Source organism: Acinetobacter sp. ANC_7654 (assembly GCF_056779855.1).
This window is the reverse complement of the sequence record NZ_JBWYIR010000002.1, coordinates 230,687-288,357: the sequence shown is the minus strand read 5'-3', so window position 1 is coordinate 288,357 and position 57,671 is coordinate 230,687. Positions and strand designations below refer to the sequence as shown.

57 protein-coding genes and 7 tRNA genes (2 of these 64 running past the window's edge) are annotated in these 57,671 nt (G+C 39.7%); 16 read left to right on the top strand and 48 right to left on the bottom strand.

Annotated elements, in window-relative coordinates:
* On the top strand, positions 1-916 hold the 3' portion of the coding sequence (fadA, locus tag AC1M86_RS03590) for an acetyl-CoA C-acyltransferase FadA (RefSeq protein WP_035265978.1). Its footprint begins 257 nt before the window's first position; the window shows 916 of its 1,173 coding nt (coding positions 258-1,173); the start codon falls outside the window, past its left edge; the stop codon is at positions 914-916.
* A gap of 83 nt (positions 917-999) precedes the next feature.
* Positions 1,000-1,743: a hypothetical protein gene (locus AC1M86_RS03585; protein WP_481607249.1), complete on the top strand. Its 744-nt coding sequence runs from the start codon at positions 1,000-1,002 to the stop codon at positions 1,741-1,743.
* A 95-nt stretch (positions 1,744-1,838) separates the two neighbouring features.
* Here the strand turns inward: AC1M86_RS03585 and AC1M86_RS03580 are convergent, their stop codons facing one another.
* Complete coding sequence (locus AC1M86_RS03580; protein WP_481607248.1) at positions 1,839-2,348, bottom strand: hypothetical protein; 510 nt, start codon at positions 2,346-2,348, stop codon at positions 1,839-1,841.
* Between the two features lie 256 nt (positions 2,349-2,604).
* On the opposite strand from AC1M86_RS03580, the gene AC1M86_RS03575 reads away from it, so the two are divergent.
* Complete coding sequence (locus AC1M86_RS03575; RefSeq protein WP_481607247.1) at positions 2,605-3,600, top strand: Lnb N-terminal periplasmic domain-containing protein; 996 nt, start codon at positions 2,605-2,607, stop codon at positions 3,598-3,600.
* A 54-nt stretch (positions 3,601-3,654) separates the two neighbouring features.
* Here AC1M86_RS03575 and AC1M86_RS03570 read toward each other — a convergent pair whose 3' ends face one another.
* Positions 3,655-4,449 (bottom strand): hypothetical protein, encoded by a 795-nt coding sequence (locus AC1M86_RS03570; RefSeq protein ID WP_481607246.1) that lies wholly within the window; start codon positions 4,447-4,449, stop codon positions 3,655-3,657.
* 298 nt (positions 4,450-4,747) lie between these two features.
* Between AC1M86_RS03570 and AC1M86_RS03565 the strand changes: the two genes are divergently transcribed.
* Together AC1M86_RS03565 and AC1M86_RS03560 are read left to right on the top strand one after the other, a co-directional pair.
* Positions 4,748-5,461: a DsbA family oxidoreductase gene (locus tag AC1M86_RS03565; protein WP_035265969.1), complete on the top strand. Its 714-nt coding sequence runs from the start codon at positions 4,748-4,750 to the stop codon at positions 5,459-5,461.
* Positions 5,462-5,901: 440 nt separating this feature from the next.
* Positions 5,902-7,086, top strand: coding sequence for a hypothetical protein (locus AC1M86_RS03560; protein WP_481607245.1), 1,185 nt, complete (start codon positions 5,902-5,904; stop codon positions 7,084-7,086).
* Positions 7,087-7,147: 61 nt separating this feature from the next.
* Here AC1M86_RS03560 and AC1M86_RS03555 read toward each other — a convergent pair whose 3' ends face one another.
* From AC1M86_RS03555 to AC1M86_RS03530, 6 genes are all read right to left on the bottom strand, one after another.
* Positions 7,148-7,429, bottom strand: coding sequence for a hypothetical protein (locus AC1M86_RS03555; RefSeq protein WP_481607244.1), 282 nt, complete (start codon positions 7,427-7,429; stop codon positions 7,148-7,150).
* A gap of 219 nt (positions 7,430-7,648) precedes the next feature.
* A complete protein-coding gene (htpG, locus tag AC1M86_RS03550; protein ID WP_180028982.1) occupies positions 7,649-9,568 on the bottom strand; it encodes a molecular chaperone HtpG in 1,920 nt (639 codons plus the stop codon).
* 92 nt (positions 9,569-9,660) lie between these two features.
* Complete coding sequence (locus tag AC1M86_RS03545) at positions 9,661-10,008, bottom strand: lysozyme inhibitor LprI family protein (protein WP_035265964.1); 348 nt, start codon at positions 10,006-10,008, stop codon at positions 9,661-9,663.
* Positions 10,009-10,139: 131 nt separating this feature from the next.
* On the bottom strand, positions 10,140-10,724 hold the full coding sequence (locus AC1M86_RS03540; RefSeq protein ID WP_481607243.1) for an OmpW/AlkL family protein: 585 nt from the start codon (positions 10,722-10,724) through the stop codon (positions 10,140-10,142).
* A gap of 309 nt (positions 10,725-11,033) precedes the next feature.
* Positions 11,034-12,404 (bottom strand): Na+/H+ antiporter family protein, encoded by a 1,371-nt coding sequence (locus AC1M86_RS03535; protein ID WP_092766629.1) that lies wholly within the window; start codon positions 12,402-12,404, stop codon positions 11,034-11,036.
* 92 nt (positions 12,405-12,496) lie between these two features.
* A complete protein-coding gene (locus tag AC1M86_RS03530) occupies positions 12,497-13,375 on the bottom strand; it encodes an alpha/beta fold hydrolase (protein ID WP_481607242.1) in 879 nt (292 codons plus the stop codon).
* 124 nt (positions 13,376-13,499) lie between these two features.
* Between AC1M86_RS03530 and AC1M86_RS03525 the strand changes: the two genes are divergently transcribed.
* On the top strand, positions 13,500-13,988 hold the full coding sequence (locus AC1M86_RS03525; RefSeq protein WP_035265952.1) for a DUF4442 domain-containing protein: 489 nt from the start codon (positions 13,500-13,502) through the stop codon (positions 13,986-13,988).
* A gap of 62 nt (positions 13,989-14,050) precedes the next feature.
* Here AC1M86_RS03525 and AC1M86_RS03520 read toward each other — a convergent pair whose 3' ends face one another.
* The 29 genes from AC1M86_RS03520 to AC1M86_RS03380 all read right to left on the bottom strand — a co-directional run bounded on the left by AC1M86_RS03520 (position 14,051) and on the right by AC1M86_RS03380 (position 42,764).
* Positions 14,051-14,407, bottom strand: a complete 357-nt coding sequence (locus tag AC1M86_RS03520; protein ID WP_481607241.1) for a DNA transfer protein p32 — start codon at positions 14,405-14,407, stop codon at positions 14,051-14,053.
* A gap of 197 nt (positions 14,408-14,604) precedes the next feature.
* On the bottom strand, positions 14,605-18,798 hold the full coding sequence (gene rpoC, locus AC1M86_RS03515; protein WP_035265945.1) for a DNA-directed RNA polymerase subunit beta': 4,194 nt from the start codon (positions 18,796-18,798) through the stop codon (positions 14,605-14,607).
* A 144-nt stretch (positions 18,799-18,942) separates the two neighbouring features.
* Positions 18,943-23,031: a DNA-directed RNA polymerase subunit beta gene (gene rpoB / locus AC1M86_RS03510; protein ID WP_481587409.1), complete on the bottom strand. Its 4,089-nt coding sequence runs from the start codon at positions 23,029-23,031 to the stop codon at positions 18,943-18,945.
* Positions 23,032-23,336: 305 nt separating this feature from the next.
* Complete coding sequence (gene rplL / locus AC1M86_RS03505; RefSeq protein ID WP_035265942.1) at positions 23,337-23,708, bottom strand: 50S ribosomal protein L7/L12; 372 nt, start codon at positions 23,706-23,708, stop codon at positions 23,337-23,339.
* Between the two features lie 51 nt (positions 23,709-23,759).
* A complete protein-coding gene (rplJ, locus tag AC1M86_RS03500; protein ID WP_035265941.1) occupies positions 23,760-24,266 on the bottom strand; it encodes a 50S ribosomal protein L10 in 507 nt (168 codons plus the stop codon).
* Positions 24,267-24,567: 301 nt separating this feature from the next.
* Positions 24,568-25,263 (bottom strand): 50S ribosomal protein L1, encoded by a 696-nt coding sequence (gene rplA, locus AC1M86_RS03495; RefSeq protein ID WP_035265940.1) that lies wholly within the window; start codon positions 25,261-25,263, stop codon positions 24,568-24,570.
* Positions 25,264-25,266: 3 nt separating this feature from the next.
* Complete coding sequence (rplK, locus tag AC1M86_RS03490) at positions 25,267-25,695, bottom strand: 50S ribosomal protein L11 (RefSeq protein ID WP_004813566.1); 429 nt, start codon at positions 25,693-25,695, stop codon at positions 25,267-25,269.
* A gap of 115 nt (positions 25,696-25,810) precedes the next feature.
* Positions 25,811-26,344 carry a transcription termination/antitermination protein NusG gene (gene nusG / locus AC1M86_RS03485; RefSeq protein WP_035265938.1) on the bottom strand — a complete coding sequence of 178 codons (534 nt, stop codon included), beginning with the start codon at positions 26,342-26,344 and terminating at the stop codon, positions 25,811-25,813.
* A 7-nt stretch (positions 26,345-26,351) separates the two neighbouring features.
* Positions 26,352-26,792, bottom strand: coding sequence for a preprotein translocase subunit SecE (secE, locus tag AC1M86_RS03480; protein ID WP_035265936.1), 441 nt, complete (start codon positions 26,790-26,792; stop codon positions 26,352-26,354).
* Positions 26,793-26,869: 77 nt separating this feature from the next.
* Positions 26,870-26,945 (bottom strand) — tRNA-Trp (locus AC1M86_RS03475).
* 47 nt (positions 26,946-26,992) lie between these two features.
* Entirely contained in the window at positions 26,993-28,183 is a 1,191-nt protein-coding gene (tuf, locus tag AC1M86_RS03470) for an elongation factor Tu (protein WP_481592547.1), read from the bottom strand.
* Positions 28,184-28,332: 149 nt separating this feature from the next.
* Positions 28,333-28,407, bottom strand: a tRNA-Thr gene (locus AC1M86_RS03465).
* A 14-nt stretch (positions 28,408-28,421) separates the two neighbouring features.
* A tRNA-Gly gene (locus AC1M86_RS03460) sits at positions 28,422-28,497 on the bottom strand.
* Positions 28,498-28,531: 34 nt separating this feature from the next.
* A tRNA-Tyr gene (locus tag AC1M86_RS03455) sits at positions 28,532-28,615 on the bottom strand.
* Between the two features lie 53 nt (positions 28,616-28,668).
* Positions 28,669-28,744, bottom strand: a tRNA-Thr gene (locus AC1M86_RS03450).
* 98 nt (positions 28,745-28,842) lie between these two features.
* A complete protein-coding gene (trpE, locus tag AC1M86_RS03445) occupies positions 28,843-30,336 on the bottom strand; it encodes an anthranilate synthase component I (RefSeq protein ID WP_035270448.1) in 1,494 nt (497 codons plus the stop codon).
* Between the two features lie 117 nt (positions 30,337-30,453).
* Entirely contained in the window at positions 30,454-31,125 is a 672-nt protein-coding gene (locus AC1M86_RS03440) for an HAD-IA family hydrolase (RefSeq protein ID WP_481607240.1), read from the bottom strand.
* A gap of 58 nt (positions 31,126-31,183) precedes the next feature.
* Positions 31,184-31,858: an FHA domain-containing protein gene (locus AC1M86_RS03435; RefSeq protein WP_092766454.1), complete on the bottom strand. Its 675-nt coding sequence runs from the start codon at positions 31,856-31,858 to the stop codon at positions 31,184-31,186.
* Positions 31,859-31,927: 69 nt separating this feature from the next.
* A complete protein-coding gene (gspD, locus tag AC1M86_RS03430; RefSeq protein WP_481607239.1) occupies positions 31,928-34,315 on the bottom strand; it encodes a type II secretion system secretin GspD in 2,388 nt (795 codons plus the stop codon).
* Positions 34,316-34,357: 42 nt separating this feature from the next.
* The gene (locus AC1M86_RS03425) at positions 34,358-35,194 is read right to left on the bottom strand and encodes a type II secretion system protein N (RefSeq protein WP_481607238.1); all 837 of its coding nucleotides are present in this window, start codon (positions 35,192-35,194) and stop codon (positions 34,358-34,360) included.
* Complete coding sequence (gene gspN / locus AC1M86_RS03420) at positions 35,194-35,937, bottom strand: type II secretion system protein N (RefSeq protein ID WP_092766456.1); 744 nt, start codon at positions 35,935-35,937, stop codon at positions 35,194-35,196. The genes AC1M86_RS03425 and gspN overlap by 1 nt, the downstream gene beginning before the upstream one ends.
* Before the next feature lie 166 nt (positions 35,938-36,103).
* Positions 36,104-36,427, bottom strand: coding sequence for an H-NS histone family protein (locus AC1M86_RS03415; protein WP_481607237.1), 324 nt, complete (start codon positions 36,425-36,427; stop codon positions 36,104-36,106).
* Positions 36,428-36,553: 126 nt separating this feature from the next.
* Positions 36,554-36,970: an acyl-CoA thioesterase gene (locus AC1M86_RS03410; protein WP_035267539.1), complete on the bottom strand. Its 417-nt coding sequence runs from the start codon at positions 36,968-36,970 to the stop codon at positions 36,554-36,556.
* Between the two features lie 9 nt (positions 36,971-36,979).
* Positions 36,980-38,173, bottom strand: a complete 1,194-nt coding sequence (locus AC1M86_RS03405; protein ID WP_481607236.1) for a heme biosynthesis protein HemY — start codon at positions 38,171-38,173, stop codon at positions 36,980-36,982.
* A 2-nt stretch (positions 38,174-38,175) separates the two neighbouring features.
* Positions 38,176-39,015: a hypothetical protein gene (locus AC1M86_RS03400; protein ID WP_481607235.1), complete on the bottom strand. Its 840-nt coding sequence runs from the start codon at positions 39,013-39,015 to the stop codon at positions 38,176-38,178.
* Positions 39,012-39,794, bottom strand: a complete 783-nt coding sequence (locus AC1M86_RS03395) for a uroporphyrinogen-III synthase (RefSeq protein ID WP_481588836.1) — start codon at positions 39,792-39,794, stop codon at positions 39,012-39,014. Before AC1M86_RS03395 ends, AC1M86_RS03400 begins: the two co-directional genes overlap by 4 nt.
* A 9-nt stretch (positions 39,795-39,803) precedes the next feature.
* Complete coding sequence (gene hemC, locus AC1M86_RS03390) at positions 39,804-40,724, bottom strand: hydroxymethylbilane synthase (RefSeq protein WP_481607317.1); 921 nt, start codon at positions 40,722-40,724, stop codon at positions 39,804-39,806.
* A gap of 95 nt (positions 40,725-40,819) precedes the next feature.
* Positions 40,820-41,557 carry a LytR/AlgR family response regulator transcription factor gene (locus AC1M86_RS03385; protein WP_481595778.1) on the bottom strand — a complete coding sequence of 246 codons (738 nt, stop codon included), beginning with the start codon at positions 41,555-41,557 and terminating at the stop codon, positions 40,820-40,822.
* Positions 41,558-41,609: 52 nt separating this feature from the next.
* Entirely contained in the window at positions 41,610-42,764 is a 1,155-nt protein-coding gene (locus tag AC1M86_RS03380; protein ID WP_481597211.1) for a sensor histidine kinase, read from the bottom strand.
* On the opposite strand from AC1M86_RS03380, the gene argH reads away from it, so the two are divergent.
* Both argH and AC1M86_RS03370 read left to right on the top strand, forming a co-directional pair.
* Positions 42,755-44,185, top strand: a complete 1,431-nt coding sequence (gene argH / locus AC1M86_RS03375) for an argininosuccinate lyase (protein ID WP_179999042.1) — start codon at positions 42,755-42,757, stop codon at positions 44,183-44,185. The genes AC1M86_RS03380 and argH overlap by 10 nt on opposite strands.
* Before the next feature lie 28 nt (positions 44,186-44,213).
* The gene (locus AC1M86_RS03370) at positions 44,214-44,483 is read left to right on the top strand and encodes an oxidative damage protection protein (protein WP_035267550.1); all 270 of its coding nucleotides are present in this window, start codon (positions 44,214-44,216) and stop codon (positions 44,481-44,483) included.
* A gap of 216 nt (positions 44,484-44,699) precedes the next feature.
* Here the strand turns inward: AC1M86_RS03370 and AC1M86_RS03365 are convergent, their stop codons facing one another.
* Positions 44,700-45,113 carry a hypothetical protein gene (locus AC1M86_RS03365; RefSeq protein ID WP_481586832.1) on the bottom strand — a complete coding sequence of 138 codons (414 nt, stop codon included), beginning with the start codon at positions 45,111-45,113 and terminating at the stop codon, positions 44,700-44,702.
* 324 nt (positions 45,114-45,437) lie between these two features.
* Between AC1M86_RS03365 and AC1M86_RS03360 the strand changes: the two genes are divergently transcribed.
* Entirely contained in the window at positions 45,438-45,860 is a 423-nt protein-coding gene (locus tag AC1M86_RS03360) for a GNAT family acetyltransferase (RefSeq protein ID WP_179999046.1), read from the top strand.
* A 6-nt stretch (positions 45,861-45,866) separates the two neighbouring features.
* Here AC1M86_RS03360 and AC1M86_RS03355 read toward each other — a convergent pair whose 3' ends face one another.
* The 4 genes from AC1M86_RS03355 to AC1M86_RS03340 all read right to left on the bottom strand — a co-directional run bounded on the left by AC1M86_RS03355 (position 45,867) and on the right by AC1M86_RS03340 (position 47,610).
* Positions 45,867-46,643, bottom strand: coding sequence for a class I SAM-dependent methyltransferase (locus tag AC1M86_RS03355; RefSeq protein ID WP_481607234.1), 777 nt, complete (start codon positions 46,641-46,643; stop codon positions 45,867-45,869).
* Between the two features lie 131 nt (positions 46,644-46,774).
* Positions 46,775-46,850, bottom strand: a tRNA-Phe gene (locus tag AC1M86_RS03350).
* A 135-nt stretch (positions 46,851-46,985) separates the two neighbouring features.
* A tRNA-Phe gene (locus AC1M86_RS03345) sits at positions 46,986-47,061 on the bottom strand.
* 171 nt (positions 47,062-47,232) lie between these two features.
* Positions 47,233-47,610 carry a GNAT family N-acetyltransferase gene (locus tag AC1M86_RS03340; RefSeq protein ID WP_035267556.1) on the bottom strand — a complete coding sequence of 126 codons (378 nt, stop codon included), beginning with the start codon at positions 47,608-47,610 and terminating at the stop codon, positions 47,233-47,235.
* A 93-nt stretch (positions 47,611-47,703) separates the two neighbouring features.
* On the opposite strand from AC1M86_RS03340, the gene hisB reads away from it, so the two are divergent.
* A complete protein-coding gene (hisB, locus tag AC1M86_RS03335; protein ID WP_035267557.1) occupies positions 47,704-48,297 on the top strand; it encodes an imidazoleglycerol-phosphate dehydratase HisB in 594 nt (197 codons plus the stop codon).
* Complete coding sequence (gene hisH / locus AC1M86_RS03330) at positions 48,297-48,914, top strand: imidazole glycerol phosphate synthase subunit HisH (RefSeq protein WP_035267559.1); 618 nt, start codon at positions 48,297-48,299, stop codon at positions 48,912-48,914. Before hisB ends, hisH begins: the two co-directional genes overlap by 1 nt.
* Positions 48,915-48,964: 50 nt before the next feature.
* On the opposite strand, the gene AC1M86_RS03325 is transcribed toward hisH, so the two are convergent.
* Entirely contained in the window at positions 48,965-49,393 is a 429-nt protein-coding gene (locus AC1M86_RS03325) for a helix-turn-helix domain-containing protein (protein WP_228133253.1), read from the bottom strand.
* A 557-nt stretch (positions 49,394-49,950) separates the two neighbouring features.
* Here AC1M86_RS03325 and AC1M86_RS03320 point away from each other — a divergent pair.
* From AC1M86_RS03320 to AC1M86_RS03310, 3 genes are all read left to right on the top strand, one after another.
* On the top strand, positions 49,951-50,712 hold the full coding sequence (locus tag AC1M86_RS03320) for a hypothetical protein (protein WP_481595774.1): 762 nt from the start codon (positions 49,951-49,953) through the stop codon (positions 50,710-50,712).
* 129 nt (positions 50,713-50,841) lie between these two features.
* Positions 50,842-51,573, top strand: a complete 732-nt coding sequence (hisA, locus tag AC1M86_RS03315; RefSeq protein WP_035267561.1) for a 1-(5-phosphoribosyl)-5-[(5-phosphoribosylamino)methylideneamino]imidazole-4-carboxamide isomerase — start codon at positions 50,842-50,844, stop codon at positions 51,571-51,573.
* A 53-nt stretch (positions 51,574-51,626) separates the two neighbouring features.
* The gene (locus tag AC1M86_RS03310) at positions 51,627-52,514 is read left to right on the top strand and encodes a DMT family transporter (protein WP_481607233.1); all 888 of its coding nucleotides are present in this window, start codon (positions 51,627-51,629) and stop codon (positions 52,512-52,514) included.
* 2 nt (positions 52,515-52,516) lie between these two features.
* Here the strand turns inward: AC1M86_RS03310 and AC1M86_RS03305 are convergent, their stop codons facing one another.
* The 4 genes from AC1M86_RS03305 to AC1M86_RS03290 are packed head-to-tail and all read right to left on the bottom strand — an operon-like array spanning position 52,517 to position 54,877.
* Entirely contained in the window at positions 52,517-52,831 is a 315-nt protein-coding gene (locus AC1M86_RS03305) for an antibiotic biosynthesis monooxygenase family protein (RefSeq protein ID WP_481592862.1), read from the bottom strand.
* Between the two features lie 26 nt (positions 52,832-52,857).
* Positions 52,858-53,250 carry a DUF4870 family protein gene (locus AC1M86_RS03300; RefSeq protein ID WP_035267567.1) on the bottom strand — a complete coding sequence of 131 codons (393 nt, stop codon included), beginning with the start codon at positions 53,248-53,250 and terminating at the stop codon, positions 52,858-52,860.
* A gap of 29 nt (positions 53,251-53,279) precedes the next feature.
* The gene (locus AC1M86_RS03295; protein ID WP_481607232.1) at positions 53,280-53,903 is read right to left on the bottom strand and encodes a DUF1294 domain-containing protein; all 624 of its coding nucleotides are present in this window, start codon (positions 53,901-53,903) and stop codon (positions 53,280-53,282) included.
* 23 nt (positions 53,904-53,926) lie between these two features.
* Positions 53,927-54,877: a homoserine kinase gene (locus AC1M86_RS03290; protein ID WP_481607231.1), complete on the bottom strand. Its 951-nt coding sequence runs from the start codon at positions 54,875-54,877 to the stop codon at positions 53,927-53,929.
* Positions 54,878-54,991: 114 nt separating this feature from the next.
* On the opposite strand from AC1M86_RS03290, the gene hisF reads away from it, so the two are divergent.
* Entirely contained in the window at positions 54,992-55,750 is a 759-nt protein-coding gene (gene hisF, locus AC1M86_RS03285) for an imidazole glycerol phosphate synthase subunit HisF (RefSeq protein WP_035267573.1), read from the top strand.
* 265 nt (positions 55,751-56,015) lie between these two features.
* On the opposite strand, the gene AC1M86_RS03280 is transcribed toward hisF, so the two are convergent.
* On the bottom strand, positions 56,016-56,651 hold the full coding sequence (locus AC1M86_RS03280; RefSeq protein ID WP_481607230.1) for a sterol desaturase family protein: 636 nt from the start codon (positions 56,649-56,651) through the stop codon (positions 56,016-56,018).
* 199 nt (positions 56,652-56,850) lie between these two features.
* On the opposite strand from AC1M86_RS03280, the gene AC1M86_RS03275 reads away from it, so the two are divergent.
* Positions 56,851-57,671, top strand: partial view of an AraC family transcriptional regulator gene (locus AC1M86_RS03275; RefSeq protein ID WP_035267577.1) — the 5' portion only. Its footprint extends 187 nt past the window's final position; only the first 821 of its 1,008 coding nucleotides appear in the window; its start codon is at positions 56,851-56,853; its stop codon lies off the right edge, out of view.

Below are 57,671 nucleotides of genomic sequence, written 5' to 3'. Positions count from 1 at the left end.
TGCAGGTCAAACTGTTAACCGTCTTTGTGGTTCTTCAATGCAAGCAATTCATACCGCAGCTGCTCAAATTGCGACAAACCAAGGTGATATCTTCATCATCGGTGGTGTTGAGCACATGGGCCACGTTGGCATGATGCATGGTATCGACTTGAACCCACAAGCATCTAAACATTATGCAAAAGCATCTAACATGATGGGCTTAACTGCTGAAATGTTAGGTCGTATGAATGGCATTAGCCGTGAAGAGCAAGACGCTTTTGGTGTTGAATCTCACCGTCGTGCTTGGGCTGCTACTCAAGAAGGTCGTTTCAAAAACGAAATCATTGGTGTTGAAGGTCATGATGCAAATGGCTTCAAAATCCTTTGTGATGTAGACGAAGTGATTCGTCCAGATGCGAACCTTGAAGCATTTAAAGCGTTGCGTCCTGTGTTTGACCCTAAAGGCGGTACAGTGACTGCTGCTACATCATCAGCGTTGTCTGACGGTGCATCTGCAATGTTATTGATGTCTGCTGAGCGTGCGCAAGCACTCGGTCTTAAGCCACGTGCTGTAATTCGATCTATGGCAGTTGCAGGTTGTGATGCTGCGATCATGGGTTATGGCCCAGTTCCAGCAACTCAAAAAGCGCTGAAACGTGCTGGCTTGAGTATTGGTGACATTCAGACTGTTGAGTTAAACGAAGCATTTGCTGCTCAAGGTCTTTCAGTATTGAAAGGTCTAGGTTTACATGACAAACAAGACATCGTGAACTTAAACGGTGGTGCGATTGCGCTTGGTCACCCATTGGGTTGTTCTGGTGCGCGTATCACAACGACGTTGTTAAACGTGATGGAACAACAAGATACACAAATCGGTCTTGCGACGATGTGTATCGGTCTTGGTCAAGGTATCGCAACTGTGATCGAACGTGTTTAAGTTTTAAATACGTGACCAAAAGAAACCCCGCTTAATGCGGGGTTTTTTCTCTAAAAAAAAATCTTGTTAAAAAATTTATAAATATGAAGAAAAAAAAGACATATTTCTATCCAGTATTTTATATCGTTCTCAGTCTTATAATTTTCTATTTTGGATGGAAGTTAGAAAATCAATATGAATTGCCTTTCTTTAATCCTCTATTAGTTTCTAGTATTGCTTATGGACTGGCTATTACTTTTTTAACTCCCATTTTTCTTGTTGTTATCAATCAGTTTTATGTCCGAGAAATTGAGGAGAATCGCAAAAAATTCCGTTATAAAAAAATTAATAAATTCATGAATTATTTTATATTTATACTTCTTACAGGGTTTGTGTTATTTTTTGTTTGGAGGTTATTTTCCCCGCAATTTATCACGCTTACAAACTTCGCTCTGATCAAAATAAATGAAGTCATTGGCAAGCCAGTTATCAAAGAATTTCTATTTAACGGTACGGTACAAGCTAATCCAACTCATCAACAAAAAATTAATATTGGCTCACACAAACATTCTATTTATGTTATTGATACTGTTACTCACAAGATAAATTTTACGCTATCTGATAATAAGAGAGAATACTCATTAAAGCAGTATTGCTTAACTCAAAATTTGAACCTTAATATTCAGAAATATAAAATTCAAATTGAAGGTTATAATTCTTTTTTGGGCTTTAGTGCTCAACAAAATCAACACTTGAGCAACCATGTATCTGCTCAACAAAATATCAATTTAGATCTTAACACTTTAAATTCATGTGAATTAATCTACTATAATTTACCTAGGCTTTAAGATAATTTGCAAATTATCAAACGTGTTTAAGTTTAGATACGTGACTAGAAGAAATCCCGCTGTTTGCGGGATTTTTATACTTTAGAAATCAAATTTTATTTTAGATTACTCCGCCATCCATCACCCAACAACTGATTTAAACGTTGCTCATCAAAGGTCATTGGAATCGCGCCTGCACCCTGTTGGATATGAGTCAATGCTTTGTCCCGATCAATCCCTAAAGGCTCCAACATTCTAAAAATGCCTGAACTCGGATCATTCGACTGTAAACCTGCTGCAACAGACAAAACATACTGCTGCTGTAAAGGTGATAGATGACTCATATCAGGCACTGGAGTTTTCGGTTGAATATTCAGTGCAGGTGAACTTTGCTCTAAAGCAGCATTTTGAATATTCTGCTCTTTTTTGATCACTTGATGTTGCAAAGATTGACGCACCTTTTGATCCTCTTGAAAAGGTGTAACAGTCGTCACAACTTCATCACGTAAGTCATCGTCCGCCATCAATTGAATTGAAGGCAGGCTTGCAACATCTTCAGCATGAGACAAACTCATCAGCAAGGCTGAGATCACACCGAACATCAAACATAATTTAGAATTAGTCATAAGTAAGACTCTGACATGCATCGTTCAAATTGAGCATCAAGAAACAAGAATAACTAAACAAATAGATCCATTCTTTAATTAAACTACACCAATTTATTTACGTATTCATCAGCACTCAGATAAATGTTTCAAGTTTTTTTTAAAAGTTTTGCTAAGCAACTGAATTTCAAGACTCGGTCTGATTTTACAAATATGGACTTCAAAGCTTAACTTCAATTCATTATAAAAATAGAAAACTCATACATATCCATCAGCCATGAAAACTAAAATAAAAAACAGCCTACTCGTTATATTTTTATGTCTCACATCACTCTGGGCAATCTTATTCATTTGGACACATCAGCCTGTTAATACCATTTTCACTTATGCACTGATCTTGTTTTGGGTTGGACTTGCCATCATTACAGGGATATTCCATTTCAAGCAACACAGCTATAAGCCCTATTTCACATGGGCGTATTTGATTATTTTTTTGATTGCCATGAATAGCTTTTTTTCCTTAGAACCACGCAATGATCGCGTTTGGCAGGATGAAACCGACAAAATTATTCAATTCCAATTCAAAGATGGCAAAGTGGAATTACAGAATGTCAGAAATTTTATTTGGCACAGTGATAAAGACTACGTGATGCGGTGGGAAACACGACAATACGATTTAGAAAAGTTAGATCGTATAGATTTAGTGGTATCACATTTTATGCAAGGTCCTATTGCGCATGTTTTTATTACATTTGGTTTTGATGATGGCGAACATCTCGCTTTTTCTTTAGAAGTTCGTCAGGAAAAAGATGAAGGATTTTCCACCATTGGCGGGTTTTTTCGGCAGTATGAATTGGCACTGGTCGTAGGTGATGAAAATGATTTGATTTATACCCGCTCAAATATTCGCGAAGAAGATGTCTATATTTATCCAATTCAAATGAATCAAACCGAAATTCAGATGTTGTTTTTAGAATTCCTGAACAAAGCCAATCGGCTAAATCATACCCCAGTTTGGTATAACACCTATATTAGTAATTGTACGACCATCTTGTTTGATTTATTAGAACATGCAGTAGGACAAATTCCACGAGATTATCGCGTGACATTGCCAGGTTTAATTCCAAACTATTTATATGACAAAAAAGTCCTCGATAATGGTATTACTTTAAATCAATGGAAAGAAAAAGCACATATTAATCCTAAAATTGAGCATGTTCATGATGTACATTTACTTTCAAGTAAAGCCTTTTCTGCCTTACTCCGTGAGTAAAGCATGCGTCCATTTTTTATAACCACGCTGAAAGAAACAACCAAGAAAGTTTGTTTATTGCGTTTCTTCCTGAACAGCAGGCTCTGAACTTGGACTTTGATTCACTGTTTGTGCTTCAATCACTTCGGCATTTTGATTTTTTAACTGATCAATTTCGCGTTGTAATTGATTTAATTCGCGATATAACTCGTTAAAGCGATTCACACTGAGATCACTTTTAAATAGGATCATTTCGTTACGGCGTTGCCAGTCATGATTCTTCAAAAACTCAAACATTTCTTCAGCTTTTTTTGTGATCTTAAGTTCTAAAGCAAACAAAGCTTGATCATTATTATGCTGTCGGCTGAATTTTAACTTTTCTTTCATTGGCTCACGCAAGTCTGCTTTCATCTCCAAAGCATCAAGCGCTTGTAAAGCTGTCGCATAAATTTGTTGGTCACGCGTTTGATATTCAGATTGAATTTTCTTCACTTGGACAAACATCTTTTCAGTGTCTTGGTATTTATTCTTTTTATCTAATTCTAGGCGCCGAACGTTCAGAAACTCATCCCACTTGGCTTGATCTAACTCACGTAAATACATATTTCGTGATTCAATATTGTCTACCCAATACTTCAAAATAAATTCAGAAAGTACTTTATAGTCACCATTCAAACGCTCATCTTCAACTTTAAAATTCAGAGGGGTTTTCCAATCCTTCGCTTGAACATAAAGCTGCTCAATTTTTTCCGTCATCACCAAATCAAATTGTTGACGTTGCACTTCATCATTTTTTTCATTTTGCGCGTAGGCACAATAACCAAATAATAAGGTCACCATGACGATAACCACAGCTAAAATTCCGCGCATCTCAAACTCCTATCCTTTTTTTGTTTGAGTAATGAATCACTTGCGAACAATGACAAGCACATGATGTGTATTGTATAGCATATTTTTTAAGCAGAAATAGGAATGAATTTAGTGGATATTGCTGTGATTTTGTCGATTTATTCGTGATTCTGTGATCAAGTTTCAATAATTTATTACGCAATATTCATATTTTCGACAGAAACATAGCGGGTTGAAACTCTGCGTTTCAGATTTAGACCTTTAATTTTGTTGTCATTGCCCACACTATAGATTCATAAATGATGATTAGAGATTTTTTATGCGTGTAGATGTGTGGTCAGATGTAGTATGCCCTTTTTGCTATATCGGAAAAAAACGTTTAGAAGCAGCAGCTGCTGCAACTGGTGTAGAACTTGAAGTCCATTGGCACAGTTTTCAGCTAGATCCTGATGCACCGCCACGTCAAGAAGTCTCAAATAGCGAACGTTTAGCATTAAAATATGGGCGTACTGTCGCTGAAGTTGAAGAAATGCAACGCAATATTGCGGAAATGGCAAAAGCAGAAGGCATCGAGTTCAATTGGGAAAATGCCAACTCAGGAAATACATTCAACGCCCATCGAATTATTCATCATGCACAAAGCTTAGGATTGGGTTCGGAAGCAAAAGAAGCCTTTTTTTATAGCTATATGACCCAAGGTTTAGCCATTGGCGAGCGTGAAACTCTCGAAGATGTTGCTTCGCGCATTGGTTTAAATCCAGTTGAAGTGGATGATATTTTGGATTCTGATCAATATGCCGATTTTGTCCAATTTGATGAAGAACTTGCACGTGATCAATTAAAAGTGACTGGCGTACCATTTTTTGTATTCGATCAGCGTGTGGCTTTGGCTGGTGCTCAACCGACTCAAGTCTTCCAAGATGTGATCAACAAAGTATTAACGACTGCCAATGAACAAACAGATCAACCCACTGTTGAAGATGCAGAAACTTGTACTGATGAACATTGTGACGTGCCACCAAGCAAATCATAAAACATCTTCGAGAACCTAAATACTGGCTTAAGGTTGCATGACTTAAGCTATATTTAGACTGTTATAAAAATAGAATTCAGCGTTGCATAAACAAGCCTATTCAAGTGAATCGGAACTTAATATACTTCATGTATAGATTCACTGCATGACTCTATACATGGTAAATTTTTATAGACCTCTTTCCCCAAGGAGGTCTTTTTTTATCTATAAAACAATCATTTAATAAAATTATTTCAGTTTCAAGTCTTCTCATTATCTGTTCCAATTTTAAATCACTTTAATTTCATTGTTGTTTATTGTGAATTTTGTTGAACAATTCATTAGAATAGATCAAACATTGATTTTTAATAATATCACGATGCTTAAGCCCATTTTTAATTTTATAAATAAATTCAGCGGCTTAACAATGAAAATGACTTAGAGCGAATATGAAAAGAATCATGCAGCAGTTCAAATCGTCAACCTTAAGTCTTGTCTTAAGTTGTAGCTTTTTAAGTACTTTCGTGTATAGCCAAGATCAGATAGATCACTTGACTGATCCTTATCAAACAGATGAAATCAGTGTCAGTAGCGAATTCCCTACTTTAGACTATCCTTTAGAATTTCAACAAAAAGATTGGCCAACATCGGATGAAAATAGCTTAGGTTGGATTAACTACGTTCCTCGCATGGTAGATTCAACCCCCACACTATTCCCTGAACAATCCAATAAAAGAATATACGCCCCGACCCAAGCGACTGAAGATTTATCATGGATTGACCGACGTCAAAAATCGATTCGCCACTGGGCAGACCGAACCGCTCAGCGAATCGATGGTTGGTTTGGTGAAGGTTATGAAGATGAAACCGCCAAAGCAACGCTACGTGTAATCTTTGATAATAAATGGAATAAGTATGATGATTACGAATTCAAGCCACGTATACGCGGTAAAATCGACTTACCAACCTTAGAGCGTAAATTAAGTTTAGTCTTTGGTGATGATTCACTGGATAATGAAATTGACAACAATATTGCCATTACCAATGAAAATCCCGCTGCTGATCCCGACAAAAATGTCGACACTAAGCGAATCCGTGAAGATAACAGTTCGATCGCATTACGTTGGTCACAACTGTCTGATAAGTTACCTTTCGATTTAGATGCTGATTTAGGTATTCGATCTGGAGATGACATTTATGCCCGCTTGAAGGCAAAAAAAGATTGGACTCTCGGGAATGATTTTTCCTTTCATGCTGAACAAATCTATCGTTATGGTATAGATAGTGAAAATTATCTAAGAACCAATTTGGAACTCACCCACGCACGTCCAAATGAAGCGTTTATTTCAAATCAGCTTTATCTAACTTATGCAGATGAGCAGGATGATGATTGGACTTGGGATAATCGTACCTATCGCCAACATCAGTTTTTCCATGATAACCGCTTTAACTACGGTATGTATGTGGGTGGTTATTACAATAACGATGATTTACGTATGAACAGTTGGGGACCTTTTGTTTCGTGGCGCCAACCCTTATTCCGCGAATGGTTCTTTGTTCAAGGTGACCTTAACTATTTTAATGATAAGCGTGAAGATCGATCACACTATCCTCGTGCTTTAGTTCGTCTTGAAGCTAGATTTTAGCGCTCGATAATAGTCATAAAAAAAGCCCATCACTGATGGGCTTTTTTTGGATCTTAGATTCTCAAATGACAGGCTTTTGAATCACGATACGATCATTACGTGTAATACGTGTTTTTTTAGGCGCCACTTCAGCTTCAGTTTTAGGTAAAACATAACCGACACGATCTGTGCGTGCGATACGTTTACTATCCACAAAAGAATTAATATCAAACTGTGGAATTTGATGCTTCACTACGGTTACACGATCATTTCGAACAATTTTTTTCACATCTTGTTCTGCATAAGAGACATTGGTTAAGCTCAGACAAAACATGCTAAATGCGAGCATCATTGAAGTTTTCATAGAATATTCCCAATATTTAATGATCGCTATTATAGATTAATTATTATTGTTTAATATGTTTTCCAAATCAAAACTTGGACGTATTTTTTTATCATTAACATCGAAAAAATTTATCTATTTTAACCCAAAGCTTAAATAGTTCCTTTTACATCCTACGACGGCGCTGCATAAAAAAGCCTATCCGAAGATAGGCTTTGGATCACAATTTAAAATATGCGCTTATTTCAATAATAAGCTGTTAATGCGTTTTAAATATGCAGCTGGATCTTCTGGTAAACCACCTTCCGCAATCATCGCTTGATCAAAAATCACATTTGCAAGATCGTCAAATTGTGCTGAACCATCCAACTTTTTCACCAATGGATGCTCAGGGTTAATCTCTAAAATTGGCTTGCTTTCTGGGACTGCTTGACCTGCCTGTTTTAACATGCGAATCAACTGTGGAGACAACTCGCCTTCACCCGTCACCAGACACGCTGGAGAATCAACCAAACGAGTGGTTACGCGCACTTCTTTGGTTTTGTCTTTTAATGACTCAGACAGCTTTTCAACCACAGGTTTAAACTGCTCAGCCGCCGCTTCTAATGCTTTTTTCTCTTCAGCATCCTGTAAATCACCTAAGTCTACAGCACCTTTTGCGACATTCTGCATTGGTGTCCCGTCAAACTCATGAACAAATTCCATTGCCCATTCATCTACACGTTCAGTCATTAGCAGAACATCGATGCCTTTTTTCTTGAATAATTCAAGTTGTGGCGAGTTTTTAGCAGCGGCTAAGCTTTCCGCCGTTACATAATAAATCGCCTTTTGACCTTCTTTCATTGCTGCTTTGTAGTCAGCCAATGAAGTGGTGACCTCATCATTGTTTGAAGTTGCAAAGCGTAGAAGCTTCAAAATTCGGTCACGATTGGTGAAATCTTCACCCAAACCTTCTTTTAAGACAGAACCAAACTCAGCATAAAACTTCTTAAATTTCTCTTGATCTGCTTCATCTTCAGATTTAGCTAAAGTATCTAAAGTTGTTAAGATTCGACGTGTGTTACCTTCACGGATGGTTTTAACATCTCGACTTTCTTGAAGTAATTCACGACTCACATTCAACGGTAAGTCTGCGCTATCCACAACACCTTGTACGAATCGTAAATAGTTCGGGATGAGATTATCTGCATCATCCATGATGAAGACACGTTTCACATAGAGCTTGATACCTGCTTTCGCTTCACGTGAGAAAATGTTGTGCGGTGCTTTACTTGGGATATACAGTAATTGCGTATATTCAGTGCTCCCTTCTACACGGTTATGCGCCCATGTAATAGGTGCTTCAAAGTCGTGACTTAAGTTTTTATAAAACTCAATATACTGTTCTTCAGTAATGTCATTCTTACTACGTGTCCACAATGCGCTGGCAGAATTGATCGCCTCCCATTCACCCGTTTTGACATACTGGCCTGGTTTCGCTTCTTCGCCCTCAGCTGCTTCTTCTTGTTGCCATACCTCTTTTTCCATTTGAATTGGTAAACTGATATGGTCTGAATATTTATTGATAATTTGCTTTACTTTATAACTTTGCAAATAATCTAATGCGTCTTCGCGCAAGTGTAGAATAATATCTGTACCGCGACCTTCTTTTGTAATTTGCTCAACTTCAAATTCGCCTGTACCACCACTGATCCAACGTACACCTTCTGAAGCTTCAGCCCCTGCACGACGTGATTCAACTGTGATTTTATCAGCGACAATAAAGCCAGAATAAAAACCGACACCAAACTGACCAATTAACTGTGCATCTGACTTTTGATCACCGGTTAATTTAGACATAAAGTCTTTAGTACCAGATTTAGCAATCGTACCCAAATTATCAATAGCTTCTTGTTGGCTTAAACCAATACCGTTGTCTGAAATGGTGATGGTTTTATTATCTTTATCCAATTGTACGCGTACACGTAAATCTGGATCATTTTCATAGTATTCAGGATGATTAATCCCTTCAAAACGTAATTTATCACATGCGTCTGAAGCGTTTGAAATTAGCTCACGAAGGAAAATTTCTGGATTTGAATAAAGTGAATGCGTCACTAAATGTAAAAGCTGAGCAACTTCCGCTTGGAAACTATGTTTTTGTGTATTCTGCTCGCTCATAAACTACTCCTTAAACACATCAAAACAATTTTTTTGAATGCTTAATGAATGGTGTAGCTTCTAATTTTTTCAATGGTCAAAATTAATTTTTTTTAAAAAGGACCTTGTTTGTAAATTCGATCAAGATGTATTTCTAGTTTTTGCTGACGCATTTGATAGACATGATTTAAGCATTGCAAATTTGCTTGGCATTGATCACGTAATTCCAGCCATTTGACTTGTTCATTCTGAATGATTGATCGCATTCCCATCGGTACTAAACGACGAAGAATTTGATAAGTGGCAGCCATTTTAACATCTGCATCATTCAGGATACGATGTTCACAAACAGCTTTCTCAGTTTCGGACTGCGCTTTTTTGCAATCAAAACTCGCTGCAAATACTGGAACACTTCCACATGCAGCCAGCACAATGATGAGTTTTATGAATTGGTTCTTCATGCATACTACTCTGTTATGAGCTTTCTAGATTATTGAAAAAAATTGTTTTTTTATATGGTATTTTCTACCTGTTATAGTACGACACATAAAAAAAGCCCTATTGATTAATAGGGCTAGGCGCAACTTTATTTTTAGAATTTGTAGCTGTAACCAATGCTATAGATGACTGGATCTATATCTAGCTTGAACTTTGTTGTTCCATCTACAGTCACTTCAGGGTTCAAATCTGCATAACGTACGTCAGCGAATACACCCCAGTTTTTTGCATCAGCTGGTTGGAAATTGAAACCTAACTGCGCTGCATAACCAAAATCTTCTTTTACACTTTGAACGCCTTGCTCATCCCAAGCAATAAATGCTGTTGCACCAAGACCAACATAAGGTGTAAATCCCGAGGTATTTTTAAAATGATATTTCGCAGTCAGTGTTGGTGGTAAATGTTTAATCGTCACTGCATCAGCGCCATTAATCAAAACATCATGGCGAACTGGAGTCGCTAATAATAATTCAGCAGAAATTTGATCATTAAAGAAATATTCCACCGAAGGGGTAAAAGCAAATTCATCATCGGCTTCCACTTTAGCTCCTCCTAGAGCAGTCACAGTGGTATCTTGCGTTGGAGAAATTGCAGATGCACCTACCTTAAGTTGCCACTCTCCTGCCAGTGCATTTGCTGACATCCCAACTAAAACAATCAGTGCAATTTTATTTAACATTATTATAACCTCTGAAAGAAATATCTAAATAAACCACTATTTAAATATAATAAACATGCCAAAAATTAATATGCAACTCTCAAAAATTAAATAAAATACATTTTATTTATAAACAACTGATTATAATAATAATTTATTTTAAATCATACCAATTTAGTCAATTATAAAACCATCAATTATTTTAAATAACCTATTGATCATATTATTTTACTCGGAATTTTTTATTTAATCCTACTATTTTAATCTGATTTAAAATAAAAAAAGGCGATTATATTAATCGCCTTTTATTCAATCATTTTTTAAATGTAGTTATAGGACCATTGCCGCGATCCAACCAAAAATCATCAATGGAATATTGAAATGAATAAATGTCGGAATCACACTGTCTTTCATATGATCATGTTGACCATCCATATTCAAGCCTGATGTTGGTCCTAAAGTCGAGTCTGAAGCTGGAGAGCCTGCATCACCTAGAGCTGCAGCAGTACCTATGAGCGCAATTGTTGCTGCTGGACTAAAACCAAACTGAATACATAATGGGACATAAATGATTGCAAGAATTGGCACTGTGGAGAATGATGATCCTATACCTAGTGTAATTAACAATCCGATGAGTAACATCCAGAATGCTGCCCAACCTTGACTATCACCAATCCATGCGACTGAAGCCTCAACTAGCGTTGGAACCTGACCAGTAGCGCCGATCACGGCTGCAAAACCTTGTGCTGCGATCATAATAAAACCCACGAGTGCCATCATACGCATACCAGTAATGATGACATCGTCAGCTTCTTTCCACTTGAAAATACCTGCACAACTTAGGATCGCCACACCGACTAAACCAGCTAAAATCATCGAATCAGAATACAATTGCACTGCAAGCGTTGCTAAAACAGCACCCCCCGCCATATAAATCGTAAATTTAGAAACCTCCGGTCTCGCAGAACCTTCTTGAACACCCATTTCACCCGAAATGCTTTGTGGTTGTTCTTCGACATGAATGTCACGATATTCTCGTGGTTTACGATAGCTATAAAACACTGCGATTAATAAACCTACGAACATCCCAAACACAGGAATCGCCATCGCAGAAGGGATTTGATCATAATCAATTTGGAAGCCAAGTGGTTCACCAAAAGTATTGATGTTTTGACCTAAAATATCATTTAGGAAAATTGCACCAAAACCGACTGGGATCAACATATAAGTTGCACATAAACCAAATGTGAGTAGACATGCAACCAATCGTCGATCAAGCTTTAAATGGTTGAATACCATCAATAATGGTGGAATCAATACAGGAATAAAAGCAATATGCACGGGAATTACGTTTTGAGAACAAACAGCCGCTATTGCAACCGTTGCAAAGATGGCATATTTGACACGATTTTGTATTTTAAGATTAGCCTCACCTTTAAGTGAATTAATCATTTTATATGCTAGAAGATCTGGCAAACCTGAACGAGCCAAAGTTAAGGCAAATGCACCAAGTACACCATAAGCTAAAGCAATCTGGGCACCCTTGCCCAAACCACCATTAAACGCTTCCATAGTGCCTTGTAAACCAAGACCAGCCAATAGGCCTCCTGTTACAGCACCAATGATCAGTGCAAATACCACAGGCACACGAGCCAAAGAGAGGCCAAACATGACCCCAATGGCAGCAAGAATTGCAAACATAAGAAATAGGAATCAGACAAAAAAACTATTTTATCAGAATTTGTTTGTAATAAATCTGCTCATCAGGGGTTGATACCTTCACTCGTCAGATTCTATTCGCCTTGCGCATTTTTTTTTGCAAATTTTTTAATATACGATGCGATCTCTTGGGCACGACTTAAAACAGCCCAATGATTCGCATCTAGCTCAACACGTTCAAAACCTGTCGCCCATTTTGGAATTTCGTCAATCAACTCTGGACTTACATATTTATCGCGTTTTAAGACTACCGCTTGAACGGGGCAAATCGCATGACGTTGACGAGGCATCGTTAGACGTGGAATAAAGTTTGCCCGATACAGTGCCACACCATACTCACCATCCTTAGAGATATTTTGGTTTACAGGTAAGCCTTTTGTATCTTCAAGAATTTCAAATATTTTGCCCCAGCGATCTGGATTGAGAAAATTCCACATCGTCGGTGCAACTACGGGTAGCTGAAATAGTACGATGTACCAAGACTTAATCAATTGCTTAAAGAACTTTGGTTTTTGATGTTTGAATTGTTCACGCATCCAATAAGCAGCATGGTCCAAGCATGGTCCAGATATAGTGGTATATGAAAGAATACGACCTTTAAATTTAGATTCAGTTACGGATTCCCATGTTTGAATTGAGCCCCAATCGTGTGCTGCCACATGAAAGTTTCGATTTGGCAACAGATGATTTACCACACTCTCCAAATCCAAAGACAGTTGAGCTAATGCATAAGCGCGAATCTTTTTCGGTACGCTCGATTGACCAGCGCCACGCACATCATAAGTTACAACAAAATAATCTTCGATTAAATTCGAAATGATTGGTTCCCATACTTCTTGATTGTCTGGATAACCATGCACAAGCACCAATGCCGGCTTATTCCGATCTCCCCATGTTTTAGCATAGAGTTTTTGTTGATCTGTCGTGTTAATCCAATGCGATTCAAATTGCATAATATGCTCAACCTTTTTTGTTATTGATTGACCGTTTTCTTGGTCTACGATGATTTTCGATCAATGCCAGAATATTTTTTGTACTTTAGTATGCTAACTAATGAAATAAAAATAATTGACCTAAATGAGTATTTTGAAAAAGCTAACGACAATTCCGTTAATCTCCAAGTATATGTTTAATAGCTTTGCACCCTTTCAAGGCGCAGGCATTACTATCGATAAAATCGACTTAAAAAATCATCATATTCGTGTAAAAATGCCACTTACACGAAAAAATAAAAATATTGTGGGTGTCCACTTTGGCGGTAGCCTTTATTCTATGGTTGACCCATTCTATATGACATTACTCATGTATCACTTAGGTGATAAATATATTGTTTGGGATAAGGCTGCAAGCATCGATTTTTTAACTCCTGGTCGTAGCACTGTTTATGCAGATATCCGCATTGATTCCAGTGAAATACAACTCATCAAAGAGCTCGCTAGCAATCATGCTCCTGTTTACCGTAACTATACTGTGAATATTATGGATGAATCAGGCTTACGGATCGCAGAAGTTCACAAAACTGTGTATATCCGTCGCAAGAAGGCAAAAGCCACACGTTTCCGTTAATAAAAAAAGCGCTCTATGAGCGCTTTTTTTTATCACTTTAGCAAATTAACGATTATTTTGTTCTATCGCTTTTGCTCTATCGCTGCTCCTGCACCGCCGCCAATTGCACCACCAATTGCAGCGCCAGAGTTACCACCAAAAATACTTTTACCGACTGCAGACCCGATTGCACCGCCTACACCACTATAAGTGGCATTACGATCTGAGCCCCCTTGAGATTTACTACCTACAGCGGCACCTGCACCACCACCAAGCGTTGCACCAACACCACCACCAACATTATTACCAACACCACCACCAAGTGCGCCGCCTGCAGCAGCTGCACCAATACGCTGTTGATTCGGCGTCATGCTTTCACAACCTACAAGTAGCATTGTAGATACGGTTACCATCGCCATGACAGCTGTTAACTTTTTCATCTTGATGTCCCTCTTTGTCTATTTATATAAGCATATCGCGATCTAGAGAATAAAATTTTCAATTTCTGTTACAAGACAACGCGAAAATGATGCTATTTGTAAAGAGTTTTTTTCAAAATAGATATTTAGCCTCAAATTCACATTATCAAACTCAATAAAAAAAGGCACCCGTAGGTGCCTTCTTAATTCAGTTTAGATTAAAACTGATCTTCATTTAATGCTTGTGAGAACGCTTGGTCAACTTCAGAGAAGTCATTAACCAATTCGTGTTCAGCAGCTTCTGCTTCTTGACGACGACGCTCTAAGTGGTAAGCCAAACCTGTACCCGCTGGGATCAAGCGACCAACAACCACGTTTTCTTTTAGACCGCGTAAATCATCTTCTTTACCTGTTACAGCAGCTTCAGTTAACACACGTGTTGTTTCCTGGAACGATGCAGCAGAAATGAACGAGTCAGTAGAAAGTGAAGCTTTCGTGATACCCATCAATTGACGTTCAAACTTCGCAGGGAACTTGTTCTGAGCAAGTACTGCTTGGTTTTCTTGGACAACACGGATGTAATCCACTTGCTCGCCTTTGATGAAGCTTGTATCACCACCATCGATGATCTCAACTTTACGCAACATTTGACGTACGATGACTTCAATGTGCTTATCGTTGATTTTTACACCTTGGAGACGATATACGTCTTGAACTTCATTCACGATGTAGTTCGTAAGTGCAACTTCGCCTTTCAAACGTAAGATGTCATGTGGATTTTGCGGACCATCAGAAATCGTTTCACCACGGTTAACATGCTCACCTTCAAACACGTTAATCGTACGCCACTTAGGAATTAACTCTTCGTAAATCTCTGAGCCATCATCCGGTGTGATCACCAAACGATTCTTACCTTTAGTTTCTTTACCAAAGCTTACAACACCTGAAACTTCTGCAAGGATCGCATGTTCTTTCGGCTTACGTGCTTCAAACAAGTCAGCTACACGTGGAAGACCACCGGTAATATCACGAGTACGTGAAGTTTCTTGAGGTACACGACCAATTACATCACCCACACCAATTGTTTCGCCATCTCGGACAGTCACAATTGTATTTTGTGGTAAGAAGTAGAACTGTTCACCACCATCAACTGTATCTAATACAATCGCTGGACGTAAGTCTTTACCAGAAGCTGGACGAGACGTTACAGGTAAAATTTCAACTGTCGTCATACCAGTTGCATCATCTGTTTTCGAGGTTGCAGTTACACCATCAGCGATTTGGCTGAAACGTGCTTTACCAGCAACTTCTGTTACCAATGGATGCGTATGCGGATCCCAAGTCGCTACAATACCGCCAGCTTCTACCGCACCACCATCTTTAATCAAGATTGAGGCACCGTAAGGAAGTTTATAACGCTCACGCTCACGACCGATGTCATCAGTGATACCAATCTCACCAGAACGAGAAACAGACACTAAGTGACCTTTAGCGTGTTGAACTGTCTTCACATTATGGAAACGGACAAAGCCTGCATTACGTACTTGAACACTGTTCGCAGCAGAAGTTCGGCTCGCAGCACCACCCACGTGGAATGTACGCATCGTTAACTGTGTACCTGGCTCACCAATGGATTGAGCAGCCATTACACCCACTGATTCACCTGGATTCACCAAGTGACCACGTGCAAGGTCACGACCATAACATTTCGCACATACACCAAAAGTAGATGCACAGTTTACTACTGAACGCACTTTAACTTCATCGACACCTTGCTCTTCTAGGTAGTTTGCAAGTTTCTCATCGATGAGTGTATTACGTGGCAGTACTACTTCATCAGAACCTGGTCGCTTCGCATCTTCAGCTAATACACGACCAAGCACACGAGTACCTAAGTTCTCGATAACATCACCACCTTGAATGAATGGCGTCATTACGAGACCGTCAAAAGTACCGCAATCTGGCTCAGTAATCACTAAGTCTTGCGCTACGTCTACAAGACGACGTGTCAAGTAACCCGAGTTCGCTGTCTTCAATGCTGTATCGGCCAAACCTTTACGCGCACCGTGTGTTGAAATGAAGTACTGAAGTACTGTCAAACCTTCACGGAAGTTCGCTTTAATTGGTGTCTCAATAATCGAGCCATCCGGTTTTGCCATCAAACCACGCATACCTGCAAGCTGACGAATCTGTGCTGCACTACCACGGGCACCAGAATCAGACATCATGTAGATGGAGTTGAATGATTTTTGTTTCTCATCTTCGCCCTGTTTGTTCTTAACAGTCGTGTAAGACAAGTTATCCATCATCGCTTTCGCTACTTGGTCATTTGTACGTGCCCAAATATCGACAACTTTGTTATAACGTTCACCGGCAGTTACGAAACCTTGTTCGAACTGTTGCTCAATTTCACGAACTTCAACTTCAGCTTTCTCGATGATTGAATACTTCGCAGGTGGAATCACCATGTCTTCCATACCAACAGACACGCCTGAACGTGTTGCTTGACGGAAACCGAGGTACATCAATTGGTCAGCAAAAATAACAGTATCTTTCAAACCTAGCTTACGGTAGCAAGAGTTGATCAATTTAGAGATGTTCTTTTTGGTCATCTCAACGTTGATTTGCTCGAAGCTTAAACCTTCTGGCACAACTTCCCAAAGTAAACAACGGCCTGGCGTTGTATCAACGATAATAGTTTGTTGCTCACGCTCACCATTTTCATTGATCACAGTTTGATGTACACGAGCTTTAACGCGAGCATGTAAATCAACTTGACCTGTTGCAAGCGCACGGTTTACTTCATGAGTATCCGCGAACACCATGCCTTCACCTTTGGCATTGATTGCATCACGCGTGATGTAATACAAGCCTAAGACAACGTCTTGCGATGGAACGATGATTGGTTCACCGTTTGCTGGAGACAAGATGTTGTTCGTTGACATCATTAACGCACGAGCTTCTAATTGAGCTTCAAGTGTTAATGGAACGTGTACCGCCATTTGGTCACCATCGAAGTCGGCGTTGAACGCAGCACATACGAGTGGGTGTAGACGGATCGCTTTACCTTCGATCAATACAGGTTCAAATGCTTGAAGACCTAAACGGTGAAGTGTTGGCGCACGGTTCAACATCACTGGATGTTGACGAATCACAGATGCAAGAACGTCCCAAACTTCTGGAGTCTCACGCTCAACCATTTTCTTCGCAGCTTTAATGGTAGTTGCTTGGCCAGACGCTTGTAATTTCGCGAAAATAAACGGCTTGAATAACTCAAGTGCCATTTTCTTAGGAAGACCACATTGGTGAAGACGTAAAGTAGGACCTACAGTAATTACCGAACGACCAGAATAGTCAACACGCTTACCAAGTAAGTTCTGACGGAAACGACCTTGTTTACCTTTGATCATGTCTGCCAAAGATTTAAGAGGACGTTTGTTCGAACCAGTAATTGCACGACCACGACGACCGTTATCTAACAATGCATCTACAGACTCTTGTAACATACGTTTTTCGTTACGTACGATGATATCTGGTGCAGCTAGATCAAGAAGACGCTTTAAACGGTTGTTACGGTTAATCACACGACGATAAAGATCGTTCAAATCAGATGTCGCGAAACGACCACCTTCAAGTGGTACAAGCGGACGAAGATCTGGTGGAAGTACTGGAAGTACAGTCAACACCATCCATTCTGGTTTGTTATTCGACTCTTTGAACGCTTCCATTAACTTCAAACGCTTAGATGCTTTCTTAAGCTTCGTTTCAGAAGTTGTATTTGGAATTTCTTCACGTAAACGAGAAATCTCAGCTTCAAGATCGATGTCTTTCAACAAATCTTGAACTGCTTCAGCACCCATTTTCGCAGTGAATTCATCACCGTGCTCTTCTAATGCTGTGAAGTATTCTTCGTCATTCAGAAGTTGGTATTTCTCAAATGGCGTCATACCAGGATCTGTTACAACGTAAGATTCGAAATACAATACACGTTCGATATCACGTAGCGTCATGTCTAAAAGAAGACCGATACGGCTAGGCAGTGATTTTAAGAACCAAATGTGTGCAACTGGTGAAGCAAGCTCAATGTGACCCATACGCTCACGACGAACTTTCGCAGTTGTTACTTCAACGCCACATTTTTCACAAATGACGCCTTTGTATTTCATACGCTTGTATTTACCACACAAGCATTCGTAATCTTTTACTGGACCAAAAATTTTGGCACAGAATAAACCATCACGTTCAGGTTTGAACGTACGATAGTTAATTGTCTCTGGCTTTTTAACTTCACCATGAGACCATGACTTAATCATTTCTGGTGACGCAAGACCAATACGGATGCGATCAAACTCTACAGGAGCATGACCGTCTGAATCCGTCTTTTTGCGCATGATATCGAGCAAGTCTTTCAATTTTTTTCTCCGTGTGTTGTGGAGATTTTCACTTCACAACTGGGTCACAAATATTGTTTTTTAACTGAATTGGTAATCTCCCCTAACCCCTCTTTTTTAAAGAGGGGTTAGTCTCCCCCTTATCAAAGGGGGATTGAGGGGGATTTAGTCACCATTTTTCAGTTCAATGTTGATACCTAAAGAACGGATCTCTTTGGTCAATACGTTGAACGATTCAGGCATACCTGGGTCCATATAATGGTTACCATCTACAATGTTCTTATAGATACGGGTACGACCCTCAACGTCATCCGACTTCACAGTCAGCATTTCTTGAAGCGTATAAGCTGCGCCATATGCTTCGAGTGCCCAGACCTCCATCTCACCGAAACGCTGACCACCGAATTGTGCTTTACCACCAAGCGGCTGTTGCGTTACAAGCGAGTAAGAACCTGTAGAACGCGCATGCATCTTGTCATCAACCAAGTGGTTCAATTTCAACATGTACATGTAACCTACAGTTACAGGACGGTCAAAACGTTCACCAGTACGGCCATCATACAGTACTGTCTGACCAGTACGTGAAAGACCAGATAGTTCTAATAACTCTTTGATTTGACCTTCTTCGGCACCGTCAAATACTGGTGTTGCAAGTGGAACACCTTTACGGAGGTTGCCTGAAAGTGCCAAGATTTCATCATCAGTTAAGCTATCAAGATCTTCTTGCTCGCCACCAACTTTGTTGTAAATCTTGTCTAAGAATTCACGAAGTTCAAGTACAGTACGTTGTTCTTTCAACATTTGATCGATCTTGTCACCAAGACCTTTCGCAGCCATACCCAAGTGAGTTTCAAGAATCTGACCCACGTTCATACGTGAAGGTACACCTAGTGGGTTCAATACGATATCTACTGGAACACCATTCGCATCATGTGGCATGTCTTCAACTGGCAAGATGTTTGATACAACACCTTTGTTACCGTGACGACCCGCCATCTTATCACCAGGCTGAATACGACGTTTTACTGCTAGGTAAACTTTAACAACTTTCAATACGCCAGTTGTTAACTCATCACCAGTAGAAAGCTTACGTTTTTTCTCAGCGAATTTCTCATCAATTTCAAGACTCTTTTCTTTCAAGAATACTTGAATTTGAGTTAAACGCTCCGCGATGCCTTCATCTACTGGTTGGATATCAAGTAGATCAACAAGTTCTAGATTTGAAAGAATTTCATCAGTTAACTTGTCGCCACGTTTTGTTGTACCGCCGCCATTAGACTCTTGACCATTCAACAAACGTACAACGCGCTCACGTGCAGCTTCTTCGAAGATTTTGTATTCTTCTTTCAAGTCTTTACGGTATGCATCAAGTTGAGCTTTCTCAATCGCTTGAGCACGTTCGTCTTTCTCGATACCATCACGAGTAAACACTTGAACGTCGATAACTGTACCCTTCGTACCAGATGGAACACGAAGTGAAGAGTCTTTCACATCAGCTGCTTTTTCACCAAAGATTGCACGAAGCAATTTTTCTTCAGGAGTCAACTGCGTTTCGCCCTTAGGTGTTACTTTACCAACTAAGATGTCGCCAGCAGTTACTTCAGCACCGATATAGACAATACCTGATTCATCAAGCTTAGAAAGAGCAGCCTCACCTACGTTAGGGATATCAGCAGTAATTTCTTCTGAACCAAGTTTAGTATCACGCGCGACACAAGAGAGTTCTTGAATGTGAATAGACGTCAAACGATCTTCTTGAAGAACACGCTCAGATAATAAGATCGAGTCTTCGTAGTTGTAACCGTTCCAAGTCATGAACGCGACACGCATGTTTTGACCAAGTGCCAATTCACCGCCATCAGTTGATGGACCATCAGCAAGTACATCACCACGACCAACTTTGTCGCCTAGGTTCACAAGCACTTTTTGGTTAATACATGTGTTTTGGTTTGAACGTGTGTATTTAATCAAGTTGTAAATATCTACACCTGCTTCACCCGCAACCATTTCATCTTCATTCACACGAATAACGACACGAGATGCATCTACGTATTCAATACGCCCGCCACGTTTCGCGATCACACACACGCCTGAGTCATGCGCCACGTTCGCTTCCATACCTGTACCAACAAGAGGCTTGTCAGCAATCAGCGTAGGAACAGCCTGACGTTGCATGTTTGAACCCATCAATGCACGGTTCGCATCATCGTGTTCAAGGAATGGAATCAGTGACGCAGCCACAGAAACAACCTGCTGAGCAGATACGTCCATGTGCGTTACTTTTTCTGGCGGCATACGTACGAAGTCACCTTGGTGACGAACAGATACGAATTCTTCTGTTAAGTTACCATCTTTATCCAATTGAGAATCGGCCTGTGCAATCACAGTACCTACTTCTTCAATTGCTGATAAATATTCAACTTCATCCGTTACACGACCATCAACAACTTTACGATATGGAGTTTCTAAGAAACCAAAGCTATTCGCTTTCGCATATACAGATAATGAGTTGATCAAACCAATGTTTGGACCTTCAGGCGTTTCAATTGGACAAACACGACCGTAGTGAGTCTGATGTACGTCACGTACTTCGAAGCCCGCACGTTCACGTGTTAAACCACCTGGACCTAATGCTGATACACGACGTTTGTGTGTAATTTCAGACAATGGGTTGTTTTGATCCATGAACTGAGATAACTGGCTTGAACCAAAGAATTCTTTGATTGCAGCCGCTACTGGTTTTGCATTAATCAAGTCTTGTGGAGACAAGTTATCTGTCTCTGCTTGTGATAAACGCTCTTTCACAGCACGTTCAACACGAACTAGACCAACACGGAATTGGTTTTCTGTCATTTCACCAACAGAACGTACGCGACGGTTACCTAAGTGGTCGATATCATCGACTTCACCTTTACCGTTACGGATTTCAACCAGTGTTTTTAATACGTCAATGATGTCATCGTTTGAAAGAATACCTTCAACTTCACGTGACTTCTGATCCGTACCCACTTCGTAAGGACGGCCCAAACGACGGTTGAACTTCATACGACCAACTGGTGATAAGTCATAACGTTCAGAAGAGAAGAACAAGTTGTTAAATAAGTTTTCTGCAGCTTCTTTCGTTGGTGGCTCACCTGGACGCATTACCTTGTAAATTTCTACAAGCGCTTCTTCACGACCAGAAGTCGTATCAGCACGTAATGAATCAGCTACGAATGAACCGCGATCGATGTCATTGGTATAAAGTAGGTTAAATTGCTTAACGCCGCCTTCAGCGATTTTAACCATTACTTCATGACTAAGAACTGTGTTTGCAGCAATCACATCACCATTGTGTAATGTAATGTCTTCAGCAGTAATACGCTCATACAAATATTCATCAGGTACTGGAAGTTTAGTTAAGCCTGCAGCTTCCATTTGACGAACATGACGCGCATTGATACGTTTACCTTGCTCAACGATTGTCTTACCGTCATTATCTGTGATATCAAATTGTGCCATTTCACCACGCAGACGCTCTGGAACCAAGTCAATTTGATAGCTGCCCATGTCTAGATATACAGGAACTTTTTCATAGAACATGTCTAGAATTTGTTCGTTTGTATAGTTCAAGGCACGAAGAATCACAGTCGCAAGTAACTTACGACGACGGTCAATACGTACGTATACTAAATCTTTAGCATCAAATTCAAAGTCCAACCATGAGCCACGGTAAGGAATGATACGTGCAGAATAAAGCACCTTACCACTTGAATGCGTCTTACCTTTGTCATGATCAAAGAACACACCAGGTGAACGATGTAATTGAGATACGATTACACGCTCAGTACCATTGATCACGAACGTACCGTTCTGTGTCATAAGTGGCATTTCACCCATGTACACTTCTTGTTCACGTACGTCTTTAATTGATTTCGTTTCGCGATCTTTAATGATCAAACGAATTTTTACGCGCATTGGTGCCGCATAAGTTGAGCCACGAAGAATACATTCGCGAACGTCAAACTCTGGTTTACCAAGGCTATACTCAACGAATTCTAAAGCAGCATTCCCAGAATAACTTTCAATTGGAAAAACTGAACGAAATGCGGCTTGGAGACCGATATCTTCGCGGTTTTTTGGTGTTTTGCCATCTTGAAGGAACGTTCTGTACGAGTCGACTTGAATCGCGAGCAGGTACGGAGCATCCATCACTTGGGGCAATTTACCAAAATTCTTACGGATCCGTTTCTTTTCGGTATATGAGTATGCCATCTGGAGTCCTCGGAAAGTAAACTAAACCCGCCTGCAGAACGGGTCTAGAAGGAATTACGCAGGTCGATATGACCACCACTTTGTTCAAATGCTGCAATGTTCAGTGGTATTAAAACGCTTAACAATATTTTTAAACATGGAAAAATATTGGTAAGCGTTTGATTTTATTCAATTATAGTTAGTATTGATGATTTTTACATCAAGTTAACAAAAATCGAGCCGATAATTGTAACGCAAAAAGGCTGATGACCCAAGAGCCATCAGCCAATTTTTGGGGTCAAATTAATATTGGCCCCATGGCGAAATTACTTAACAGTAACTTGAGCACCAGCTTCTTCAAGTTTCTTCTTAAGTTCTTCAGCTTCTTCTTTAGAAACACCTTCTTTAAGAAGAGCTGGAGCGCCTTCAACTAAATCTTTAGCTTCTTTAAGACCAAGACCAGTAGCTTCACGAACTGCTTTAATTACAGCAACTTTGTTAGCACCGAAAGAAGTCAACTCTACGTTGAATTCAGTTTGTTCTTCAGCAGCAGCAGCGCCAGCACCTGGAGCAGCAGCAACAGCTACAGCAGCAGCAGATACATTGAATTTCTCTTCAAAAGCAGAGATAAGTTCAACAAGTTCAAGAACAGTTTTTTCAGCAACTGCGTTTAAGATTTCTTCGTTAGTTAAAGCCATGAGAATAACTCCAAATGGATATTGAATGGTGTGGAAATTGATTTATTAAGCTTAAGCAGCTTCTGACTCGTTTTTCTCTTTGAGCGCAGTAATAAGGCGACCCAATTTCGAAATAGGAGCTTGAAGAACGTTTGCAAGCATAGTAAGCGCTTTTTCTTGGTTCGGAAGGTTCGCGATTACGCTAACTTCAGCACCTTGATAAACCTTGCCATCGAATGCAGCAGCTTTAAGTTCAAATGCTTTATTAGTTTTAGCGAATTCTTCAAACAAACGAGCAGCTGCACCCATGTCGTCTTCAGAAGTCGAGAAAGCTAAAATTGTTGGGCCAACAAGGTTGTCGTTCAAGATATCGAACTGAGTATCTTGAAGAGCACGTTTAGCCAAAGTATTACGCACGATACGTGTAGTAACACCTAGTTTACGAGCTTCAACACGAAGAGCAGTTAATTGCTCAACAGTTAAACCTTGGTAGTCAGCAACAACAGCAGTGAAAGCAGTAGAAGCAACAGCGTTAACTTCAGCTACGATCTGTTTTTTGTCTTCGATAAGAAGAGCCATTGTAAAACCTCCTAACGGTGATTCATGTACTCACGCGAAGTACACTCCCAGTTCGTTAACTCATCACTGAGTCAACACGCGGAGGATGAACTAAATCACACCACCGCGTCTACGCAGGCTGGAATATTAAGAGCGAAGCATAAAACTCCCCTCGCCTGAGGTCTTTGACGCTGATAAATTCTCATTTACCAATTCAAAGTTTGCCTAAGTTCGCAAGAAATCCAAAACCGGTATCTTGCGTAAGATTTGAAGCAACGCTTCAAATCTTACTCAGGGCTTTAAAATTCTGTCTAAGTTAAACTTAGTTAGAAACGTTAGTTACATCAATAGTAAGACCAGGACCCATAGTTGAGCTTAAAGTGATCTTTTTGATATAAACACCTTTAGAAGTTGCAGGTTTTGCTTTCTTAAGGTCAGCTACAAGAGCTTCAACGTTTTGACGAACAGCTTCAGCAGTGAAACCTACTTGACCGATCGCAGCATGGATGATACCCGCTTTGTCTACACGGTAACGTGCTTGACCAGCTTTTGCATTTTTAACTGCAGTCGCTACGTCAGGAGTTACAGTACCCACTTTAGGGTTTGGCATTAAGCCACGTGGACCAAGGATTGTACCCAACTTACCTACAACGCGCATTGCATCTGGAGCAGCAATCACTACGTCAAAGTCAAGGTTACCCGCTTGAATGCTTTCAGCAAGGTCATCAAAACCAACTACGTCCGCGCCTTCAGCTTTAGCAGCTTCAGCAGCAGCACCTTGAGCAAACACAGCTACACGTACAGTTTTACCAGTACCTGCAGGAAGTGTAGTCGCGCCACGAACAACTTGGTCAGATTTACGAGGATCAACACCTAGATTTACAGCTACATCCAAAGATTCTTTGAATTTAGCAGCTGGAAGGCTAGAAAGTACTGCTACAGCTTCTTCCAAAGTATAAACTTTGTTCGCTTCTACAGCAGCTGCAATAGCTTTTTGACGTTTAGTTAATTTAGCCATGTCTTAAAGCTCCACTTCCAAGCCCATAGAACGTGCAGAACCAGCAATGGTACGTACACGCGCGTCTAAGTCAGCACCAGTTAAATCTGGTTCTTTAGTAGTCGCGATCTCTTCTAATTGAGCACGAGTCAACTTACCAACTTTAGTTTTGTTAGGTACAGCTGAACCCTTTTGGATACCAGCAGCTTTCTTAAGCAGAATAGCAGCAGGCGGAGTTTTCATGATAAATGTGAACGACTTGTCGTTGTACACAGTGATCACTACAGGAATCGGAAGACCAGCTTCAAGTTTTTGTGTAGCAGCATTGAATTCTTTACAGAATGCCATGATGTTTACACCACGTTGACCTAGTGCAGGACCGATTGGTGGAGATGGATTCGCTTTACCAGCTGGAACTTGCAGCTTGATATAGCCGTCAATCTTCTTAGCCATTTCAATTACCTCTGGGTACAAACGCCGATTAAGGCTCCCCAATATTTACAAGTAACGATACCGTTACAACAACAATGCCCGATTAATAAAATCGGGCGTTTTCAACCAATTCAGATTAAATTGTTTTTTCGACTTGGCGAAATTCCAATTCAACTTGAGTTGGTCGATTGAATACATTAATCGTCAACGTTAAGCGTGACTTTTCGTACTGAACTTCTTCCACCACACCTTTAAAGTCTGTGAATGGACCATCAGTAACCAATAATTCTTCGCCTGGCTCGAACATTGTCTTAGGACGAGGTGCTTCGCCAGTATTGCGTACACGTGCAAGAATCGCGTCAGCTTCTTTTTGCGTAATTGGAGCAGGCTTTTCTGCCGTACCACCAATAAATCCGAGTACTTTTGGACATTCTTTAACAATGTGCCAAGTATCGTCATTCATTTCCATTTCAACTAACACATAGCCTGGAAAGAATTTACGCTCTGACTTACGTTTCTTACCATCCTTCATCTCTACCACTTCTTCGGTAGGAACAAGGACTTCACCAAAGCTATCGGCAACAGCGCTACGCTGGATTCGATCATTAAGCGAACGCATCACTTGTTTTTCATAACCTGAATAGGCATGAATAATGTACCAACGTTTCATAGCTCTTTTACCCGATAATAAACTTCATCAACCAACTAATAATGTAATCAAAACACCATAAACCAATAGCGGTGATTACAACAACAAGTAACACTTGCCATGATGCAGTTACTGTTTCTTGCTTTGTTGGCCAAATCACTCGACGCAGTTCAATGCGTGAGTCTTTCAACAAACGAACAAAGCCTTTGCCTTGATGGGTGGCGTATAATAAACCTAAAGCCACAACGATACAAGCCAAAATTACCCCAACACGCACCCAAATATTGTTTGCGGGAACCCAATATGCTGGAAGATGTTGATTTACCATAAGTGCACCAGCAAGTAATGCCAATGCAATAATCCATAAAATCACGTCAACTGGTGAACCAGATTTAACGACTTCAGCGGAATTGTTTCTTTGAGGAATTGGCGCGTCGCTTAATGCGTCACGCGATTTATCATTCGACATTTTTGTACTCGTCGTTGAATTCGCGACTTATTATATGACCAGTTTAGCCAGCATCAAGCTTTTTATCAAAAATAATTTGGCAGGCCAGGAGGGACTCGAACCCCCAACATTCGGTTTTGGAGACCGACGCTCTACCAATTGAACTACTGACCTATAACAAAACCGAGAATCGAAACTCTCGGTTTTCGTTTGTACTTCTATTATGCAGTTACTTTAGCAACAACACCAGCACCAACTGTACGACCACCTTCACGGATCGCAAAACGTAGACCTGGGTCCATTGCGATTGGGTGGATTAATTCTACTGACATTTCTACGTTGTCACCAGGCATAACCATTTCAACGCCTTCTTGCAATTGAATCGCGCCAGTTACGTCAGTCGTACGGAAGTAGAACTGTGGACGGTAACCGTTAAGGAATGGAGTGTGACGACCACCTTCTTCTTTAGAAAGTACGTATACTTCCGCATCGAATTTAGTGTGTGGCTTGATCGCACCTGGTTTAGAAAGTACTTGACCACGTTGTACGTCTTCACGCTTAGTACCACGTAATAAGATACCACAGTTCTCGCCCGCACGACCTTCGTCTAGAAGTTTACGGAACATTTCAACGCCAGTTACTGTCGTTTTAACTGTGTCTTTGATACCTACGATTTCAACTTCTTCGCCTACTTTCACGATACCAGCTTCTACACGGCCAGTTACTACTGTACCACGACCAGAAATAGAGAATACGTCCTCGATTGGCATTAAGAATGCTTTATCAATAGCACGCTCTGGCTCTGGGATGTAAGTGTCAAGCGCTTCAACAAGAGCAACAACTGCATCTTCACCGAACTGACCAGCTTCACCGTTAAGTGCAGCAAGAGCAGAACCACGGATAACTGGAGTGTCATCGCCTGGGAAGTCATAAGTAGAAAGAAGTTCACGAACTTCCATTTCAACTAGCTCAAGAAGCTCTTCGTCGTCTACAAGGTCACATTTGTTTAAGAATACAACGATGTATGGAACACCTACTTGGCGAGAAAGAAGGATGTGTTCACGAGTTTGTGGCATTGGACCATCAGTCGCAGCACATACAAGGATCGCGCCGTCCATTTGAGCAGCACCAGTAATCATGTTTTTAACATAATCGGCGTGGCCCGGGCAGTCTACGTGAGCGTAGTGACGAGTTGGAGAATCGTATTCTACGTGTGATGTATTAATTGTAATACCACGTGCTTTTTCTTCTGGTGCAGAGTCGATTGCAGCGTAGTCTTTAGCTTCACCACCGAATTTCTTCGCACATACAGTTGCGATAGCAGCAGTTAAAGTTGTTTTACCATGGTCAACATGACCGATTGTGCCCACGTTAACGTGTGGCTTATTACGTTCAAACTTAGCCTTAGCCATGAGATCTTCCTCGTTTACGTCGAACACAATTCTAAGATTGTTCAGTATCGACCTGTCGCCAAAAAAATGACACTTTAAATACTTGAAAAGCAGACTAATAAGCCTGCTTTCTTTAAAACTTTGTAGAAATTTCTACTAAACTGTATATCTGGAGCTCTTATCGAGATTTGAACTCGAGACCTCTCCCTTACCAAGGGAGTGCTCTACCACTGAGCTATAAGAGCATTTAATACTTCGATGGAGCGGGAGACGAGGGTCGAACTCGCGACATGCAGCTTGGAAGGCTGCCGCTCTACCAACTGAGCTACTCCCGCATATTGGTAAGACACTAGATCGAAGTTTTAAAATTGGTGGTGAGAGAAGGATTCGAACCTTCGAAGCTTACGCGGCAGAGTTACAGTCTGCTCCCTTTGACCGCTCGGGAATCTCACCATTTACACTTACTTCAGTGTTGTTCTTTACTCGACTACTTAAACTCTCTAAGATGGTGCCGGCACACGGATTCGAACTGTGGACCTACTGATTACAAGTCAGTTGCTCTACCAACTGAGCTATGCCGGCGTTTCTTAGTGTTTCGTACGTTTCGTATCGGAACGGTGTGCAGTTTAGCAAAACTTGAAATCCGTGCAAGTGTTTTTTTCAAAAAAAACCCTAAAAACTCACAAAATCAATCCGTTTGATGATAATTCAACCGCTTTGATCACTGCGCGAGCTTTTATTTGGGTTTCATTCCACTCAGAATCAGGATTTGAGTCTGCAACAAGACCCGCACCAGCCTGTACATAAACCTTATTTTCGCGAATAACACAGGTTCTAATTGCGATAGACATGTCCATTTCACCATGCCAGCCTAAATAACCAACAGCACCGCCAAAAATTCCACGTTTTACTGGCTCAACTTCGTCAATAATTTCCATAGCACGAATTTTTGGTGCCCCAGAAAGTGTTCCTGCAGGGAATGTTGCTTTAAAAACATCCAAAGCATCTACGCCTTCCGCAACTTCCCCTTGCACATTAGAAACAATATGCATGACATGTGAATAACGTTCGATCACCATTTGATCAGTGACTTGCACTTTACCAATTTTTGATACACGCCCAATGTCATTGCGACCCAAATCAATCAACATTAAGTGCTCTGCGATTTCTTTCTCATCGGAAAGTAAATCTTTTTCCAGCGCTAAATCTTCTTCTTTGGTTTTACCTCGTGGTCGTGTGCCCGCTAATGGGCGCACAGTCGCCACTCCATTTTCTAAACGCGATAAAATTTCAGGTGATGAGCCCACAATATAAAATGGCTTTTCATCACTAAGCGTCTTTCCTTGTACTAAAAACAGATATGGTGAAGGATTAAGATGACGTAATGCACGATATACTTGTAAAGGATCACCATCAAAGTCCGATACCATGCGATGACCAGGAACCACCTGCATCACATCACCCGCACGAATGTACTCTTTAACAGTTTCAATCGATTCTAAGAATTTTTCTTTACCTGTTAATGATTCAAAATGAGGGGCCGTGTGAGGCTTTGCCTGCAAGCTCACCGGTGTGGCAAGTAATGATTCAATTTCATCCAGCTGGCTTTGTGCTTTATCAAAAGCATCCGCATCCTGTGTATCCGCATGTACGATAATAAATAGCGTGTCTTTTAAATTATCAAAAACTACAACTGTTTTAGACAACATGAGCCATAAATCTGGCAATCCAACAGGATCAGCATCAGGAACGTTATTTAAGCGCGGTTCAATATAGCGTACCGCGTCATAACCCAAATAGCCCACCAAGCCCCCTGTAAAGTTGGGCAAATCTGGGAGTTCTGCTTTTGATGGCACTTTGAACTGCGATTGAAAATCACGGATATACTGGAAAGGATCTTGACACTCAAACGATTCGACTTGGCCATCAGCTTTCTGAATTGTTAACTGTCCTTCATTGCAAGAGAATACCGTTGACTCGCCCAGACCAATAATCGAGTAACGCGCCCAGTTTTCACCACCTTCTACAGACTCAAATAAATAGGCTTGTTGATGTTGTTTTAAACGTGCAAATACTGACAATGGAGTGTCAGTATCAGCTAAGCGTTGGCGATAAACTGGAATTAGGTTAAAACCTTGCGATTGAAGCTGTTGAAATTGAGTTGATGTTGTCATGAGGAATTCTCTGTAGTTTTCGATGCATATTGAATGTTCTATAAAGTCTGCGCTGAGAGACGCCATCGAAAAACATTAAAACTATTCATTCCTCTACCCTTCTTTATTTATTACAACTTACTTAGAAATCAACACAGTTAAATCATCAACTACTTGTTGCGGCTTACATAGCTGAATATCTTCGCCATGATTATAACCATAGCTTACGACAATACAATCAATACCCGCACGGCGCGCTGCCTCTACATCATTCGATGAGTCACCAATCATCAAGGTATTGTCCAGATCAGTTCCAAAGGCCTCAACACAATGCAACAAAGGTTTAGGATCTGGTTTTCTCACCTCAAAACGATCTCCACCCACCGTATCCACAAAATAGTGATCCATCTTTAATTCAGCTAATATTTTTCTAGCGGGTAATTCCGGCTTATTCGTAACACACACCAATTTTTTTTGATGAGCTCGACCCCACTCTAAAAATTCGATAATGCCGTGAAATGGACGCGTATCCACGCACGGTTCGGCATTATAAATTTCTAAAAAAGTATCCAATAATTGTTGATGCTCAGAAGGCTCTACACGCCCAGTCAGATGCATTAAAACACTCTGACAGAACAATGAAGTCCCTTTGCCAATCCAATTTCGAACTTGAGATTCTGTGACCAAAGGCAGTTCTAATACATTCAAACTCATATTCATGGCACGATATAGATCAAATGCCGAATCAACCAAAGTTCCATCCAGATCAAAAAGAATTAAGTCACGCTGTTCCAAATTCGCAATATTCATTATTTTAAACCTAACAAAAAAGGCATGCGAAAGCATGCCTTAAAAAATCACATGCAACTTAGTTGAAAATAAACCAGGCAACTAGTGCCACAATCACTAACACCAATAATGCCATTAAGCCAATATTGGCATTTTTTTGAGTTTCCAACTCTTTTTCCGTACAAGCTGCAGGAATATTTACCTCACACGCTTCATGCTTATTGACAGTTGTATTAACATCAACTCCTTCAGGAATTGGGGCTGGTTTAGGAATTCCTACATTTTGAGGCATACCATCTCGAGTAAGCTGAACTGAGCTATCTCGCTCTTTCAGATCAGGCATACCCTGCTCAAGCATTTCAGCTGCTGCTGTCTTCTCTACTGCAACCTTTGAAGAAATTTCAGCTGTTGCGATTGCTTCGCTAGGCTGCTGAACATCTTGTAATGTTTGTGCAGATTGCGCAGGTGCTAAAACTGAAAATTTATGGCTAGCAAATTGCAGAATATCGCCATCTTTAACAATAGTTTCGCCTTCAGCAACTTTTGTATCGTTAATAAACGTGCCATTTGACGAACCTAAGTCTTGAACAGTGAGCACCTGCTCTTTTAGAAACAAAGCAGCATGACGACGTGATACATCTGCAGACTGAATCAAAATATCTGCATCTTGATGACGACCCACCAACATGTCTCGATCGATATCAACTTCTTTACCCGCAAATTCGCCAGTAATTGTTTGTAATTTCCAAGTCATAGTTTCGATCCATTATTCAAGTTTTGACATTTTAACATGGCTGTTTTCGAGATTCACATTGAACGCATGTTATCGAGATGGTCTCAATGTCGTGGTTGTGACCGTATTTTGTGTTCTTTGCACATCTTGTTTTGGCTCAATCGCGACAGGGGTTTCCACCACGACTTGGGCATTGTTTGTATTTGTTGTGGCAACTTGATTGTAAATCACAGGCTTTGGCAGCACTCGCGTTGATTTCACCACAGGATCCTGAGTCACGATGACATTTGGACGTTCAATCACACGCCCTACTGGCTTAGACTGTGCTGTCGGAGCAGTATAACGCTGTACCTGTGGCTCTACTGCTTGAGGCGTTGATGGCACTACGATAGGCTTAACGGGTTGGGGAGTACTTGATACAGGCAACCGCTGTTGGAAGATATCATCAACATTATCCGGTAGCTTCTTAAATGTTCCATCACCATCTAGCGCTAACTGCAAACTGTATAAACGGTCATAGCGTTGCTGTGACAATCTACGAATATCAGCCGTATCTCCTACGATTGTTGGATGAATAAAAACGAGTAGGTTTCGTTTCACATTATTCTTTGAATCTGCTCTAAACAGTCTACCCAAACCAGGAATCGAGCTTAAACCTGGGACGCCTTGACGCGTTAACTTAGTATCATCTGAAATCAGACCACCCAGTACAATTGTTTGACCATTTTCAGCCAAAATCGAGGTTTTTATGGCACGCTTAGTGGTCACCAAGTCTTTCGCCTCACCACTATCTGGCTTCACTGAGGATACTTCTTGTTCTACAGCAAGACGAACTGTTCCACCTTCACCAATTTGCGGAATGACCTTTAATGTAACACCAACATCTTTACGCTCAATTGAAGTATAAGGGTTTGCTGTTCCACCTGTTGTTGTCACAGATCCTGTCTGGAATGGGACATTCTCACCCACAACGATATAAGCTTCCTCGTTATCCATGGTGACAATCGATGGTGTAGACAATAAGTTCGACTTAGTATTGGTCTTTAATGCCTGAATCAGTGCGCCATACAGTTTACGCGATCCATTCGCACCTTCTTTATATTCACCTAAGGCCAATGAAGCACCAGCTCCAATCAAACCAGCACCCGTAGCTACATTACCAAGGAATCCAGAAGCCAATTGACTCAGCCCTACACCCGCTTTATCAAAATTGATTACACCAATACCGCTACTGATGTCACCTAGTGCCCACTGAACACCCAATTGATCTACGTCATTTCCTTCAACTTCAACAATAGCAGCCTCAATGAGAATTTGTTGACGACGCACGTCAAGTTGATGAATAGCAGATTCAATTTCACGCATGAGTTGAGGATCTGCTTTTACCACTAATGCATTTTGTGCACCATCAGCAATAATACTCACGCCATTACTATTAAAACTTGTAATGTCTTGTTGATTTTGATTTGAACCACTATTCAAATTAATCGCTGGGGTATTCACACTCCCATTTGAAGACGTATTACTCGAGGTATTATTAATTAATGAGTTACTAGCACTTGAATTGGAGCTTGAACTATTTGAATTACTGGTACTATTCACCGCCTGACCAGATACTAAACCTTGTAAAATTTCAGCCAAATTTTTTGCGCTTGCATACTTAAGCTTAAATACTTTTAGACCGCCTAAGCGATCAGCTGAAGGAACATCAAGCATTTCGATCATTTGACGAATGCGTTTACGAGTACTTGGATCACCCTTGATCAAAATCCTATTAGTACGTGCATCTGCGATAATACGTACTCGAGAACCTGAAATGTCTTTGGCACCACCCGTAGAAGACATTGAATCCAACAAAACTATCAGCTCTTCAGCTTGGCTAGACTGCAAGCTAATGGCCTCAATATCGTTTTGTCCCGTTCCATCTAAATTACGAATAATCGTTTCAAGCTGTGCAATATTATTCGCACGATCTGAGACTATAAGCGCATTTGTACCTTGTACCGCCGCCAAATGCGCAAATTGCGGCATGAGTGGTCTTAACGCGGGTATTAGATCATTGGGGTTAGTATTTTCCAGCCAAATGACACGAGTGACCACTTGATCACCTCGTGCGTTCCGAGAGGCATCAAAAGGCACACCTGAATTTTTTACATTATTGTCAGGGACTAAGCGGATAGTGTTACCCGCAGGTACAGCAACAACGCCATTAACGTTTAACACACCCAAGAACAAATCATAGACTTCAGCTTTGTTTAAAGCCTTATTTGAAATGACCGTCACATTACCCCGAACCCGCGGATCAACTGCGAAGTTTTTTCCCGTGATATCTGCCACTTCATTAATAAATGCAGTTAAATCTGCATCACGCAGGTTAATTTTCCAAGTTTGCGCTTGCGCAGCGGTACTTGCGACAGCCAATACTGGTGCTACTGCGACCATCGCCCAAAGTGACCGATTTCGATTTAAAAAATCCATAACTTGTTATATTTCCTAATACTTTATGCAAATTTACACATTTTAAAATTCTTGTTGGAAGGTCATCACTTGATCACCTCGTTTTACTTCAATGCGAACTTTACCTTCTCGTTTAGCCTGTTCTAGCAGTTGTGCATCGCTTTGTCCTTGACCGACTGACTGCCCATTCAAGGATAAAACGCGATCACCAGGTCTTAATCCCAGTTTGCTTCTCAAAAATGCAGGCGTTCGATCCGTGACTTCATAACCTTGACCACCATCGGTGTTGACACCCATATTACTTAAGTATTGTTCACGATTTTCTTGAATTTGATTGATTGCCTGACCAATGGCATTTTGAGTAGTCGTTTGACCTGAATTCGAAGCTGCGTTAGCAGAATTTTGCTGTGCATCAGGTACCAGCGGCTGATTAAGATTTTCTATTCCGGTAAATCTCAACTCAGTCGTCGCACCACTCGGCTGTTTCAATACCACATGATCCCAATATACTTCTGAAAGCTGATAAGAACTTCCTTCCAAAGTTTGTCCAATGGTATAACGATCAGCAACCTCTCGAACTTTAATCACCGCTGAAGATTGACTACTCGGCGTCGAAACCACAACCCCTTGCAACGTAAGCGCTAAATTAGCATCAGCACCACTCACTTGCTCACCTGTTTCTTGAAACAATGAGAAACTCGATATATTCGGAACAGGAGGTTGCTGCGAACCTAATGCGACTTGGTCAACTTGCATGACTTGCGGTGGTGCAACCACCAACCAAAATAATGAAGCGAGCTTCCACATTAAGATTAAAATCAGAATAAATAAAGTAAGCGGAGCAATTCGATCTAAATCTTTAAATGAAATTTGTGAAAACTTATCTTGGAATCCCTTCATTAGAAGCCTCCACTCAACAGTGGCTGTCTCGTACTGACAACAAAGGTATCCAAACCAGCTTTACCATCATATGAAGGCACATTCATTAATAATCTTTGGGTCACCTGTGCATCCAACATTAATGCAGGATCTAAACTAAGGTTGGCCATTTTTTGCCCGCGCTGATCTTGTACATCAATGAGCAGTTTTCCAGCTTCGTCTGAAAATTGCCCTTTTAAAGATGGCATATTCATTCGTTCTTGTTTCTGGGCAAAGGTATAAGTTAGCGTACCACCACCCCATTGCATCTCTCCGGCGGTTTTTGCAAAACCATCGTTTTGTTTGAATTGAAATGCTACATCCTTCAACTGAATACTATTCTGAGGCCATTGCCAATCCACAAATGTTTTGAGTGTTTCAGGGGCAATATTTCCATTCATATTTTTGATAATTATTTTTTTTCCAAGCCCATAACCCACCACACCGTTGAGTTGCGTCTGACCACTATGTATTTCTAAGTTGGCACCAGCTCTTAATAAAATCAGATCGAGAGGACGTGTTTGCCAGATGACAGAACCTGCAAGATTTCCTTTTTGCCAATCTGCTTGACCTTGCCAGATATTGCCACTGACATTTTTTAAAATTTGATTATTTTTATAAAATTTAGCAATGAGCCACGATGCTGGAACTTGTAAAAAAACAAATAATAAAAAAGCGAAGATAGCGACGCTTAACCACACCATTTTTTTTGATTTTTTTATCATTCCATGTATACCAACATCTAAGTCTAATTAACCGCAAAATGTTTGAAAATTTTCTATCTTGGTATTATGCATAAATTTTACACTTCTCCAATTCACTTATAAAAAAACCAAGCAGATTTGCTTGGTTTTTTTAATATTAGTGTCATTACATGACAAATCAGTGAAATTAGATAAGGAAATCTTCTAATTTGGCACCTTTTTCAAGCTCTGCAACCAACCAACGTGGCTTCTTTCCACGCCCTGTCCAAGTCTCCGCAGTATTATTTTTATTACGATAACGAGGCTCTACAGATTTACGCGTGCTTTTCTTACGCTTTTGTGCACCATATTCAATGAATTGCTCTAAAGACATACCCACTGATTCAGCAATTTGAGTAATCTGATGATAAGCATCTTCAATTTCCTGATCTTTCTTAGACTCGATCAAAGCTTGGGCTTCAGCAGTTAACTTTCTTAACTCTTCAACAGTTAAATTACTAATATCAGGCATAACATTTACTCCAAAAAATTCAATATCATTATTAGATTTATAAAGCGCCATCTTATTGTTATAAATTATTTTAATCAATCCATCATGTTATTTAATATACATAAATAAAACAAATAATTTAACACATTAATTAACCGAGTCTATTTCTATTATTTTTTCTCTAATATGCTCTGGAATCAAAACCTTTTGCATTGTATTTTTATCCACACAAACTATAACGGCCTCAGCAATTGCCACAATTTCATTCTGTTGCTCACTCCAAACTGTATATTCCATCCTGAAGGCAGAGTTACGCAATTCAACCACTTTAGTTCCAATGCGTAAATAATCAGGATAAAACACTGGTTTAAGATATTTACAACTATTTGAAGCCACAACAGTATTAATATCTAACGCTAAGATTTCTAATTGATTCAAATACTCTATTCGAGCAGTTTCAATATAGCGATAATAAATCACATTATTGACATGTCCAAAAGCATCCATATCACCCCAAGCGACTTTTTGATGGGTAATGACTTTGTACTCATTCATTTGTTTCATTCATCATTCTCATAACTTAAATTGAATAAATTTATTATGGGTCTCAAAGACACTGTTCAATTGCTGAGTTAATACAGCATCGCCTTTTAATACAGATTTAATTCTTAAATAGTTCATTAAAGGGTGATCAGGATATAATTGCAATAATGCCTCAGCATCCTGTTCACGATGAGTCGCAGTATAAATATGCCATTTAGAAAAACTCAAAATCGGTAATCCAGGATATTTCATTTCAAAATGATCAATCTGGTTTTCAAGCATTTCATAATCAGGATTTTGTTTTAACAATTGTTGTTGAAACCATAAATAAAAAATATCCTGATCGAACCGTTCTTCTAATAAAGACAAAGAAAGTTGAGTTTCATCAAAAGCCATCTCAGGAATGCGAGAAATAAGTTTTAACCATAACGATTTAATACCATATGAAGACGACACAATTTGATCACTCATTTGAGCATACCGAATTTGAATAAGCTCTAAATCTGTATTTGAAGCGTTGTCAAAATCATTGAGTAGCTTTAAAAGCCATTTCTTTTTATGTTCCAAATCTAAATGGCCATATTGCGTGGATTTTAAATAATGCCATGGATATTGAATCGCAAATCTGCCCCATAGATGATTCAACTTATGCTGATAAGCATCTTCAAGATCTTTTAACCATGGTGACAGCATATGACCATGTAAAAACTCCAAATGGGTTAAAGCCTGATCTGGAAGCCCTTGAGCTAAATAAATTTCAATACGCTGGAGTTCAGCCAATTCAAAAGCATCTGCAGGACTTTGTTGTAAAACACTCAACGCATCATCAATACGATCTTGCTTCAACCAAATACGAGATTGAATAACTTCTTTGAGTAATCCTGAGTTCTCAAACACAGGTTGTAAATATTCTCGCTGTTTTGTGTTGGCCTCCAAAACCCACAAAACACCTAATTTTTCATACGTATGTAACCTTGAAAAGTCTGTCACTTGTTGAATTTTACGCTGCTCTCTTGATCTCATCTTTCCAACCCAAAACCATAAAAGATGAAGAGATAAAGCAACGAATAGAAGAAAAAATGAAACAAACCAGAGGTTCGTTTGAATCTGAATACCGTGCCAAAGCATGTAAATATAACCTGGCCCTTCTTGATAACTCAGCACACTTAACACGGCTAATATCATTAAACCAACTAATGCATAAACTATAAAAATATGTTTCATGATTAGCCCTCTAAAATTGCTTTACTGTTCAATTTAGGGACAGGTAAAAGTTGTGCTTGTTTGAGATGTTTCGCTTTATTTTTTATTTTGATTGCCGCAGCATCAGGCAGTTGATCCAGTTCATCGATAATTGAGGTCAGTGCATTTTGATAATCAATGTATTGTCCTTGTTGTAGTGCTCTTTGAGCAAATAACACTCTCAATTGAACTTCTTTTAAAACTAATCTTCGATTAAGTAATACCGGCATCTGTTCATCAACGCGTTCAACTTTGAATACACGCTCAAACCATGAGGATTGCGAAGAGTTATCACTCGTGAGTCGCTGTACTTGTTGTTCATTTTTCAAATTTGCATCAATATTTTCAAGCAAGTCACCTAACTGAGCAATTTGAATATTTTTTGCCACAACATACTGTTGAATCATTTTTTGATCATGCTCAACAGCTCGATGCATTGAAACCTGCAATGTATCTGCCAAAGCCAAGCGCTCAACCAGTTGATCCAGTTGATTGAGTTGCTCAAGTGCATATACAAACTCATGTTGATCTAAGGCAAATTGAATTAGCTCTAATTTTTGACTTAAGAGTTTGATTGGATTGATTTCAGATTGAATTTCTTGTTGATTATTGTTTTGCTGAGGTGGATTGGATTGAGACGAAACCTGCTGATTTGAGCGCTGAATTGCTACCAACTGATCATTCAAACTTGCCACTAATTGCTCTGATTTATGTTGAGTTTGTTGTAGCAACTCAACTTTTTCTTGTAATGAAAAATGATCATAGCTGAGTTTAATCAACCAAATGATTAAGCCTAAAATGAATAGATATAAAATTTTCTTCATGAGTGCCTATGTTCACTTTCAAGCTGCGACAAAATCGTATCTGGCATTAAGTCCGCAATTTGAGTGATTTGAAATTTAGTATTTGAGGTCTGTTGATACATACACACGATCTGATATAACCGATCCGCTAAAACCAAGTAATGACCGTGTTGCATAAATACAGGATAATTTTTGCATAAACTCAGCCAATTTTTCCAACTGGCTTCACTACTAATCAATACAGCATAAGGTTGTGGATTTGCATTGAATGCTTCAAGTAGATGTTTAAATTTATCTTGAGCATCACTTGGGCAGTAGCGGGAGTATAAAACAAAATTAAGTACTTCAATTTTAGCAGTACGACACTGCTGCATCATGAACTGACGGCCACCTTCTCCCCGCCAAAACGCAATACGTTTGAGATCAGCATTTTGTGTTAAAACCGGAAGACTTAACATTCCTTCAGATGTTTCAACATCTGGAACTAAACTTTTAACACCATATCGACTTAGAGCTTCAGCTGTTTTCCGGCCAACTGCAATCCATTTGATATGATTTAAATCGGTCAATCTAAGTCCCGATTTTTCGAGAAACTGCATGCCAACTTCAACGGCTGTTGGACTGACGACCACAATCACTTGTGCTGAAATTAATTGCTGAAAGAGCTGATCAAGTTCATCACTCCAATGAACAGCAGCCAACTCTAGTACAGATAACTCGATAGGCTCATATCCTGCACGTACCAGTGCCTCATTGAGAGGCTTAGCACGATCTGCAGGTCGAGTATTGATAAACTTCATTTCATTTTTTTATTTATACAGTGCTTTTAATAAATCAGCAGCACCTTGGTCAATCAAAGCTTTTGCTAGTGAAACACCCAACGTTTCAGCTTGTTCAACTGGACCTTCTACTTTAGCAACCAATAATGTTTGACCATCCACACTGCCTACGCGCCCCTCTAATTGAATCTGTTGATCATTTAAAGTCGCATATCCCGCAATCGGTACCTGACACCCGCCTTCCAAATAAGCATTAAATGCCCGTTCTGCACGAACACACACATCAGTTTCTGCATGTAATAAAGGTCGAATCAACTCTAATACGCGTGCATCGTCACCTCGACACTCAAGACCTAATGCACCTTGGCCAACTGCGGGTAAACTCGTCTGTGCATCCAGCGTGTGTCGAATACGCTCTGCTAAACCTAAACGTTTTAAGCCTGCACTTGCCAGAATGATGGCATCGTAAAGCCCATCATCAAGCTTAGATAGTCGTGTGCCTACATTTCCACGTAAATCTATAATCTCAAGATCTGGACGGGCTTTTAAAATTTGACATTTACGGCGCAAACTTGAGGTTCCCACTTTGGCACCAAGGGGCAAATCTTCAAACTTGCTATAAGTATTCGAAACAAAAGCATCTAAAGGATCTTCTCGCTCACAAATCACGGCAAGACTTAATCCTTCTGGGAGCGCCATCGGCACATCTTTCATTGAATGGACAGCAAGATCTGCACGACCATCAAGTAATGCAGCCTCAAGCTCTTTAACAAATAAACCTTTTCCACCAATCTTGGCTAAAGGGGTGTCTAAAATTTTATCGCCTTGGGTCACAAACGTAACCAACTCAACTTTTAGACCAGCATGTAGGGTCTCAAGTCGCTCACGAATATGCTCCGCCTGCCATAAAGCCAATGGACTTTGACGAGTTGCAATTTTTAAGGTTTTGATCATTTTAATGCTGCCAAACTTTAGACATCCTAAACTTACCCTGCTGTCCCAAAATTGCAAGTAAATTGTTCGGCAATGTCTATAATTTTAGGCAACTAAATATTTTGCATTCTTTCTCTAAGCAAAGGTAAGTGACGGCGACTGACCGCCAATTTCTCTTCAAGTTCACGACAACGAACTTGATACTGGCCTGAAGCAACCAACTCCAATCCATCCAAATAATCCAATGCAATCAGCGCATTTCGATGAATTCGTATAAATTTATTTGAAAACTCACGCTCTAGATCTTTTAAAGTCTCATCAATCAACACACTGCCGTTTTTGTGTCGTACTGTTACGTATTTCTGATCAGCCAGAAAATAGTAAATATTTTCTATAGGAATGAGTTCAAGACCACGATAGGTTTTCGCAGCGATTTGCTGACGCTGATGTTTTTCTTCCATATTTTCTTTTTGTTCTATATTTGACATTTGAGCTTGAGTAAGTTTAGTTAAATTATTCAGTGTATTTTCTAATTCTGATTTGATAATCGGTTTTAATAAATAGCCTTTCGCTTGTGCCTGAATCGCAGTCAAAGCATGCTCATCATAGGCCGTGCAAAAAACAATGGCGGGCATAGGGTTTAGCTGTGAAAGATGCTGAGCACATGTCAAACCATCCATTTCAGGCATTTGGATGTCAAGTAAAATTACATCAGGCTCATATTGTTGCACTAAGGTCAAAGCTTCTTTTCCATGGTGCGCAGTTGCAACAACTTGATGCCCCAATTGAGTGACCAAGCGAGATAAGCGCTCAACCGCGAGTGGCTCATCATCACAAATTAGGATGTCCATTGTTCCTCCTTGCTCAAGTTAACGTTGCTTATTTTAATGTATTAACTTGATTTTATTTATATTGGTACTGGACTACAGTCGTGTAAATTCCATTACCTGCATGACTCCTAAACTGTACCGTATACCCATAGTGTGCTTTCAAACGCTGTTTCACGTTTTCTATCGCAATACCATTCCCCTCCCTATTGGCCATTTTATCGGCTATATAAGGGTTAGTAATGACTATAGTGACTTGATTTTGTAATATTTCAACCAATATGACAATCTTTGCATCAATTAACTTTTTCTCCACCCCATGAAAGATACTATTCTCAATTAAAGGCTGTAAAGTTAAAAAAGGAATACTTGCTTGGCCCAACTGCTCTGGTTGCAAGATATTCCATTCCACATTTAATCTCGAACCCAACCTTAGCTTTTCAACCGCCAAATAATGTTCACACAATTGGATTTCTTCTTTTAATGTGACAATTTTCAGCTCTTGAAAGCTTGCTCTAAACAACCTTGAAAGATCGATGAGCATTTGCTCTGCTTTATCTGGATCACTCCCAATCAGACTCACCACACTATTTAAACTATTAAAAAGAAAGTGTGGATGTATTCTTGCTTGCATGGCTTGAATTCGAGCATTCAATTCACCTTGTTGCTGCTTTAACCACTCACCCCGAACATAGATATATCGTAAACAAAAAGTGATCAACAATACGCCATAGCTCATATGTAAAATCACATGATCAAATAAAAGTAACCATGAAAATTTTTGTAAAGAAAAGTTACTCCCCCAAAAAAACAGAAAATTCAAACTACAAGTAGTGAATAGGATAATGAGTTCTAATAGTGCAAATGTATAAATCGCAGACTGCCAAGTGGTTAGTTTTTGCCAAAACGCCCTAAATAAATCAATTACGGCAATAAAGACCAATACCACCCAATTGATATAAAGCACATACTTGATCACTTGTGATGTCTGTAAATTTGACCAAGACTGTGACTCTGCTAGGCACAGCAATAACGCCAAAAAAATACTGGCAATAAATAACTCTGCAAAATATTGCCATTGCCCAATACGTACAAAGAAATTGGCGTCGATAAATTCTTGTTTATCTTTTGAAGAATTATCCATAGGCAAGACTTCGGCATCTTGATTTGAATTTGTTATACTGGATGCAAAATTACTGCTTTTTCTTTTACTGAGCCGACATGACCACATCTTCTAATTCCTCTAATCCGTCACAAGCCCAAACTTCAGGTATGTGGGGCGGTCGTTTTTCCGAAGCAACTGATGCCTTTGTCGCTGAATTTACAGCATCTGTCCAATTTGACCAACGCTTTTATAAACAAGATATTGCAGGTTCAATCGCACATGCAACGATGCTGGCAAAAGTCGGTGTACTCACTGAACAAGAGCGTGATGATATCATCGCAGGCTTAACCGCAATTAAAGCGGATATTGAAGCTGGCAACTTCGAATGGCGTATTGATTTAGAAGATGTTCACATGAACATTGAATCTCGATTAACACAACGCATTGGGATTACAGGTAAGAAATTACATACAGGTCGTAGCCGTAATGACCAAGTAGCAACGGATATTCGCTTGTATGTACGTGATGAAATTGATGCCATCTTAGGGTTATTACAAAAACTGCAAAAAGGCATTCTAGGCTTGGCTGCTAAAAATACAAATACAATCATGCCTGGCTTTACACATCTTCAAACTGCACAACCTGTGACGTTTGGACATCATTTAATGGCATGGTTTGAAATGCTGGTACGTGACTCAGAACGTCTGATTGACTGCCGTAAACGCGTGAATCGCATGCCTTTAGGTTCTGCTGCGCTTGCAGGTACCACTTATCCAATCGATCGTGCTTATACAGCAGAACTTTTAGGATTTGAAGCAGTTGCAGAAAACTCATTAGATGCTGTATCTGATCGTGATTTTGGTATTGAGTTTAATGCTGCGGCATCACTCATCATGATGCACTTATCTCGCATGTCTGAAGAATTAATTCTTTGGACATCTGCACAATTCAAGTTTGTGAATATTCCTGACCGCTTCTGCACAGGCTCTTCGATTATGCCTCAGAAGAAAAATCCTGATGTACCTGAACTTGTTCGTGGTAAAACAGGCCGTGTATATGGCGACTTAATGAGTCTACTTACCCTCATGAAAGGTCAACCTTTGGCATATAACAAAGACAACCAAGAAGATAAAGAACCACTATTTGATGCTATCGATACAGTTCGAGGCTCTTTGATGGCTTTCGCAGACATGATTCCTGCACTTGTTCCAAATATTCCTGAAATGCGCGAAGCTGCGCTGCGTGGTTTCTCAACAGCAACCGACCTTGCTGATTACTTAGTGAAAAATGGTGTTGCATTCCGCGATGCACATGAAATCGTCGGTAAAGCAGTTGCGCTTGGCGTACAAGAAGGTAAGGATTTATCAGAACTTACGCTTGAACAACTTCAACAATTCTCTGATTTAATTCAAGCTGACGTCTTTGAAAAAGCATTAACTTTAGAAGCTTCTGTCAATGCACGTAACCACATCGGTGGAACAGCACCTGCTCAAGTTGAAGCAGCAATTGAGCGTGCTCATGCGCGTTTAGAAGCTCTTTACGCTTAATTTCTGATTATATTTTTGGAGTATTGATATGTCTCGCCAAGTATTTTGCCGTAAGTATCAAAAAGAAATGGAAGGTTTGGATTTTGCACCATTCCCTGGTCCTAAAGGTCAGGAACTATTTGATAGTGTTTCTAAGCAAGCATGGGGCGAATGGTTAAAGCATCAAACTACTTTAATCAATGAAAAACGTTTAAATGTCTTTGAAGCTGATGCAAAGAAATTTCTTGAAGAACAACGTGAAAAGTTCTTCAACAATGATGAAACTTTAGAAAAAGCTGAAGGCCTAAAGCCTGAGTAAAAAAGAAAGCACTGCTTTTCTTTTTTACGTAAGATAAGGACGAAGTCCGCGTAGGCTTTAATCTAAAAAGAATCCCCATCTTTGGGGATTCTTTTTTATGCGTTACTTTAAAAATTAGGCAAGAAAAACACAGAAGGTGTGCACAGGCTTTAATCCCAAAAGAATCTGCGTAATAGAGGTCCTTTTTTATGGGACATCAAATAAATATCAATGGAGTCAAAATTTAGCTGACGAAAGAAGTGCTTGTGGTGGATTTAAAATATGACCTAATTGGTAAACTCCATCCATATTTAACTGCATCTCCATTCGGTCAACACGAATTGGGCCAAATTTAATGTAAATCTGCCGATTTTGAAGATCAAACCGCTGCTCCAAAACCTGTCCATTGAATTGTAAAGAGTTCATAGATGTTAAGTCCATAAGCGCTTTAAAAGGTTGCTCTTCATCCTTTATATAATGAATCCTTTTTCTATCACTCACAAAATTTTCTAAATGGTTTAAATCCTGAGATTTAAAAGATGTAATTTCACGAATTTGAGATTCCTCAATACCTAAAGCATTGACCAAACTTAACTGATCGTCTGGCAGTAATTTAAAATGCCCATTGTTAGGATGTGCCGCCCAACTCATACTCGAAAGACCCCAAGCACAGATTCCCCACAAAACTTGCTTAAATTGTCTCATTCCCCATCGCTCTCACTGAACGTAATAAAAGCCATCTTTAAAAACATTTCAGCCAAACACAACTACCATTTATCTTAAATATCATTTACTTAACAAGAGTTGTTAGACTCACGTCACAGACAAATCTTTTTTATTGATATTTATCTTGCTATCTAAAAAAGACTGCATAAATGTAAAGCAGAAAATAGACACATAAGATGATTATGAGTTATCAATTTCATCAGAGTAGGCTAATCTCTGTATTAAAATTAACCACCATTTGAGCGCATCATGTTTATCATTCGTCCTTATATTGAGACTGACTTAGAAGACATCATTCAACTCTGGGAAAGATGTGATCTAACACGACCATGGAATAATCCGGAAATTGATATTTTTAGGAAGGCTGCACAAAAAGATGACTTATTCTTGGTGGCTGTGAAAGATCAGTTCATTATCGCAACATTAATGGGTGGTTACGACGGTCATCGCGGGTGGATCAATTACCTCGCGGTACATCCCAATCATCAACGGAATGGTGTTGCTACAGCGTTGATTCAACATTTGGAAAAAAGATTGATTGCACTTGGTTGTCCAGAAGTTCAGCTTTTAGTGCAAAAAGAATTTATTGATATTCAAAACTTTTATGAACAATTGGGATATGACGAAAAAGAAGTTGTATGCCTTGCTAAAAGACTCATTCACGACCATTAAGAAATTTTATAAAACAGGAGCATTTATCAATTTACCGATCCGTAAAAATATTGGGAATCGAATATTAAATTTATGACCGGTATCATTATTCAAAGTTAAGGCATATTGGCTCATCTGATTTAAGATTTGTGTCGCCTGATTATTGGCTTGCGTATTTTGTTTAAGATATTTCTTTAAAGCTGACCATGTATTTAAATAATCAATCAATTGATCAATCCGCCATTTACAATGCATGTGCTGCTCACAGGTCGGGATTTCTTCAAAAGGAAATGGAATCGTTTGATATTTCAGATCAATATAGTGACGCTCACTCTCCCAATATGTTTTCAATACTTGGTGATATAGCTTTTCAATACAGCTTTGAAGCTCCTCATTCTCCACTTCAATAAGCCCATATCCAATCACTGCAAAGACACCCTGGGGCTTCAGTGTTCGATAGACCTCTTGAAAAAATAACTCGAAGTCAAACCAATGAATGGCTTGGGCAACTGTAATCAGGTCAAAACATTGTGCTTTAAAATTGCTATGTTCAGCATTATCAATTCGGTAAATTACATTATCTATTGCTGGGGCTTGCTGAAGTTGTGCTGCGCTTATATCCGCTGCAATGACTTGATTAAAATGCGGAGCCAATAAGCGGGTGAATTGTCCTGAACCTGCCCCGCAATCCCAAGCCATTTCATAGTTCTGAACATATTTGAAGATTTCGTCAATCACACTTTGTGGATAACTTGGACGAGCTTGTTGATAAAGCTCACTTTGATCAGAAAATAGGTCTTTCATTTTTTATTCTGAATTTGATCGAGAAATCAACCTTAGCACATCAAAAAAAATGGATGATGCATGACTTCGATTCATTTTGTATTATTTTATAAGCAAAAAAATCCTCAACATTGTTGAGGATTTTTCGAATATGGTGGCGAGACCCAGGATCGAACTGGGGACACACGGATTTTCAATCCGTTGCTCTACCAACTGAGCTATCACGCCGATGGGGTGTATTAAGCCGTAACTGAGCTCAATAGTCAATAAAAATCATGCATTTTTTATTTGTTCGAGTAAATTTTACCCAAAAAAAATCTCTGATGGGATCAGAGATTGAAAATACAAATTCTTAAAAGAATATGGTGGCGAGACCCAGGATCGAACTGGGGACACACGGATTTTCAATCCGTTGCTCTACCAACTGAGCTATCACGCCGATGTCGCGTATTAAACAGTTTCATCTCGATATAGTCAAGCAAGTTTTTGGGATATTTAAACAAATGGATGTTTTTAAAACAACATTTAGATTATTCGATGTAAATACATACAAATCCAATAAAAAAGCCAGTATTGACTGACTTTTAATATTTAAAATCGAACAATAGTTTTAAATTTTTTCCAAACTACTTAAACAACGATGTATTGCACCACATCCAGGCTCAAAATGATTAACGCCTTTCTCTTCTTCCATTCGACATGCTTCACTCACTAAGCGCTCTGCGACACCACGTCCACGGTTAGCCGGATGAACTACGATATTTTCAAGCGTTCGACTTTCACCTTGTCCAGTTGACCAAATGGCCCCAATGATCTTTGTATTAAATTCTGCCGTGTAAAGTAAGGTATACTGAGCTAAGTTTTGCTCAAGTTGTTCAATGGCATCTTGTCCGTCACTAAATTCTGGACTGGTGTCATATAAGCGCTCAAGCTGTTCACGAACTTCAACATTATCAAGCGAAGTTATTGCATGTACGGTTATAGGCATTGATTAACCCTCCTGAGCAATCTAATATGCTGTCACTTTCGTGACATCGAAAATCTACATTCATCATTTTTAACGTTTTTGAGGAACGTGTCTATGACGCAACGTATCAGTGAAGTGGTAAGAAACACAAACGAAACCAAAATTCGTGTTCGCGTGAATCTTGATGGTACTGGTCAAGGCACCCTCAATACAGGTGTTCCATTTTTAGACCATATGATCGACCAAATCAAGCGTCATGGTTTATTTGATATCGATATTCATTGCGACGGCGATTTAGAAATTGATGATCACCATACAGTAGAAGACTGTGGTATTACCCTTGGTCAGGCATTTGCACAGGCTTTAGGTGACAAAAAAGGTTTGCGTCGCTATGGTCACTTCTATGCACCACTTGATGAGTCCTTGAGTCGTGTCGTTGTTGACCTATCAGGCCGCCCTGGCTTATGGATGGACATTCCATTTACGCGCGCGCGCATTGGTACTTTTGATGTCGACCTATTCTCTGAGTTTTTCCAAGGCTTTGTGAATCACGCATTAATGACACTCCACATAGACAATTTGAAAGGTAAAAATAGCCATCACCAAATTGAAAGTGTATTTAAAGCATTTGCACGAGCACTTCGTATGGCTTGTGAAGTAGATCCACGTGCAGAAAATACTGTAGCTTCAACCAAAGGTACTTTGTAATGACCCGTATTGCCCTTCTTGATTATGGCATGGGAAATCTTCACTCAGCAGCAAAAGCACTTGAGCATGTTGGTGCAACCGTTGATGTGACCAATGATCCTAAGCTGATTGCTCAAGCAGATAAAATTGTGTTCCCAGGCGTTGGTGCAATGCGTGATTGCATGCAAGGTATGCACGAGGCTGGCATTGACGAGGTTGTACGCAATGCCGTTTTCAACAAGCCTGTCCTTGCGATTTGTGTCGGCATGCAAGCTCTGCTGCAACACTCTGAAGAAAATGGTGGTGCAGATGCATTAGGCATTTTTGATGGTGCTGTTAAACGCTTTCCAGATATTGAAGGTTTAAAAGTTCCCCATATGGGTTGGAATCAGGTACACCAAGCAGATCCAAGCCATCCAATGTGGAACAACATTGATCAAGATGCTCGTTTCTATTTCGTACATAGTTTCTATGTTGAACCGAAACAATCTGAGATCATTGCTGCGACATGTAACTACGGTTTGGAATTCTGCACCGCAATCCATAAAGATAATTTGTTTGCTACGCAGTTCCATCCAGAAAAAAGTCATACAGCTGGCTTACAGTTGTTGAAAAATTTTGTAGAGTGGAAAATTTAAAGCCATAATAAAGCTCACTGTTTTCAGTGAGCTTTTTTTCAGACTTTACTCTAAATATCTTTTACGACAAAGCCACCTTCAATTGGCTCAACAGTTACTTTAATTTCTGCTTTTAGATTCAGCGCAGCATAACGACTTTTAAGTTCTGAAATTAATTGTTCTGGCGTTGCATCTTTTAAAGCCAACTCATCCTTCAAAGGATACTGTTTAAAACTTTCTGATTTTTTACCATCTTTAGCGTCTGAAACCCATCGTTCTGCAGCACTCAGTACTTTCGCTAATTCAACTAGATGTTGAGCATTGGCAGGAGTTGACTCTTGCACCCATTTCGACAGCGTTTCCTTAGAGACTCCCAATGCATTCACCACATCAGTCGGTTTAATGTTTTTCTCTTTGATCAATTTTCTAAGTTTTTTAGCACCTTCGCTAAATAAATCATCTTCTTGAACTGCCATCGCTTCTGTCCAAATCTTATTCACTGTCTGCAGTTTCAATTTAACATTAAGCCTATGCAGTTGAGTCTAATATTGCCAAACAAATCAGATGAAATTTAAATTATTTTCAATATTGATAATTCACAAATAAAAGTGTGATCTAATTTTTCTCATTACTCAGTTTGAATTAAAAAAGAAAAATAATTTGACCCAATGATTAATTGTTAACTTATGTAAAGACAATGAGCACCAATTTTAATCATTAAAAAAATACACAAAATTCACAAAATCAATCAACGAATCGAACAAGTTGGCATTTTAGGTATTTACACCATGCGACTCGATAATATTCATGCATTATAAGTGTACATTTATTCTATCAAGCACCAAAATAAACCACAATAAATAATTGATTTTGTTAACATTTTTAAACATTACCCTTGTGTTGTATTAAGTTGCTGTTTTTACGGCATATCTTCAAAATTATTCCACTTATATTGTTTTTTTTCGATTTGTCTGAAATTTTTTTCTTTGTTAATTATGAACTTGCTGAAACAACACAGATCCAACACTAACCACATATATTTTGGAGCAATCTGCACATGTTTAAACTTTTTACTGGAAAAATCAGTGGCGTTCTAAGCCTTGCTTTACAGGGAATTACGAAAGCAGTTGGTTTTATTCTAGAAACCGTAACGACAGTTGTAGATACCGTTGTTGACACAGTAGGGACGCTGACCAAACCATTAACGGATAAGTTAACAGAATTGCCACTGATCGGAGATACAGTGGAATCGGTACTCAATCTTGAAAATAATTTATTAGGAAATTTAAGTGGAGGCTTACACGCTATCGCTGATGATTTTTCGAAAGGAGATCTATTAGGGGGCATTAATACTGCATTGAATGGCACTACTGCAACTGTAGGCCAAACCATCAAAGATGTTTCAAATGTTGTAGGTGAGGTCGCTGGTTTAGCCGATCCCGTGACCGACCTGCTAAGCCAAGTGCCAGGTTTAGGTGCTGTCGTAGATGTTGTCGGAGAAACTTCTTCAAATCTTTTGGGATTCGTGAGTGAAACGGGAGATTATGTCGCAAGTACCAAACCTCTTGATCTCGTGACTGGTCTCATTGATGATCCTTTAGGCAGTGTCACAGGAACATTAGGAGATGTCTCAGGAACATTAGATAATTTATTGGATGATTTAGCACCTGTAACAGATGCTCTGTCATCGATTCCTGTCGTGGGTGATCTTGTAGGATTCACGGGAGAGATCACAAATGCTTTAGGTGCAATCCCAACCAATATCACACCAACTAGCTTTGATCTAATCTCTAACTTAGATACAACACCATACATTTAATTCAAAGTTCGTATTAAAAACCGTCAACATTGTTCTGACGGTTTTTTTTCATTGTTACTTCGCTCATTTGATGTTTCTTTGCTAAGATTGCTGCGAATAAACTCCAGAATACTGGCAAGGAGCGAAAGCATGCTGATTATCCCTGCAATTGACCTTAAAGATGGTAAATGTGTCCGTTTAAAACAAGGTCGTATGGAAGACGATACCGTTTTCTCTGATGATCCTGTGGCAACAGCACAACATTGGGTAGACGCTGGCGCTCGCCGTTTACATTTAGTTGATCTAAATGGTGCTTTCGCTGGTACACCTATTCACAAACCTGTTGTGGAAGCGATTGCAAAAGCACAACCTGAACTGCCAATTCAAATTGGTGGTGGCATCCGTTCTCTTGAAACCATCGAACACTACTTAGATGCAGGTGTATCATTCGTCATTATTGGTACAAAAGCAGTCAAAGAACCTGAGTTTGTTGAGGAAGCTTGTAGAAAATTCGCAGGTCACATCATTGTCGGTATTGATGCAATCAATGGCATGGTCGCAACTGACGGCTGGGCAAATGTAACTGACGTGAAAGCAACTGATTTAGCTAAACGCTTTGCAGATGCTGGTGTATCTAGTATCGTGTATACCGATATTGCACGTGATGGCATGATGCAAGGTGTGAATATCGAACAAACAGTTAATCTTGCGACTTATTCAGGTTTACCTGTGATCGCTTCAGGCGGTGTGACCAATCTTGACGACGTTCGCAACTTAAAAGGTCAGCCTGGTATTTTAGGTGCGATTACTGGTCGTGCAATTTATGAAGGCACTTTAAATCTTCGTGAAGCTCAATTATTACTTGATGAACAAGCGCTCTAATAGCGCATGTTTCTAAAGAGGTCTTAGGACCTCTTTTTTCTTACTTAAAAAATATGTTGAATTTATCTCCTACCCTCAAAACCAAAACACCACAACTTGCCCTTATTGCAATTACGATGATTTGGGGTGCCAGTTTCATTACAGTCAAATATGGATTGAGCTTCAGCACACCAGTGCTTTTCGTTGCCTTTCGATTTGCAGCAGCTGCGCTGGCTGTTGGTCTCATCTCACTTCAATATTGTAAAAATTTTAGTGCCAAAGATATTTGGGCAGGATTTTGCATTGGAACAGTGATTGCGATTGGTTATGGAACCCAAACCATTGGCTTACAGACCATCACCAGTAGCGAGTCTGCATTTTTGACAGCACTTTATGTGCCGTTAGTTCCCATCTTATTGTGGTTGCTCTTTAAAAAAAGGCCACATGTCATGACATGGATGGGTGCAGGACTTGCCTTTGTAGGTTTAGTGTTCTTAACAGGAAATGGGTTTGGTGCTATTCGGCTTGAATTTGGTCAGATCATTACCTTGATAGGATCAATTGCGATTGCACTTGAAATTATTCTCATTAGTTACTTTGCGCCTCGAGTCAATTTACGCCGAGTGACGATATTACAGCTCATTTTTGCATCGTTAATTTGTTTTCTAATGGCACCATTGGTGGGTGAAACACATCTTCCTGAGTTTAACTGGATCTTCGTTGCGATTATTGGAGGTTTAGGACTTGCAAGTGCAATCATTCAGTTAGTCATGAACTGGGCTCAACGCGTGGTTGATCCTTCACAGGCTGCCATTATTTATTCTGGCGAACCTGTTTGGGCGGCTTTGATTGGGAGATTAGCAGGTGAGCGTTTAGCTATGCTCTCAATTTTAGGTGGCGTGTTGGTTGTGCTCGGTGTAATTACCAGTGAGTGGAGACCAAAATTTAAGAAGAAAGAATAAGCTTACTGGGGCTCTTTTAGCTTTAACATCATACATGGTTGAAAATACTGCACTTCAGGCATAGGCGCATAAAAGGGATGCAAGAGTTCCTTCCATTTTAAATACGCCTCTGACTGCCTAAAACCTTCCGTATGATCTTCAAGTTTGTTCCAGTAAATCAGTAAAATATAAGCATGTTCATTATTCGTATTTTTAATCAGCTGAACCGCATTTAGCCCCTTCATTGGTGAAATAATGTCTTTAGCTAATTTAAAAGCATTTTCGAATGCCTCACTCTGGTTCATTTTGATATTTAAATGAACATGCTCAATAATCATGACACCACCCCATTCATGAGTTTTAATTATTGATACATTGGCTCGTTATCATTGACCTTAATAATTCCTTTGATCGCACGATAAACAATCCAAACCCATGACAAACCAATCACTGCGATACAGAATGTTGTTGCACCCAGTGCTACACCAGCAAAGGCATTAGGATTGTCACCCGTGAAGAATAAGAACAAAAACGGCAGGAACGCGATGATATTCCAAATTAAATACCACCAAAAAGTACGAATTTGCCAAGTAAAATGACTTTCAAAAATTGAGCCCTGTACCTTTGATCGTTTCCAATAGTTAATAATTAGCGCAATAACCGCCAAAATACCTGCTGAAAAAATAGCGATGATATACAGGATGTAAAGTAAAATCGTTAAGCTGCGGTTTGGATCTTGATCAGCTGTATAATTCATAAAGTCACCTTTTTAATTTTTTTGAGGCTTTATAATTTCAAACCATTAAATGGTGAAATTATCCATAAAATAATCAGTATATTAAACGCTATAGTACAGAAATAAATTTTTCGAAATGGTTGTTTTTGTGTTTTATGACGCAAGCGTTGCTGAGCAAGCCAAGCACTCGGCCATCCACCTAATAGAGAAACCACATGTAATGTATTTTCTGGTACACGTTGACTCCCCTGTTGAGCCGCCGCTTTATCGTGTGCATATAAGCCATAGGTGATCAGGTTCATCAATAAAATGACCAACACCACCATCATACTCAATAGCCCTAATAGGACTAATATAGCAAGCGTTAAGATATAAGCAATAATCGCCACTTGCATCGGTTGCATTTTTTGTTGAGTAACTGGTGAATGACGCGGCTTCGTTTTTACTTTTTTTGCCTGAGTCGCTTTTAAGTATGTTACTTGTTTCGCTTTAAATCGACCTTGACCATCCAATTGAACGATATACTCCAAAGCACAACCTGGAATCGGTCTTGGGCCTGGTTTGGCAAAATCTTTAATGTGAAGGAAAACGCGATCTTTGGATGAATCATTGGGTTGAATAAATCCATAGCCTTTTTCATCAAACCATTCAACTAGACGACCTTGATCACGCATATTCCCCCCAGATTTTTAAATTTTTAAGCTGTTACAAATTTTAATCGTTCAACCAGCATATTACGCATTTCTAAAGGATTTTTTTGCAAAATATCCTCGCCAACACGCCCCATTTCTTTGTTCTTTTGAGCCACTAGCAAACGCATCATCCAGAAACGTCCAGCTGCCATCGCTAAATAGAGCTCCAGACATGATTTTTCATCACTGGTCATTTCACGCACACTTTGATAAGCCTCCAAGAATGCTAAGGCCTTTTCCTCATTCAAATGAACATTTGGATATTCTGTACAGAAATCATTCATCGTAATGGCGATATCAAACAAAAGTTCATCTTTATTCAACTCATAAAAATCGAGTATCCCTTTTAAAGTAGCCCCTTCAAATAAAGTGTTATCTCTAAATAAGTCAGAATGGATAAAACCTCGTGGACGATCAGGGTACATTGCGGTAAGAGCGTCATATAAACCTAACAAACTATTTAATAATACTTGATCGGCTGGATTTAGCGTAGGTCGAAGCTGCTGAGCCACACTTAACCAATAATCATGATTACGATACTCTGCGCGCTCTAAGGGAAAGTTATCGAGAGCCACATGTATTTGAGCCTGTGCAATAGCAATGGACTGAACCTGTTCAAGTGATGAAGGCATAGGATGCTTGCCACGCATTCTAGGCGCAATTTGTGCAGGTTTATTTTTTAAGATCTGAATCGAACGTCCTGAATGTTTCAAAGGTACAGGCACAGGGAGACCTGCATGACCCAGATGCTCAAGTACAGGGACGAGTTCACCTGCGCCTTGCTCATCCATATCTTCAAAAATTGTTAAAACAAATTCGGTTTGATCTGCACAAACTAGAAAATAGTTCGTATTTTGAATACCTCCTTGAATCGGAATCAGGTCAATCACCTCTAATCCATAAGGCGTAGCAAAATCCTGAACTTCCTTTAAAGTCAAAGTGGTATAAACCGACATAAAAAAACCTGCGAAAAAACTTACATTATTTTGATAGAATACCTGCTCCGACTACCAAGGTGTAGCACCAAAGTCTGTAAGTTTCATAATCGGCTGTTATTTTTGGAAAAAATTATGCTTGCTAAACGTATTATTCCTTGCCTCGACGTAGATAACGGTCGAGTTGTAAAAGGTGTTCAATTCCTTGATATTCGTGATGCAGGCGACCCAGTTGAAGTAGCACGTCGTTATAACGAACAAGGTGCAGATGAGATTACTTTTCTCGATATCACTGCAACATCTAATGGGCGTGACACCACTTACCGTACGGTTGAGCGTATGGCTGAAACTGTATTTGTACCACTGACCGTAGGTGGCGGTGTTCGTAAAGTTGAAGATATTCGTTTATTGCTTAACGCTGGTGCAGACAAAGTCAGTATTAACTCAGCTGCTGTCTTTAATCCTGAATTCGTTCAAGAAGCCTCTCAACGTTTTGGTGCACAATGTATTGTAGTTGCGATTGATGCAAAAAAAACGGGTGAAAATAAGTGGGAGATTTTCACACATGGTGGTCGCAAACCAACGGGTATCGATGCGATTGAATGGTCTGTGAAAATGGCAGAATACGGCGCAGGCGAATTGCTCATTACGTCAATGGATGCAGATGGTACAAAAGCTGGTTATGACTTAGCATTGATGCGTCAGATTAATGATCGTGTAACGATTCCAACGATTGCTTCAGGTGGTGTGGGTAATCTTCAACATCTAGCAGACGGAATTTTACAAGGGGGTGCTGATGCAGTGCTTGCAGCCTCTATCTTCCACTTTGGTCAACACACTATCCCGGAAGCAAAACAATATTTAGCTGAACAAGGCATTGAAATGCGTCTTTAATCATGCCCCATAAAAAAGAGGCAAATGCCTCTTTTTTTGCAAAAAAAAGAGCCCGAAGGCCCTAAAAACCAAGAAAAAACAGCGCTTGGTTCGTTATGCAAAGCGATAAACTGGAGAGTTCTACCATCAGATTTTCATTCTCCGATTTATTCATCTCATATCATAAATGACAGATCTGCACGAAATCTTGACAAAAGCTACATATTTTATTGACCAATCATGACAAACCAGATGTCAATTCAGCCAACTCCATATCTAATCTGGCTTACTCCACTATAGCCAAAGCTTTTTTTGAAATCTCGGAGCGCACTGCTTTCTGCTCAACCCACTTTGCGGGGAAATATTGTTCAACGATATAATTGACTCGTTTTGAAATAAAAGACGGTAACTGCACCCCTAAAGGGTTATCTTCTTTCAAATCTGGCGTTGAAATGACACGTGTTCCTAAAATGTAATCAAACCAAGGCTTAGTGACACACCAATTTGCATCTTGATTGGCATTCATATGGTGGTCATAGTGCCAAGGAATTTTCTTTTTTGCCCAATGAGGTTCGAGGTGAGCTCTGCGATGCGTGTAGTAGTAGTTACAAGCACTATAAAACACGGATAAACTCATGCCTTTCGAGATTGGATAAAATGCTGTTCCAAATACAGCAGCAACAATTCCCAATGATACGATTTCATTTTTTGTTCGCCAATTTGAGATTCCCTCTACATAACCCTCATCATGGAAATCTTGTGTTCTAACTTCACGGTGATGTGCCCAATGAGATTCCATATTTTTAGGCACAGGACTAAACCTCGCTTTACCCGGACGGTGTACACCATGTAGAACATATTTATGCGCGACCCATTCAAATCCATTGGCAATGATTAAGCCTGCAACAAAACCTTTAATCATGTTCAAAATCCCTGTTTCTTTTCTTTCAATATATCTAACTCAAGCTCTCAACCATTGACGCAAGATAAAATTTTCATTGACAAATCACGACATATTTTTCAATGTCGTATGGTAGAAAAAGCGCTTGTATGGCACTGTAAAAACAGGCTTAATAACTCATCGTGATTTCAATTGATAAAACAAGAAAAGTATTAATCACATGCAGCAGATAAAGGATTATTCAGGCTCGGTTCATGGTGGACTTGGACATCTCTTACATAATTATTGTGAAGAGAGCGGTCTCCCTATTTCTGCAAAATTGGCAAGTATTCAGCAAGCCGAACGCTTTGACTTTAGCATTTGGCGTGAAATATTAAATGAAATTTATGAAGTACACCCACAACCTGCGTTAGGGTTAGAAATTGCTCAATGGGTCAAACCGCAACATTTAGGCATTATCGCGTATATCGCTTTATCATGCGATAACCTAGCAGAAGCACTCACCCGTTATCATGAATATCATCGTTTAATTTATGATGGTACACCTCTCGCCGTTGATCTGGAGCAAGGCGTATTTAGCGTACGTTGGGAAGATTTGCCAATGCATTTGTCGACACAAATCACGGATGAAATTGCGATGGCATTATTGGTTGAATTTCTAAAACGTTATGCGGGTATTGAGCATTTACATATTCAAGAAATTCACTTTCGCTTTCCAGCACCAAAAAATATTGCGATTTATGAGCGTTTTTTTCAGAGCAAAGTAAAATTCTCTCAGCCTCATGTCAAGCTTACTTTTCCAAGCCAGCTCCTACAAGCACCGATTAAACAAGCTGATCAAACTTTACAAAAACTCCTGATGCAACAAGCTCAAGATTTGTTAAGTCGACTCCCCAACAACACACAAATCGATGAGCGGTTACAGCAAGCCATTCTGATTGGAATACAGAGACACAATTATCAAATTCAAACTGTCGCAGAACAAGTGGGAATGTCCGTCAGACAACTTCAGCGCCATTTACAAAATCAAGGTGATACCTA

Excerpts from the sequence above, each read along its gene's own strand:
- AC1M86_RS03585 (WP_481607249.1), top strand. The coding sequence starts at position 1,000 with ATGAAGAAAAAAAAGACATATTTCTATCCAGTATTTTATATCGTTCTC.
- AC1M86_RS03580 (WP_481607248.1), bottom strand. The coding sequence starts at position 2,348 with ATGACTAATTCTAAATTATGTTTGATGTTCGGTGTGATCTCAGCCTTG.
- AC1M86_RS03575 (WP_481607247.1), top strand. The coding sequence starts at position 2,605 with ATGAAAACTAAAATAAAAAACAGCCTACTCGTTATATTTTTATGTCTC.
- AC1M86_RS03570 (WP_481607246.1), bottom strand. The coding sequence starts at position 4,449 with ATGCGCGGAATTTTAGCTGTGGTTATCGTCATGGTGACCTTATTATTT.
- AC1M86_RS03565 (WP_035265969.1), top strand. The coding sequence starts at position 4,748 with ATGCGTGTAGATGTGTGGTCAGATGTAGTATGCCCTTTTTGCTATATC.
- AC1M86_RS03560 (WP_481607245.1), top strand. The coding sequence starts at position 5,902 with ATGCAGCAGTTCAAATCGTCAACCTTAAGTCTTGTCTTAAGTTGTAGC.
- AC1M86_RS03555 (WP_481607244.1), bottom strand. The coding sequence starts at position 7,429 with ATGAAAACTTCAATGATGCTCGCATTTAGCATGTTTTGTCTGAGCTTA.
- htpG (WP_180028982.1), bottom strand. The coding sequence starts at position 9,568 with ATGAGCGAGCAGAATACACAAAAACATAGTTTCCAAGCGGAAGTTGCT.
- AC1M86_RS03545 (WP_035265964.1), bottom strand. The coding sequence starts at position 10,008 with ATGAAGAACCAATTCATAAAACTCATCATTGTGCTGGCTGCATGTGGA.
- AC1M86_RS03540 (WP_481607243.1), bottom strand. The coding sequence starts at position 10,724 with ATGTTAAATAAAATTGCACTGATTGTTTTAGTTGGGATGTCAGCAAAT.
- AC1M86_RS03535 (WP_092766629.1), bottom strand. The coding sequence starts at position 12,404 with ATGTTTGCAATTCTTGCTGCCATTGGGGTCATGTTTGGCCTCTCTTTG.
- AC1M86_RS03530 (WP_481607242.1), bottom strand. The coding sequence starts at position 13,375 with ATGCAATTTGAATCGCATTGGATTAACACGACAGATCAACAAAAACTC.
- AC1M86_RS03525 (WP_035265952.1), top strand. The coding sequence starts at position 13,500 with ATGAGTATTTTGAAAAAGCTAACGACAATTCCGTTAATCTCCAAGTAT.
- AC1M86_RS03520 (WP_481607241.1), bottom strand. The coding sequence starts at position 14,407 with ATGAAAAAGTTAACAGCTGTCATGGCGATGGTAACCGTATCTACAATG.
- rpoB (WP_481587409.1), bottom strand. The coding sequence starts at position 23,031 with ATGGCATACTCATATACCGAAAAGAAACGGATCCGTAAGAATTTTGGT.
- rplL (WP_035265942.1), bottom strand. The coding sequence starts at position 23,708 with ATGGCTTTAACTAACGAAGAAATCTTAAACGCAGTTGCTGAAAAAACT.
- rplJ (WP_035265941.1), bottom strand. The coding sequence starts at position 24,266 with ATGGCTCTTCTTATCGAAGACAAAAAACAGATCGTAGCTGAAGTTAAC.
- rplA (WP_035265940.1), bottom strand. The coding sequence starts at position 25,263 with ATGGCTAAATTAACTAAACGTCAAAAAGCTATTGCAGCTGCTGTAGAA.
- rplK (WP_004813566.1), bottom strand. The coding sequence starts at position 25,695 with ATGGCTAAGAAGATTGACGGCTATATCAAGCTGCAAGTTCCAGCTGGT.
- nusG (WP_035265938.1), bottom strand. The coding sequence starts at position 26,344 with ATGAAACGTTGGTACATTATTCATGCCTATTCAGGTTATGAAAAACAA.
- secE (WP_035265936.1), bottom strand. The coding sequence starts at position 26,792 with ATGTCGAATGATAAATCGCGTGACGCATTAAGCGACGCGCCAATTCCT.
- tuf (WP_481592547.1), bottom strand. The coding sequence starts at position 28,183 with ATGGCTAAGGCTAAGTTTGAACGTAATAAGCCACACGTTAACGTGGGC.
- trpE (WP_035270448.1), bottom strand. The coding sequence starts at position 30,336 with ATGACAACATCAACTCAATTTCAACAGCTTCAATCGCAAGGTTTTAAC.
- AC1M86_RS03440 (WP_481607240.1), bottom strand. The coding sequence starts at position 31,125 with ATGAATATTGCGAATTTGGAACAGCGTGACTTAATTCTTTTTGATCTG.
- AC1M86_RS03435 (WP_092766454.1), bottom strand. The coding sequence starts at position 31,858 with ATGACTTGGAAATTACAAACAATTACTGGCGAATTTGCGGGTAAAGAA.
- gspD (WP_481607239.1), bottom strand. The coding sequence starts at position 34,315 with ATGGATTTTTTAAATCGAAATCGGTCACTTTGGGCGATGGTCGCAGTA.
- AC1M86_RS03425 (WP_481607238.1), bottom strand. The coding sequence starts at position 35,194 with ATGAAGGGATTCCAAGATAAGTTTTCACAAATTTCATTTAAAGATTTA.
- gspN (WP_092766456.1), bottom strand. The coding sequence starts at position 35,937 with ATGATAAAAAAATCAAAAAAAATGGTGTGGTTAAGCGTCGCTATCTTC.
- AC1M86_RS03415 (WP_481607237.1), bottom strand. The coding sequence starts at position 36,427 with ATGCCTGATATTAGTAATTTAACTGTTGAAGAGTTAAGAAAGTTAACT.
- AC1M86_RS03410 (WP_035267539.1), bottom strand. The coding sequence starts at position 36,970 with ATGAAACAAATGAATGAGTACAAAGTCATTACCCATCAAAAAGTCGCT.
- AC1M86_RS03405 (WP_481607236.1), bottom strand. The coding sequence starts at position 38,173 with ATGAAACATATTTTTATAGTTTATGCATTAGTTGGTTTAATGATATTA.
- AC1M86_RS03400 (WP_481607235.1), bottom strand. The coding sequence starts at position 39,015 with ATGAAGAAAATTTTATATCTATTCATTTTAGGCTTAATCATTTGGTTG.
- AC1M86_RS03395 (WP_481588836.1), bottom strand. The coding sequence starts at position 39,794 with ATGAAGTTTATCAATACTCGACCTGCAGATCGTGCTAAGCCTCTCAAT.
- AC1M86_RS03385 (WP_481595778.1), bottom strand. The coding sequence starts at position 41,557 with ATGGACATCCTAATTTGTGATGATGAGCCACTCGCGGTTGAGCGCTTA.
- argH (WP_179999042.1), top strand. The coding sequence starts at position 42,755 with ATGACCACATCTTCTAATTCCTCTAATCCGTCACAAGCCCAAACTTCA.
- AC1M86_RS03380 (WP_481597211.1), bottom strand. The coding sequence starts at position 42,764 with ATGTGGTCATGTCGGCTCAGTAAAAGAAAAAGCAGTAATTTTGCATCC.
- AC1M86_RS03370 (WP_035267550.1), top strand. The coding sequence starts at position 44,214 with ATGTCTCGCCAAGTATTTTGCCGTAAGTATCAAAAAGAAATGGAAGGT.
- AC1M86_RS03365 (WP_481586832.1), bottom strand. The coding sequence starts at position 45,113 with ATGAGTTGGGCGGCACATCCTAACAATGGGCATTTTAAATTACTGCCA.
- AC1M86_RS03360 (WP_179999046.1), top strand. The coding sequence starts at position 45,438 with ATGTTTATCATTCGTCCTTATATTGAGACTGACTTAGAAGACATCATT.
- AC1M86_RS03355 (WP_481607234.1), bottom strand. The coding sequence starts at position 46,643 with ATGAAAGACCTATTTTCTGATCAAAGTGAGCTTTATCAACAAGCTCGT.
- AC1M86_RS03340 (WP_035267556.1), bottom strand. The coding sequence starts at position 47,610 with ATGCCTATAACCGTACATGCAATAACTTCGCTTGATAATGTTGAAGTT.
- hisB (WP_035267557.1), top strand. The coding sequence starts at position 47,704 with ATGACGCAACGTATCAGTGAAGTGGTAAGAAACACAAACGAAACCAAA.
- hisH (WP_035267559.1), top strand. The coding sequence starts at position 48,297 with ATGACCCGTATTGCCCTTCTTGATTATGGCATGGGAAATCTTCACTCA.
- AC1M86_RS03320 (WP_481595774.1), top strand. The coding sequence starts at position 49,951 with ATGTTTAAACTTTTTACTGGAAAAATCAGTGGCGTTCTAAGCCTTGCT.
- hisA (WP_035267561.1), top strand. The coding sequence starts at position 50,842 with ATGCTGATTATCCCTGCAATTGACCTTAAAGATGGTAAATGTGTCCGT.
- AC1M86_RS03310 (WP_481607233.1), top strand. The coding sequence starts at position 51,627 with ATGTTGAATTTATCTCCTACCCTCAAAACCAAAACACCACAACTTGCC.
- AC1M86_RS03305 (WP_481592862.1), bottom strand. The coding sequence starts at position 52,831 with ATGATTATTGAGCATGTTCATTTAAATATCAAAATGAACCAGAGTGAG.
- AC1M86_RS03300 (WP_035267567.1), bottom strand. The coding sequence starts at position 53,250 with ATGAATTATACAGCTGATCAAGATCCAAACCGCAGCTTAACGATTTTA.
- AC1M86_RS03295 (WP_481607232.1), bottom strand. The coding sequence starts at position 53,903 with ATGCGTGATCAAGGTCGTCTAGTTGAATGGTTTGATGAAAAAGGCTAT.
- AC1M86_RS03290 (WP_481607231.1), bottom strand. The coding sequence starts at position 54,877 with ATGTCGGTTTATACCACTTTGACTTTAAAGGAAGTTCAGGATTTTGCT.
- hisF (WP_035267573.1), top strand. The coding sequence starts at position 54,992 with ATGCTTGCTAAACGTATTATTCCTTGCCTCGACGTAGATAACGGTCGA.
- AC1M86_RS03280 (WP_481607230.1), bottom strand. The coding sequence starts at position 56,651 with ATGATTAAAGGTTTTGTTGCAGGCTTAATCATTGCCAATGGATTTGAA.